The following is a 48,335-nucleotide window of genomic DNA, read 5'->3' as shown; positions in this document are numbered from 1 at the left end:
GGCCCGGCGTCTCCCCCGCTGGCGGGCCACAACCGATACCGAACCCCGCCGGGGGGGTGGGGGTGGTGCGCCCGCTCACCCGCCGCCCCCACCACGCGCGAAGGAAGGGGGTGTGCGATGCGAGTCTGGGAAACCAGCGTCAAGAAGCCTTGAGCTCCCGCGCGATGACGATCCGCTGGATCTGGTTCGTGCCCTCGAAGATCTGGGGGACCTTGGCCTCCCGCATGTACCGCTCCACCGGGAAGTCCCGCGTGTACCCGGCGCCGCCGAGGACCTGGACGGCGTCCGTCGTCACCTTCATCGCGCCGTCGGTCGCCACCAGCTTGGCGATCGAGGCCTGCCGCTTGAAGGGCATCCCGCGGTCGCGGCGCCGGGCCGCGTCCAGGTACAGCGCGCGCGACGCCTCGACCGTCGCCGCCATGTCCGCCAGCAGGAACTCGATCCCCTGGAAGTCGATGATCGGGCGGCCGAACTGCGACCGCCCCTTCGCGTACGCCACGGCCTCGTCCAGCGCCGCCTGGGCGAGGCCGACCGCGCACGCGGCGATCCCGAGCCGGCCCGAGCTCAGCGACGACAACGCGATGCGGAGCCCGTCGCCCGGCGCGCCCAGGAGGCGGGACGCGGGGACCCGGGCGCCGTCGAAGATCAGCTGGGCCGTCGGGGAGCCGGTGAGGCCCATCTTCCGCTCCCGCGGTGCCGCCGACAGGCCCTCCGTGGCCCCGTCGACCAGCAGGCACGAGATCTCCTGCTCGCCCGTGCGGACCATCGTCGTGTAGAAGTCCGCCACTCCCGCGTGCGTGATCCACGCCTTCGTGCCGTTCACGACGTAGTCCGAGCCGTCGAGACGCGCGCGCGTCGACAGCGCCGCCGCGTCCGAGCCCGCCTGCGTCTCCGACAGCGCGTACGCGCCCAAGAGCGAGCCTTCGAGCATGTCCGGCAGCCACTGGTCGCGCTGCTCGTCGGTGCCGTACTCCGCCAGCGCGTAGCAGGACATCGTGTGCACCGACAGCCCGACGCCGACCGTCATCCACGCCGTCGCGATCTCCTCGAGGACCTGCAGGTAGACCTCGTACGGCACCTCGCCGCCGCCCCAGCGCTCGGCGTAGGGCAGGCCCAGCAGCCCGGACTTGCCGAGCAGGCGGAACTGCTCACGCGGGAACTGCTCGGCTTCCTCGGCCGCCGCCGCCCGCGGAGCGAGTTCGTCGCGCGCGATTTCCCTGGTCAGAGCGATCAGCTCTGCGGCTTCCGGGGAAGGCAGCAGTCGTTCGGCGGGCATCTTCGTCCTCCAAAACCGTACTGAAAACAGTACTGTGGGCCTGTCTATAGTACAGTACGACAGGCCTGGGGTCTCCGGAAGACGTAGGAGATAGTGAGCCGATGCGCCCCGAACCCCGCCGACGGCCGACCGCCCGTCAGCGCGCCCTGCTCGCCGACCTCGAGGCGCTCTTCCTCGACGAGGGCTTCGCCGCCTTCACCCTCGACGACCTCGCCGGCCGCCTGCGCTGTTCGAAGTCGACGCTCTACGCGCTCGCGCCCAGCAAGGAGCAGCTCGCCGTCAAGGTCGTCACCCGGTTCTTCCGGGGCGCCGCGGAGCGGATCGAGGAGCGCATCGCCGGGATCGACGACGCCCGCAAGCTCATCGGCGAATACCTCGCGGGCGTCGCCGAGCACCTCAACCGGGCGTCGCCGTCGTTCATGCGCGACCTCGCCGAGTTCGGCCCGGCCCGCGAGGCCTACCAGCTCAACAGCCGGTTCGCCGCGAAACGGCTCCGGCAGTTCATCGACCAGGGTGTCGCCGACGGCGTCTTCCGGGACGTCCACGCCCGGCTGGTGGCCGAGATGACCGGGCTGATCATCGAAGGCATCCAGACGGGGGTGCTCCGCCGGCGGACGGACGTCTCCGACGCCGAGGCGTTCACCGCTTTGGGCGAACTGCTCCTCGGCGGCTTGAACAAATAGCGGACAGGAATTGTCAGCCGATACTCGATTAAACTCCCCGGCGTGATCGTCGTAGGCGGAGAAGCTCTGGTCGACCTGGTTCCCGGCGACCCCCTGGATTCCACTGTGGACGGTGGGCTGCGCGCGCTGCTGCCGCGGCTCGGCGGCGGGCCGTACAACGTCGCGCTGGCCGCCGGCCGCCTCGGCGTGCCGGCGGCGTTCCTCTCGCGCGTGTCCACCGATCGCTTCGGCGACGCGATGATCGAGCGCCTGCACGCCTCCGCCGTCGACACCTCGCTGCTGCAGCGTGGTGACGAGCCGACGACGCTCGCCGTCGTGGCGCTCGACGCGAAGGGTGCCGCGCGCTACTCGTTCTACGTCGAGGGCACCGCCGACCGGCTCGTCGCGGACCCGGGCCCGCTGCCCGAGAATGTGACCGCGCTCTCACTCGGCACCCTCGGCATGGTCCTCGAGCCCGGCGCCTCGGCGTACGAGGCGATGCTGCGCCGCGAAGCCGCTCGTGGCGTGCTGACCGTCCTCGACCCCAACATCCGCGAGGCGCTCATCACCGACCCGGCCGCCTACCGGGCCCGGTTCGCGTCCTGGCTGCCGGACGTCCGGCTGCTGAAGATCTCCGACGACGACGCCGCGTGGCTCACCGAGGGCGCCGACCCGGTCGCCGCCGCGAAGACGTGGATCGAGTCCGGTGTGGACGCCGTGGTGCTCACCCGGGGTGCCGACGGGCTCGCCGTGATCACCGCCGCAGGTGAGCTGGCCCACGTGCCGTCGCGGAAAGTCGCCGTCGCGGACACCATCGGCGCGGGCGACACCGTCCAGGGCGCCCTGCTGGCCTGGCTGCACACCCACGACGGCGCCGACCTGGCGTCTCTCGACGCCGGCGCGTGGCGGGAGGCCCTCGCCTTCGCGGCGAAAGCGGCGTCGATCACGGTGTCCCGCAGCGGCGCCGAGCCGCCCACGTCCGCCGACATGGCGTCGGCCGTGTGAACCTGGTCCCAAAGCGGCCCTCAGGAGCAACGTCACCGCTGCGCGAAGGCACGTTTCTCGACTAACGTTGAGGGGCATTCTTCATACCCCAGCGGGGCGGTGTGCAGCGAGGCGCCAGTGTTTCCTCGCGTGAACACGTGGCTACCTGTGAAACGTACAGGCGCCGCCGGCCCGTGCCCAAACGTGAGAGGGACTTGCATGTCCGACGCGACGACTGCGGGGCAGGCGTACGGCGAAACCGCGAAGCTGACCCTGCCGAGTGGCGAACACGAGTTCAAGATCGTCCACCCGGTCGAGGGCGCGCCCGGGATCGAACTGGGGAAGCTGCTGGCGCAGACGGGGTACATCACCTACGACCCCGGTTTCGTCAACACCGGCGCCGCGTCGTCGGCCATCGCCTACATCGACGGTGACGCCGGCATCCTCCGCTACCGCGGTTACCCGATCGAGCAGCTGGCCGAGAAGTCGACCTTCATCGAGGTCTCCTACCTGCTCATCTACGGCGAGCTGCCGACGCAGGCCCAGCTGGCCGACTTCACCGAGAAGATCCAGCGGCACACGCTGCTCCACGAGGACCTGAAGGCGTTCTTCAGCGGCTTCCCCCGTGACGCCCACCCGATGCCGGTCCTGTCGAGCGCGGTTTCGGCGCTGTCGACCTTCTACCAGGACTCGCTCAACCCGTTCGACGAGCCCAACGTCGAGCTGTCCACGGTCCGGCTGCTGGCCAAGCTGCCGACCCTGGCCGCGTACGCGTACAAGAAGTCCGTCGGCCAGCCGCTGCTGTACCCCGACAACTCGCTGGGCCTGGTCGAGAACTTCCTCCGGATGACGTTCGGCTTCCCGGCCGAGCCGTACGAGGTCGACCCCGAGGCCGCCAAGGCGCTCGACCTGCTGTTCATCCTGCACGCCGACCACGAGCAGAACTGCTCGACCTCGACCGTGCGCCTGGTCGGCTCGTCCGAGGCGAACCTGTTCGCCTCGATCTCCGCCGGCATCAACGCCCTGTTCGGCCCGCTGCACGGCGGCGCGAACTCCGCGGTGCTCGACATGCTCGAGGGCATCCGCGACTCCGGCGGCGACGTCGCCCAGTTCGTGAACCGGGTGAAGAACAAGGAAAAGGGTGTCAAGCTCATGGGCTTCGGGCACCGGGTCTACAAGAACTACGACCCGCGCGCGAAGATCATCAAGAGCACGGCGGACGAGATCCTCGGCAAGCTGAAGGGCGGCGACCAGCTGCTCGACATCGCCAAGAAGCTCGAGGAGACGGCGCTTTCCGACGACTACTTCGTCGAGCGGAAGCTGTACCCGAACGTGGACTTCTACACCGGCCTGATCTACCGGGCGCTGGGCTTCCCGACGAAGTTCTTCACGGTGCTGTTCGCGCTCGGCCGGCTCCCGGGCTGGATCGCGCACTGGCGCGAGATGATCAACGACCCGGCCACCAAGATCGGCCGCCCGCGCCAGATCTACACCGGCCACGCTTCGCGGGACTACACCGCGATCAGCGAGCGCTGATTCTTTGGTACAAGCGCCCCGTCGTGCATCCGCACGGCGGGGCGCTTATCGTTCCGGCGTGACCAGAGAAGCGCCGGTTGTCCTGTGGTTCCGCCGCGACCTGCGGCTCGGTGACCACGCCGCGCTGCTGGAGGCGTCCCGCCACAGTAAGCACGTCCTCGCGCTGTACGTCCTCGACGACGCGCTGCTGAAGCCGGGCGGTGCTCCTCGGGAGGCGTTCCTGTACGGCTGCCTCCGGGCCTTGGACGAGCAGCTCGGCGGCCGGCTGATGGTGGTGCGCGGGGACCCCGCGATCGAGGTCGTCCTGGCGGCGCGTTCGGTGGGGGCGGCCGCGGTGCACGTGAGCACGGACTGCGGGCCGTATGGCCGCCGTCGCGACGCCGCCGTGGCGAAGGCGTTGGCGGAGAACAACATCGACTGGGTCGAGACGGGCTCGCCGTACGCCGTGACGCCGGGGCGCGTCACCAAGCCGGACGGCGACCCGTACCGCGTCTTCACGCCGTTCTTCCGCGCCTGGACCGCGCACGGCTGGCGCGCTCCCGCCGAAACTGCGTCGTCCCTTGTGGACTGGATCGAGCCGCCGTCGTCCTGGGGGATTCCGCGGCCGCCCGAGGTTTCCGCGGTGCTGCCCGAGCCGGGCGAGCGGGCCGCGCTGCACGTGTGGCACGCGTTCCTCGACGGCGGCGTCGAAACCTACGAGACCGACCGCGACCGGCCGGACCTCGCCGGCACCACCCGGCTTTCGCCGTACCTGCGTTGGGGGTGCGTGCACCCGCGGACGCTGCTGGCGGACCTCGACGACAGCCCGGGCGCGAAGTCGTTGCGGAGCGAGCTGTGCTGGCGCGAGTTCCACGCCGACGTCCTGTGGCACCGGCCCGAGACCGCGCGCGAGAACTACGACCGCCGGTTCGACGGGATGAAGTACGACGACGACCGCGAAGCGTTCGAGCGGTGGTGCGCGGGCCGGACCGGCTACCCGATCGTCGACGCCGGCATGCGGCAGCTGCTCGCCGAAGGCTGGATGCACAACCGGGTGCGGATGGTCGTGGCGAGCTTCCTGGTGAAGGACCTGCACCTGCCGTGGTGGCTGGGCGCCCGCCACTTCATGAAGCACCTGGTGGACGGCGACCTGGCCTCGAACCAGCTGAACTGGCAGTGGGTGGCGGGCTGCGGCACGGACGCGGCGCCGTACTTCCGCGTCTTCAACCCGACGACCCAGGGCGAGAAGTTCGACCCGGACGGCGACTACGTGCGCAAGTACGTGCCGGAGCTGCGCTCGGTCGCGGGCAAGGCGGTGCACAAGCCGAAGGACCGCCCCGAGGAGTACCCGGCGCCGATGGTCGACCACGCCCACGAGCGCCAGGTGTCCTTGGAGCGGTACGGAAAGATCACGTCGTGAGCGGGCGGACGCGCCACACGACGGCGAGCGCGGGATCGCCGGTGGCACTCGGCTCGATCCGGTCCACGGTGAAACCCTCGCGCTCGTAGAACGCGCCGGCTCGCTCGTTGGCCGCGAAGTGCTCGATGTACAGCCGTCCGGCGTCGGCGGGCAGCCGCGCGACGAGGGCGTCGAGCAACCGCGGGCCGAGCCCCCGGCCGCGCTGCCCAGGGTGGACGTAGAGCTTGTAGACCACGTGGTCGGGGCCGTTGCGCCCGCGTTGCCCGACGCCGGCGAGTTCCCCGCCGTCCTCGGCGACGACCACCAGCCCGCCCGCCACGGCCGCCGACAGGTGCGTCTCGTTCCACCAGTCGCGGACCTGCGCGGCCGCGGCGGCCGCGCCGATCAGCGGCGCGTAGTGCGCCCGGACGTGCACCTCGCCGAACCTGCTGATGGCGGGCACATCGCCGGGCCGCGCCACCCGCACCTCAGCCACGCAGGGCCTCCGACAGCTTGATGCGGCTGCCGATCCGCAGGACGCTGTTGCCGTAGATCTTGCCGCCCACCCAGGTCAGCAGCGCGACGCAGGCGACGGTCAGCGTCAGCGACACCGCGATCTCCCAGCCCGCCGCCGCGCCCGTCGAGATGCGGGCCGGCATCAGGATCGGCGACAGCAGGGGGATCAGCGAGACGATCTTCGTCGCCGAGCCGGCCGGGTTCTGGACCAGCAGGTTGAACCCCGCGATGAACCCGACGACCAGGATGATGTTGAGCGGCCCGACGACCGACTGGGTGTCCTCCTGCCGGGAGACCAGCGAGCCCAGCGCGCCGTAGACCGTGGCGTACAACAGGAATCCCAGCAGGTACCAGAGCAGCCCCCACAACACCGCGCCGGTCGCGAAGCCGGACAGGGTGAACACCCCGGTCGCCGTCGCGGCGCCCAGCCCGACCGCGCCCAGGATGACCAGCTGGGTCAGGCCGACCAGGCCGAGCCCGATCACCTTGCCCAGCAACAGCTGCCACGGCCGCACGCTGGCGAGGAGGATCTCCACGACTCGGCTCGACTTCTCCTCGACGACGCCCTGGGCGACCATCATCCCGTAGGTGATGATGCTCATGTACAGCAGGAACGCCACGACCAGGCCGACGACCAGCCGCTGCGTGTGGTCCGCGGGCTCGGGCGAGATCGCGTCGTCCTGCACGTGGGTGCTGTTGACCCGGGTCATCACCTCGGCGGGCTCGAGCTGGGCGGACGACAGCACGCCGTCGAGCACCTGCTGCTGCGCGACCTGGTCGAGCACGCGGCGCAGCTGATCGTCCAAAGAGGACTTGTAGGTGGCGGTCAGCTTCGCCGCGCTGCCCGAGACGAGCGCGTCGAAGTCGCCGTCCTCCACCTTCTTCCGGCCCTCGGCCGGGTCGGTGACGACAACCGTGGTGATCTCCCGGCCCGAGAGCGCGGCTTCGGTCTGCAGCTGCCGGGCGATCCCGATCGCCTGCCCGGTCAGCCCGACCGTGCTCTTGTCCGACGAACCGGCCAGCGCCGTCTGGAACACGACGTAACCGAGCAGCAGCACCAGCAGTACGGCGGTGCCGACCACGAACGACCGCGTCCGCAGCCGCGTGTTCAGCTCGCGCTTCAGCACGAGCCAGACGGCCCGGCGGGCACTCAGCGTCCTCATCGCGGTTCCCCCTTCTCGGCTGCGACATCCAGGGACACCGCATCGCGGAACAGCTCGGTCAGCGAACGGCGACGGCGGCTGAACTCGGTGACGGGCCCGGTCGCCAGGGCCGCGGCGAGCACGGTCTGGTCGTCCGCGCCCGGTTCGAGGTCGAGCACGGTGGTGGCGCCATTCTCCTCCAGCACGCGGACGCCGGGCAGGCCCGCGGCCCAGCCGGAGTGCGCCGCCGGGGCGGTCACGACGAGCTTGCTGCTGGCGCCCGCGGTCAGTTCGGCGACCGTGCCGACGGCCACCATCCGGCCGCCGCGGATGATCCCGACGCGGTCGCACAGCCGCTCGACGAGGTCGAGCTGGTGGCTGGAGAACACCACCGGCACCCCCGCCGCGGCCTTCTCCCGCAGGACGCCGCTCATGACGTCGACCGCGAGCGGGTCGAGGCCGGAGAACGGCTCGTCGAGCACCAGCACGGCCGGGTCGTGCACCAGCGCGGCGGCCAGCTGGACGCGCTGCTGGTTGCCGAGGCTGAGCTTCTGCACCTCGTCCTTGCGGCGGTCGGCCAGCCCGAGCCTGCCGATCCAGCTCTCGGCGTTGCGGTGTGCCTCGTCGGTGCTCAGCCCGTGCAGCTCGGCCAGGTAGACCAGCTGTTCCAGGACCTTCATCTTCGGGTACAGCCCGCGTTCCTCCGGCATGTAGCCGATGTGCGTGCGGGTCTCGTGCGTGATCTTCGCGCCGTCGAAGCGGACCTCGCCGCCGTCGGCGGCCAAGACCCCCAGCGCGATCCGCATCGTGGTCGTCTTGCCGGCACCGTTGCTGCCGACGAAGCCGAACAGCTCCCCGGCGCGGACGTCGAACGAGACGCCGTCCAGCGCGACTTTCGCGCCGTAGCGCTTGGAGATCCCGTCGATCTCCAGTGTCCCCTCAGTCATTCCCCATCCCCTCTTCGAAGTCTTCGGGGTCGTCGTCCGGCAGCGACCAGCCCAGCACGATGGACGGGATGGTGGCGCCGGTGACCAGCAGCGCGGACAGCATCATCGCGCCGCGCCAGCCTCCTTCGGGCAGGTCCGCGACCGCCATCGCGTAGAACATCGCGACGATCATCAGGTACACGAGGACCTCGTAGCCGATGAACGTGATGCGGTGGCGCCACTCGCGTTCCCGCTCGTCGAGCAGCCGCGAGAAGCCACCGCTGATCCGCCCGGTGAGGATCCGCAGCAGGACGAACCCGGCGCCACCGACGACGAACGCGCCCAGCCAGAGCACGAAGAACACCCAGGGCGGCGTGGTCTTGAAGACGGCCGCGGCCACGATGAGCCCGGCATCCCCGGCGGCGACGACGAGGGTCAGCGTCCGGCGGCGCTTCCGCGTGCGCCAGCCCGGCAGCTTCCGCGCGCGCCGTTGTTCGCGCTCGTCCAGCTTGTCGAGCTGGCGTTCCCAGTAGGCCGCGAGCCGGCCCTGCTGCTCGGTCATGCTCCCCCCTCGCGGTAGACCTGGGTGGACAGTGGCGTGAACGGTTCGCGGCCGAACACGGCTTCGACCGGCAGGTCGAACACGGCGCAGATCCGGAACGCCAGATCCAGGCTCGGATAGTGGTCACCCCGCTCAAGCGCCCCGATGGTCTGCGGATTGACCTCGACGGCGGTCGCGAGCGCGGCCCTGCTCATCCCGCGCTCGGCGCGGAGCACGGCAAGCCGGTTGTAGATCGGCAGCTCCTTGCCGCGTCTGACCGGACTCATGAACATACTGTTGCAAAAACCCAACAGGACGTCAACTTAAGAGAACATCAAGTCCGGCTTGTCCACAGAGTGGCTGCGATGTGGACAACCGGCCGGAGTGGCGGCTTTCCGCCGGGTTTCGTCGGGGGGTGCCGATAGAATGGACCTGGGGACGCCCCCCTGGGAGTGGCGGGGGCCGCTTTCGGTCAGACCAGCCCGGCGAGGGACTTGTCGACAAGCTCCGCCACCCGCGGAGCCGCCGCGGCGGCGTCGGCGGGGATCAGCGACAGCCGGGTGCGGCGCTCCAGCACGTCCTCGACGTCCAGTGCTCCCTCGTTCCGGACCGCCCAGACGATCTCCGCCGCCGTGATCTCCGTTCCCGGGGCCACCGGGGCCGCGAACTCCGCGTCCAGCTCGCCCAGTGCTGCCACGCGAGGGGCTTCCGTGCCGTACCGGGCCACCAGGCGCGGTGAAGCGTCCACAAGAGACAGACGCGGAGAAGCGCCCAATAGCGGCAACCGCGTTGTGCGGCAAGGGGAAGCCGAGAGCCCCGCCAGTCGCACGGCTGCGTCGACCGCGTCCTCGGCCATCCGGCGGTACGTCGTCAGCTTGCCGCCGACCACCGTCAGCAGGCCGTCCGTGCCGGCCAGGACCGCGTGCTTGCGGGACAGGTCCGCTGACCGGCCGCCTCCGGCCACCAGTGGCCGCAAGCCGGCGAACGATCCGGCGACGTCCGCGCGGGTCAAGGGGCGGGCCAGTACCGACGACGCCAGCGAGAGAAGGAAGTCCACATCGGACTCCGGAACGACTGGTACGTCCGGGATCGGGCCCGAGATCGGCTCGTCCGTGAGTCCCAAGTAGACCCGGCCGTCCGGCTGGGGGAGCAGGAAGACGAACCGGTTGGTCTCGCCCGGCACGCCGATGTTCACCGACGTCGTCCCCAACGGCACCGTTCCCGGCGCGAGCACCAGGTGCGAGCCGAGCGACGGCCGCAACCGCACCGCGCCCGTCAGCGTTCCCGCCCACACGCCCGTCGCGTTGATCACCTGGCGGGCGTGGATGTCCAGGGTGTCGCCCGAGAGGCCGTCGCGGACCGTGACCCGGTCCGCGGAAAGCGACGACGCCGAAAGCCTCGTGAGAATGCGAGCGCCGAACGTCGCCGCCGTGCGGGCGAGCGAGATCACCAGCCGGGCGTCGTCGACCAAGGCGCCGTCGTAGGCCAGCAACGCGCCGCGCAAACCGTGCGCGGAAAGGCCGGGGGCCAGCGCCAAGGCTTCGGCCGCCGGGATCTTGCGGGGCCGCGGCAGTACCGACGACGGCGTGCGCGCTGCGCGGCGGAGGCCGTCCCCGGCTCGCAGCCCGGCCGCGACAAGCGCTTCCTGAAACCGCGAAGTGCCGGCGTACAACGGAAACAACTGCGGCATCGCGCGCGTGAGGTGCGGTGCCGTGCGTGTCATCAGGATGCCGCGCTCCACGGCGCTTTCGTGCGCCAGGCCGAGCTCGCCGTGCGCCAGGTACCGCAGGCCGCCGTGCACGAGCTTCGAAGACCAGCGTGACGTCCCGAAGGCGAGATCGTGCGCTTCGACAAGCGCCACCGACAACCCGCGCGAGGCCGCGTCCAAAGCGATTCCGGTGCCGGTGACGCCGCCGCCGACCACGACCACGTCGACGCGCTCGCCCGACGCCAGCGCCGCGAGCTCGCGTTCGCGGCGCCGCGCGTTGAGCGAGCCGGACGTCATGGCTTCAGCGCCGCGTCGAGCACGTGGGCGAACTCCGCCATCAACGCCTGCTCGCCGACGTCCGCGGTCGCCGGCCGCAGCGAGAACGCGAACGACTGGACCACCAGCAGCACCGACCGCGACTGCGCGGCGACCGGTGCCCGCCGGATCGAACCGTCCTCGTGGCCGGCCTCCAGCAGCTGGTGCAGCACCTGCTCGGCGAACTGCTGGGTCGCGCCGAGCCGCTCCACGATGTACGGCAGGACCAGCTCGGGGTCGACGTCGAGCAGGGTGCGGAACAGCGGATCGCCCGACAGCGCGCGGATCCCGGCCGCGGCGATCAGGACCAGGCGTTCGCGGCTGTTCGCGGCTTCGGCGCCGCGTTCGCTGGCCGCGCGCAGCAGCCCGCTGAACTCGCGCGTCATCAGGGCGGCGAGCACGCTGCGGACGTCGGGGAAGCGGCGGTAGACCGTCATCCGGCTGACCCGCGCGGTGCGGGCGATTTCGGCGAGTGTGGTGCGGCGCACACCGACGTTGAGCACGCACGCGCGCGCGGCGTCGAGCAGCACGTCGTCGGCCACGCGGGTCGCCGTCTGCCGGTTCCGGGTGTCCGCGAGCGCGGACGAACCCGCGGTCTGGGGAGTGTGACGTTTCACATCCATGTGTCACACTGTAGACGTGAACGTCCTCATTGACCACCGCATCCGCCGGTCATGGACGGCGGAAGCCGCTGACGCCGCCCAGCTGCCCGCGCGTGCGGCCAGGTGGCTTGAACAGCGTATAGGTCCGGTGGCCCCCGGCGCCGCAGCGGCGCCCGGAATGCCGGTGGAAATACCGTCACCGAAACTGGACGAATCTGCTGTCGCGGCGTTGTCAAAAGTGGTCGGTGCGGAAAACGTGCTGGTGGACGACGTGGCCCGGCTGGCGCGGGCGACCGGACTGTCCTACCTCGACCTTCTGCGGCGCCGTTCGCCGTCCGCGGATTTCCCCGTCCCCGACGCGGTCGTGCTGCCCGCCGGCCCCGACGAGGTCCAGGCGGTGCTCGACGTCTGCGTCCGGCACGACGTCGGAGTCGTGCCCTTCGGCGGCGGCACTTCGGTCGTCGGCGGCGTCGCGGCGCTGCGCGGGGAGAAGGCGTCGGTGATCGCGCTCGACCTCGTCCGGCTCGACGCGCTCGTGTCGGTCGACGCCGAGTCGCGCATCGCCGTCCTGCAGGCCGGCGTCCGCGGTCCCGAAGCGGAGCGCCTCCTCGGCGAGCACGGCCTGACGCTCGGGCACGTACCGCAGTCGTTCGAACGGGCCACGATCGGCGGGTTCGCGGCGACGCGCTCGGCCGGCCAGGCGTCGTCGGGCTACGGGCGGTTCGAGGACATGGTGACCGGCGTGCGGCTGGCGACCCCTCGTGGCGCGTGGAAGCTCGGCGTCGCGCCGGCGTCCGCGGCCGGGCCGGACCTGCGCCAGCTCGCGATCGGCAGCGAGGGAACACTCGGTGTGATCACCGAAGTCGCGCTGCGGGTACGGCCGGTCCCGCCGGTCCGGCGCTACGAGGGTTACGCGCTGCCCGGCTGGACGGCCGGTGCGGAGGCGGTGCGGGACCTCGCGCAGCACCACGCGCTCGCCGACGTCACGCGGCTGTCCGACGGCGACGAGACCGAGGTGTCGCTGGCGCTGAACGCCGGGCTCAAGACGACGGTGCTGCGCCGCTACCTCGCCGCGCGCGGGGTGCGGCGGCCGTGTTTCCTCATCGTCGGCTGGGAAGGCACCGCGCACGACGTCGCGCTGCGGCGCCGTGAGACGGCACGGCGGCTCAAGACGGCGGGCGCGGTGCGCGTCGGCAAAGCGCTCGGCGAGTCGTGGCGGCACGGCCGGTTCGCCGGACCCCGCCAGCGCGACGCGTTGCTGGACCGGGGTGTCTGCGTCGAGACGCTGGAGACGGCGACCTACTGGTCCAATGTGGACGAACTGCGTGACGACGTCCGCGCTGCTCTGACGGCGTCGCTGGGCCGGGCGATCGTCATGTGCCACATTTCGCACGCGTACGAGACGGGCGCGTCGCTGTACTTCACGGTGCTGACGGCCCGCGACGACGCCGATCCGGTCGGTCAGTGGCAGCGGGCCAAGGCGGCGGCCTGCGAGGCGATCACCGGGCTCGGCACGATTTCGCACCACCACGCCGTCGGCGTCGACCACGCGCCCTACCTGAGCGCGGAGATCGGCGCGCTGGGCGTCGAGGTGTTGCGGGCGGCCAAGTCCGCGGTGGATCCGACCGGCATCCTCAACCCGGGCAAGCTGGTCTAGGGGAAGGTGCGCCCGTCCGGCGGCGTGACGACGGTGCACGCGACGCCGGGGCCGTCGGCCGGTTCGCCGGTCAGCTCGACGGCCTGCGCCTGCGGGACGTCGGCGGTGCGCACCGGCTTGCCGTCGACCAGCAGCGGGTACCGGATCGGCACCGCGCCGATGTAGGCCAGCACGTCGGTGACCGCGCTGCCGTCTTCGAGCGTGATGTCCGGGTCGGTGAGCCGGACGAGGTGGTAGCGGTTGCCGCGGCCTTCGCAGATGTCGAGCACCCTGAGCTGGTCCGGGGTCACGAACCAGACGGCGTGTTCCTCCACGCCGGGCAGCGCGGTCAGTGTCGCCGGGCGCTGGCCGTCGCGGAAGCGGAGGCCGGACGCCCACACCGCGGCGAGTCCGTCGCAGCGTGCGTGCGCGACCACGACCGGGCCCTCGAGTCCCAGTTCGGCGCGCATCCAGCTGATCTTCGACGGGTTCGCGTTGGAGCCGTAGGCGAGCACGGCCTGCCGGTCACGCCAGCCTTCCGGGGCCGTCTCCAGCGGGTGGCCGGCGCCGTTTTCGTGCACGAAGGAGAAGCCCGGCCGGGTCCCCGGGTAGGGGTCGGCCGGGTAGTCCGCGTCGGCGAAGAGAATCAGAACGTCACCACGCTGCGCAGGACGTCACCGTGGTGCATGCGCTCGAAGGCCTGCTCGACGCCGTCGACGCCGATCCGCTCGGTGACGAACTTGTCGAGCGGCAGCCGGCCCTGCAGGTAGAGGTCGACGAGCATCGGGAAGTCGCGGCTCGGCAGGCAGTCGCCGTACCACGACGACTTCAGCGAACCACCGCGCGAGAAGAAGTCGATCAGCGGCAGGTCGTTCAGCCGCATCTCGGGCGTCGGGACGCCGACGAGGACGACCGTGCCGGCGAGGTCACGCCCGTAGAAGGCCTGCCGCCAGGTCTCCGGCCGGCCGACGGCGTCGATCACGACGTCGGGGCCGAATCCGCTGGTGGCGTCCTGCATGGCCTCGACGACCTGGTTTTCGGCCAGGCCCCGGCTGTTGACGGTGTGGGTGGCGCCGAAGTCCTTGGCCCACTCCAGCTTCCGGTCGTCCATGTCGATCGCGACGATCGTGGTGGCGCCGGCCAGCTTCGCGCCCGCGATGGCGGCGTCACCGACGCCACCGCAGCCGATGACGGCGACCGAGTCGCCGCGGGTGACGGCGCCGGTGTTGATCGCCGCGCCCAGCCCGGCCATGACCCCGCAGCCGAGCAGCCCGGCGACGGCGGGCTCGGCCGTCTTGTCGACTTTCGTGCACTGTCCGCTGTGGACGAGCGTCTTCTCGAGGAAGGCGCCGATGCCGAGGGCGGGCGACAGCTTGGTGCCGTCGGTGAGCGTCATCGGCTGGGCGGCGTTGAACGTCGAGAAGCAGTACCACGGCTTGCCGCGCTTGCAGGCCCGGCAGGTGCCACAGACCGCGCGCCAGTTGAGGATGACGTAGTCGCCCGGCTCGAGATCGGTGACGCCCTCGCCGACCGCCTCGACGACGCCGGCGGCCTCGTGGCCGAGCAGGAACGGGAACTCGTCGTTGATCCCGCCCTCGCGGTAGTGCAGGTCGGTGTGGCAGACCCCGCAGGCCTGGACGTTCACGACGGCCTCACCGGGCCCGGGATCGGGAACCAGGACGGTCTCCAGCGAGACGGGCTCGCCCTTCGCCCGCGAAACGACCCCCTGGACCTCGTACGGCATGCGAATCCACCTTCCGGCTGCTGGCTCTGCCCGCAGCTTGCCACGGATGGCGCGGGTATGGCGAGATCCGCATGGGTGGTTAATGCGCAACATGGTGCGCCCTGCGCAACTCGGCGGGCGGACTTGGGTGAGTGGGCCTCCGGCCCCCGGTTTCCAGCTTATCGGGAGGGACCGGCAGTTTCGGGCGGCTCCGGCAGGGTCATCGACGCGAGCTTCGCCGGGTCGGCCACCGACGCGATGCTCACGATCCGGCCGTCGACCACCGTGAACGCCACCACCGACATCGGGGTGCCGTCCGCGTGCCAGGCCACGACGCCCGGCAAGCCGCCGACGAGGACCGCGCGGCCGCCCGCGGCCGCGCCGATGCGGGCGCCGGCCGCGACGTTCGTCGCGCCGAGGACCACCACCACGCCGTCCGGGGTGTCCACCGTCAGGCGCACGTCGGGGTCGAGGATGCGCAGCAGCTCCTCGAAGTCGCCGTCGCGGGCTGCCGTCAGGAAGGCCTGGACGACCTCTCGCTGCTCCCGACCGGCCGGTGCCGGAGGCGCCGGGGTGCGGACCTTCCGGCGGGCGCGGCTGGCGAGCATCTTGGTCGCGCCGGCGGACTTGCCGAGGATGCGGCCGATCTCCTCGAACGGCACCGCGAACAGGTCGTGCAGCACGAACGCCAGCCGCTCGTTCGGGCCCAGCGTCTCCAGGACCACGAGCAGCGCCAGCCCCACCGAGTCGGCGAGGGCCACGTCCTCCTCCGGCGCGGTGCCGTCGTCGACCTCCACGACGACCTCGTCGTACGGCGCCTCGGGACGCGCCCGGCGCGAGCGCAGCACGTCGAGACTGATCCGGCCGACCACCGTCGTCAGCCAGCCTTCGAGGTTGTGGATCTCCGCCGCGTCCTGGCGCGAGAGGCGCAGCCACGCCTCCTGGACCACGTCTTCGGCGTCGGCGGCCGAGCCCAGCACGCGGTGGGCCACCGCGCGCAGGCGGTCGCGCTGCGCTTCGAACGTCTCGGCCAGCGTGTCGGGCATGTCGTTACCTTCCTCGGTTCCGCTCCGTCGTGGACATGACGGGCCCGGAGGGCCACAGGTAACCGATGGAGGAACGATGGAACCACGGCTGAAGACCCGGAGCGATCCGGACGTGACCGGCGCGGTCCAGCAGCTGTTCAAGGTGGTGCACGGCGCCGGCGTCGATCCGCTGCTGCTCGAGCTGGTCCACCTGCGGGCCAGCCAGATCAACGGCTGCGCCCCGTGCACCTACGCGGGCGTCCAGGCGGCGAAGAAGCAGGGCGAAACCGACGATCGGCTGCACAGCGTCGTCACCTGGCGCGAGACGCCGTTCTTCACCGAGCCGGAGCGGGCCGCGCTGGAGCTGACCGAAGCCGCCACGCGGATCCAGGACGGCCAGCCCGGCGTGACCGACGAGATCTGGGCGGCCGCGGCCGCGCACTTCGACGAGAAGCAGCTGTCCGCGATCGTCACGCACATCGCGCTCACCGGCTTCTTCAACCGGATCAACCGCGCGATCCGCGAGCAGGCCGGCAAGACCTGGTGATGGTCCGTGAAGGCCTCCTTACCGGCTCTTATGGCCGGTAAGGAGGCCTTCACGGCCTTCAGGCCGGGGTGATGATGTACGCGACGCCGCCGGGGCCGCTCGCCACGGTGCCGTCCGCGCGGTAGCGCTTGGTGCGCTGCCAGATCTTCTCGAACTGGTCGCGCTTGTAGACGTTGCGCACCGTGGCGTCGCTGCTCGTCGCCGGGTCGTTCGCGATCACGTCGCCGTCCTTGGTGAACCCGACGACGACCATGATGTGCCCCGAGGTCCCGTACCCGGCGCCGTCGAGCTCCGAAGCCAGGAACGACTGCGACGTGATCACCGGGATGCCGTGGGCGATGTAGTTCTCCAGCTCGTTCAGCGAGTGCAGCCGCGTGATGTGGCCCCGCAGGCCGCGCGAGGCCGCGTAAGCGGTGTTGAACGGCCAGTTCCCGGTGCCGTCGTAGGCGTGGTCGTAGGTGGACCGCGCCGCGAACGCCACCTGCGGGTCGACGTAGCCCGCCGGGATCCACGACATCTCTTCGGCCGACGGCTTCTTGCCCCAGTACTCGGCCACCATCTCGGTCGACGTCGGGCTGCACCACGCCTCGCCGCCCCCGCCGTACTGCGGGAACTGTCCCTTGTGGAGGTTCTGCGCGTACGCCGGCACCTTCAGCTCGATCCCGGTGGCGCGCCCCGGCTTCGTCGGCTGCACCTCGAACCGGTCCGGCACGGCCGAGGTCATCGCGCCCAGCAGCGTCACCGACGGCGTCGCGCCCGATCCGGCTTCGCGGTAGAGGCTGATCCGCAGCTTGTACGACTTCAGCGTGACACCGGTCTTCATCTCCAGCGTGTCGACGTCCACCGTGGCGTTCGCGTCGTCCTGGCCGTCGACGCTGGTGCGCAGGATGTCCGTGTCGCCGCTGGCCCAGCGGCCCATCACGTACCACGCGGTTTCGGCGCCCGCCGACGTCTGGCCCTGCGCCTCGACCTGCAGCCAGGTCTTCGACGGCGTGCGCGCGTTCCACGACGCCACGAGCTGCGTCGCGCCGAAACCGTGGCGGTACGACGGCGACGTCCACTGGCCGTACTCGTACGTCTTCGTCGTGCCGAGCTCCGGCTCGGTGTGCTCCACCGTGCCGATCGGGTGCGTGATGCGCAGGCCGTCCCGGGTCAGGCCGACGCCGGCGAAGCCGCCTTCGTGGAAGCGGCCGCCGGTCCATTCGTGGTAGTCGATCGCCTCGTCGTCGCCGGGCCGGGCGGGTCCCGTCTGTGCGGCGTCGGCGGCTTGCGTGGTTACCGCGGTCAACACGACCACTGACAATAAGGTGAACAACTCGCGTACCCGCATCCCGGCTCCCTGATAGACCCACCCAGTAGGCAGGGATTTTCGCCGGTTCGGCCGGGTATGTAAACAGGTACCTACAGGACGGCCTGTGTCTGTGTCACTTTCGCGACCAACTTGCCGTCGTCGTCGTGGATTTCGGTCTCCACCACGACGAACTTGCGCCCGGCGTGCAGTGGTCTGGACGACGCAACGGCGTAGCCCGAACGTACCGCGCGCAGGAAGTTCGTCTTCGATTCGACGGTCGTGGTGCCCTGTCCGCCCTCCGGGAGGTTGAGGAACGCGCACACGGCGCCGGTCGAGTCGGCCAGCGCCATGAGCGCGCCCCCGTGCAGCGCGCCGCCGAGCGTGCAGAGGCTCTCGTCCCACTTCAGCCGGCTGCGGACGAGCGCGGGCCCGTGCTCCAGGACCTCGACGCCGAGGCGTTCGGAGAACGGCATCGAGCGGTGGAACAGCTGGGTGCCCTCGAGATCGGTCATGCGCCCACTGTGCCGCAAACTCAGCTCAGCGGGTTCACCAGCAGCAGTTCCGTGTTGTGGTCCTCGGCCGCGCCGACCCGGCCGAGGTTGACGTGGATGTCGTTGTAGGAAAGTTCGCGGTACAGCGACGCAAGCGCTTGCGGCGTCCGCGTGCCGTAGTCCACGGCGTACGGTGCTTCCGCCTCGATCAGCGTCGTGAACAGCGACAACGTGCCGTCGGCGTTGTCGGCGACCTCCACGATCCGGGCGTGCTGCGGGAAGTCGACGTGCGACGCGGTGTTGATCTCCCAGAACCCCTGCTGCGGGGTGTTCCCGGCGTGCGGGGTGATCTTGTTGAGGTGCGTGTGGCCGTTGACCCAGGCCAGCACGTTCGGGAACCGCTTGAGCAGCGCGACGAACGCGTTGCCGTCCAGCCGCGGGTCGAGCAGGTGGCGCGAGTCGGGCAGCAGGTTGCCCATCGAGCCGCTGGTGTGGTGGCTGAAGAGGATGAACAGCTCGTCGCTGACGGCGTGGGTGACCTTGCGGCCGAAGAAGTCGTAGTAGGTGGAGCTGCCCCGCTTGAGCGTCGACTCGACCCAGCTGTACTGCGCGAGGCCGATCGAGCCGTCGGCGAACCCGGCGTCGGTGGTGGTGTCGAGGCTGATCCCGGTGACGCCCGGTGCGATCCGGAAGGTGTAGTAGACGTTCTGGCCGTCGGCGTTGGCGCTGGTGAAGCCGTGCCCGACGGGACCGGGGCCGGTGTTGGCGGCGTCGAGGTGCGCGCGCACGAACTCGCCGGTGCTGAACGGGCGGCGCCGCGCGTCCGGGGTGACCTCGCGGATGGTGCCTCCGCCGCCGAACAGCTCGGACACCGGGACGCTCGAGCCGCTGGTGATGGCGTCGGCGAGCTTCTTCGCGGTGGCCTCGTCCTTGCCGATGACCTTGTACTTCCCGGTGTACCAGGCGTCGATGCCGGGGATCTGCGCCGGCAGCGAGCCGACGACGCTGTCGTCGTGGTTGCCGAAGGTGCAGAACCACGGCACGTCGAGGCCCGGCGCGGTGAAGGTCTTCGTCGCCGCTTCGAGCAGGCCCGGGATCTGCGGGAAGCCCTTGGCGGTGTAGGCGTCCTGGCCGGGGGTGGCCGGGTTCCAGAACTCGTGGTTGCCGGAGCTCTGGACGCCCTCGTAGGCGTTCGGGTCGCCGGAGTTCGGCGTGACGCTGCCGCCGTTGAGGACCTTGAGGAACCAGTCGAGCTCGATCAGCTCGTGGTTGTCGGTGTTGTCGCCGGTGGTGACCATGAGGTCGAACGGCCGCCCTGTGAACGGGCCCTGCCGCACGCTGTTGACGCGTTCCACGAGCGCGCTGGTGGCGACGGTGCCGAGCACCTCCTGCGGCCGGTGCGCGGAGCCGATGAAGGGGTGCAGGTACTCGAAGCGCGCGGGGCTTTCGGCGTCGGTGATGTGCAGGTCGGTGAACTGCACGAAGGAGCTGAGGGCCCGGCGCCGGTCGTCGCGGCCGGCCTTCGGGGAGGCGAGATCGCTCCGGACGACCAGCGGCCAGCCGGGCCCGCTCTGGAGGCGGGTGTACTGGCTGCCGGCGCTGACGGGGGTGGCGACCTGGTCGAGCGTGGTGCCCAGGGTGGTCACCGATCGCGCGGCGGTGAGTCGCAGGGCGCGGTCGAGGGCGTTGGCGGTGGGCGTGCACAGCAGGAGCCCGATCCCGGCGGCGCCCGCGGTGGCGAAGGTGCGACGGGTGAGTTCGGCCATGGTTGTTCGCTCCCCAGTCTTCTCGGTTGACCGGCACCATGCCGGACTTGGGTGGACACGGGGTGAACGTGAAAAACATTCACCGTGACAGTTCAATCCACCTTGTCACAGCGTTCGGGGTGGGGTGTACCGCCGAAGGTCGTGGTCAATTCCGCCGCGAGGACCGTTCAGCAGAAGGCACCGCACGTGGTGACGGCCGTGGCCGCGGTGAAGAACAGCGCCATCACCACGATGGCCGGGATGATCGCCAGGATGCCGCAGATCAAGCCGGCGATGCCCATGCCGCGGCCGGTGAACCCCGGCTTGGCGGCCTGGGTCATCCCGGCCCACGAGAGGCCGATCGCGAGCAGCCCCATGAGCACGTCGCCGAACGGGATCCAGAAACCCAGCAAGGCCAAGATTCCGACCACCATGCCCGCGACGCAGAGCCCACTGGTGCGCAGCATCGGGTACGGCACCGGAACCGCCGCATACGGCTGCGCGGGCAGGGGGCCGGACACCGGATACTGCTGAGGCTGCCATCCCGGCTGGACCGGGGCGGGCGTGTGCGCCCCGGGCTCTTCCGGGTGCACGGGCGGGTAGGGACCGGGCGTGGTCATGGGGCACCTGCTTCCTTCGAGACCTCCCGAAGTCGGCGCTCGTCCGCCGCGTGTTACGACCCGCCCAAACCGGACTCCGTCACTCCGCGGACGAGGTACCGCTGCAGGAACGCGAACAGCAGCACGATCGGCAGGATGGACACCGCCGCCGCCAGGAACAGCAGGTTCAGCTGGGGGTTCTGGGCCGTCAGCAAGCCCGACAGCGCCACCTGGACCGTCCACGAGTCCGGTGACTGGGCGATGATCAGCGGCCACAAGAACGCGTTCCAGCTGCCGATCACCGTGATCACCGCGATCGCCGCGAAGAAACCCTTCGAGTTCGGCACCACGATCCGCCAGAACACACCCCAGCGGCTGAGCCCGTCCACCCGGCCCGCCTCCTCCAGCTCGCGCGGGAAGTCCGAGAAGTACTGGCGGAACAGGAACACGCTGAACGCGCTGAACAGCCCGGGGATCACCAGGCCGCGGAAGTCCGACAGCCAGCCCAGTGACGAGACCACCACGAAGCTCGGCACGAACGTCACCGACGTCGGGATCATCAGCGTCGCCAGCACCGCGTAGAACACGATCTTGGCATGCCGGTACGGGATCCGGGCCAGGCCGTAGCCCGCCAGGGAACAGACCACCAGCAGGCCGGTCGTCTGCAGGGTCGCGACCAGTGCGGAGTTCAGCAAGCTGCGGGCGAACGGCACGTCCGGCAGCGAGAACAGGCGGGAGAAGTTCTCCCAGTGCACAGTGACCGGGAAGAACGTCCACTGTGGAGAAACGATTTCCGCGCGGGACGCCAGGCCGTTGCGCAACAGCAGGTAGAAGGGCAGCAGGAAGAGCACTGCCGCGACCACCAGCGAAGCCCAGCGGAGGAATGCCTTCATGACGGCCGTCCGAAGCGGAACACCCGGCCCTGCAACAGGGTCACCAAGGCGATGAGCAGCGCCAGGATCACCGCGCCGGCACTGCCGCGGCCGAGGTCCTGGCCGCCCGAGCCGAGCGACGTGTAGTACAGGTAGACCAGCGGCGGCCGCGCGAACGGCGGGTAGCCGCGGGCGTCGCCCATGATGTTGTAGAACTCGTCGAACGCCTGGTACGCGTTGATCAGGTTCAGCAGCAGCACAGCGACCGCCGTCGCCCGCAGCTGCGGCAGCGTGATGTACCGGAACACCTGCCACCCCGGCTTGGCGCCGTCGAGCCACGCCGCTTCGTACAGCTGGGCCGGGATCCGCTGCAGTGCCGCGACGAAGAGGATCATGTAGAACCCCAGCTGCAACCACAGCCGCGCCGTCACCAGCACCACCCAGTACAGCGGCGGGTGCACCGTTCCCGTCCACGCCACCGGGTCCACACCGAACACCGACAGCACGGTGTTCGCCAGTCCATATCGGACACCCGAGAACAACGACGTCTTCCAGATCAGTGACGCCACCACGTACGAGCAGGCGAACGGCAGGAAGAACACCGACCGGAAGAACGCCCGCGCGAACCGCAGCTGGTGGACGCCGAGTGCCAGCGCTAATGACAAGACGAACGTCAGCGGCACGATGAACAGCGCGAACACGCTGAACGTGCCCAGGCTCGACAGGAACGGCTCGTCGGTGAGCATGTGCGCGTAGTTGTCCAGCCCGACGAACCGCGTCGGCGTGACCGTGTTGCGCGCGTCGAAGAAGGACAGATACGCGCTCCACCCGATCGGCAGGTACGCGAAGATCGCCAGGCCCAGCAGAAAAGGCCCGACGAACAGCCAGAACGCGCGCGCGTCGCGCCGCTTCATCCGAACAGGCGCTTCAACTCGGCTTTCGCGACCTCGACCGCCGTTTTGACCTGCTCGACGGGGTCGGCCCCGTCCTTCGCGATCTTCGCGACCGCGTCGGACAACGCCGCGTTCGACTGCTGTGTCCACACCGGACCGCCGACCAGGTGGCTGTTCTCCTTGACGAACCGGGCGACGTCGGCGGCCGGCCCCGACTTGAGGGTGTCCGCGCGGTCGATCAGGCTCTGGCGCGCCGGGACGTGGAAACCGAACTTCGTCGCGAACTCCAGCTGGTCGGCCGTGTTGTCGATCCACAGCCACTTCACGAACGCCTTGGCCTCGGCGACGTGCGCGCTCTTGGCGTTGACCATCGCGCCGTACGCGCCGACCGGCACCGACGGCGCCCCGCTGCCGTCGAGACGCGGGAACGGCAGCACGCCGAAGTCGTCGTCGAACGCGTCGCGGATCTTCGGCACGTTCCACAGCCCGGTCCACTGCATCGCGGTGAGCCCGTCGATGAACGCGCCCGGGTCGGACCAGTCCGAAGGCGCGCCCAGCAGCAAGGAACCGTTGGCGTTCAGCGTGTGCAGCTTCGCCAGGGCGGTCGCCGCGCGAGGGTCGTCGAAACCGACCTCGCGGTTGCCGTTCTTCAGGTAGTCGAGGCCGGCCGACCACAGCAGCGGCCCGGTGAGCACGCCGACGCCGCCGTCGTTGCCCGCGAAGAAGCCTTTGATGCCGTCTTTCGTGAGCTTCCCGGCCGCGTCGACCAGCTCGTCGACCGTCTGCGGCGGCTGCACGCCCGCGGCCTGCAGCAGGCTCTTGCGGTAGAAGAGCACCTGCGTGTCGGTGGCCTGCGGGATGCCGTAGACCTTGCCCTCGACGGTCTGCGCGGCCAGCACGGCCGGGCTGAAGTCGCCCTTCACCGGTGCGATGACGTCGTCGAGCGGGACGACCTGGTTCTGGCGCACCCAGTCGATCTTGACCTGCGCCTCGAAGACGTCCGGCACCTTGCTGTTCTGCAGTGCGGTGACGATCTTCGAGTCGTAGTCGCCCGGGTTCCACTGGACGTTCACGGTCGCGCCGGGGTAGGTCGCGGCGTACCGCTTGACGGCGTCCTGGACGCCTTCCTCGCCGTACGCGTGGTACCACTGCTGGAGCGCGACCTTCGGCGTGTCCGACGGCGGCGGGCCCGCCGAGTACGCCGTCGAGGGCGGCGGGTCACCCTGCCGCCCGGTGTTCGACCCGCATGCCGTCGCCAGCGCGCCCATCCCTGCGAGCGCGAGAAAACTCCGCCTGTTTCGCTGCATCCCCAGAACCCCTCCGACGTGCTCTGAAGGTCACCATAAGGGCGCAAGGGTCCCTTATGGTGACCGCCAGAGGCATGAGACTCGCCGGAGATTTACCCCGTTAGAGCTGCGCGATGTCGAGCTTTCCCTCGGAGTAGGACGCGCGGATCCGCTTCTTGTCGAACTTGCCGACGCTGGTCTTGGGCACCTCGTCGACGAACGTCCAGTTCTCCGGCAGCTGCCACTTCGCGACCTTGTCGGCCAGGTAGTCCCGCAGCTCCTCGGGCGTGACGCTCTGGCCCTCTTTGAGCACGACGGCGACCAGCGGCCGCTCGTCCCACTTCTCGTCCGGGATGCCGACGACCGCGGCCTCGGCCACCGCCGGGTGGCCCATGACCTGGTTTTCCAGGTCGACCGAGGAGATCCACTCGCCGCCGGACTTGATGACGTCCTTGGCGCGGTCGGTCAGCGTGAGGAAGCCGTCCGGGCTGATCTTGCCGACGTCGCCGGTGCGCAGCCAGCCGTCGTGGAACTTCTCCGGGTCGACATCTGCGCCGCCGTAGTAGGACGCCGCGATCCACGGACCTTGGACCTCGAGCTCGCCGACGGCCTCGTTGTCCCACGGCAGCACCGCGCCGTCGTCGTCGATCAGCCGCGCCCGCACCGACGCCGGGAAGCGGCCCTGCGTGTAGCGGTACTTCCAGATGTCCTCGCCGGTCGCGGACGCCGGCGGCCGGGCGACGCTGCCCAGCGGCGACGTCTCGGTCATGCCCCAGGCGTGCAGGATGGGGACGTTGTGCCGCTCCTGGAACGCGTGCATCAGCGACGGCGGCACCGCCGACCCGCCGACGACGACCTCGCGCAGGTGCGAGATGTCCTGCGGGTGCGCTTCGAGGTGGGCGAGCAGGCCCTGCCAGACGGTCGGCACCGCGCCGGCGAACGTCGGCTTCTCGGCGGCCAGCATCGCCGAGATCGGCGCCGGCTGGAGGAACCGGTCCGGCATCAGCAGTGACGCGCCGACCATCAGCGACGCGTACGGCAGGCCCCACGCCATCGCGTGGAACATCGGCACGATGGCCAGGGCCTTGTCCTGCTGGGCGAGCTTCATGCTGTCGGTCATGCAGACCTGCATCGAGTGCAGCCAGATCGACCGGTGCGAGTAGGCGACGCCCTTGGGGTCACCCGTCGTGCCCGAGGTGTAACACATCGCGGCGGCCGAGCGCTCGTCGACGTCCGGCCAGTCGAAGGTGTCGGGCTGGGCGGCCAGCAGCTCGGCGTAGGAGTGCACCTCGACGCCGTCGGGTGCTTCCAGGGACGCGGCGTCGCCGTTCGCCACGATGACGTGCCGGACCGTCTTGAACTGCGGCAGCTGCTTCGCCAGCAGGGGGACGAGCGTGCCGTCGACGATGACGACGTGGTCTTCGGCGTGGTTGGCGACGAACACGAGCTGCTCCGGGAACAGCCGGATGTTCAGGGTGTGCAGGACGGCGCCCATCGCCGGGACGGCCAGGTAGGCGGCCATGTGCTCGGCGTTGTTCCACATGAACGTGCCGACACGCTGGTCGCCTGTCACGCCGAGGCTCCGGAGCGCGTTCGCGAGCCGGGCGGCGTGCCGGCCGAGGTCGCCGTAGCTCTCGCGACGGGCTTCTGAACCGGTCCAGGTGATGACTTCGCTCGCCGAGTGCACCGATGTGCCGTGACGGAGCAGGTTCGCCAGCGACAGCTGGCCGTCCTGCATGGTGCTCAACATGGTCGCTCCCGGGGGGTCGTTCGCCGGTGAACTGGGGTTGCGCCGACTCTAGTGCGGATCGGGTGAAGCGGACATGGTCAACAACGGCTCCGTTCGGTCACGGTCATCGCGCGATCGGGCGACGACCGGACGATGATCAAGATCATCAGTTTTTCTGATTTTCCTTATGTGCAAGGAAATGTGCACGAGAACAGCGCGTAACGGAGGCTCCACTTCCGGGTGAGTGAGGCCACGCGGGGCACTTCTTGGGAGCGTTTCCGCAGGCCGGAGCGGGTTGCCCGGTATCACCTCCGGGGGTAATAAGTGCGTGTCGGTTGCACGGCCGTGAAGCGGGTGGCGTTTACTGGGCCCGTGGCAAGAGACGGCTGGCCAGCGCTTGCGGGAGCAAGCACACAGAAAAGCCGTCGGCCGCGAAAGCGGAGACCTGAGAGGAAAGGACTACTACGTTGGCTCTGCCTACGTTGACTCCGGAGCAGCGCGCCGAGGCCCTGGCCAAGGCCGCCGAGGCTCGCAAGGCGCGTTCGGAGCTGCTCGCGTCGATCAAGTCCGGCAAGGAGAGCATCGAAAAGGTGCTCAAGCAGGCCAAGGAGAACAAGACCATCGGGAAGACGAAGGTCACCCAGCTGCTGAAGGCCGTCCCCGGCCTCGGCGCGGTGAAGGTCGCCGCCCTGCTCGAGCAGGCCGGCATCGACCCGGACCGGCGTGCGGCCGGCCTGGGCGAGCGCCAGCGCGAGGCGCTCATCGACGCGCTCAAGTAGCCCGTCACCAGGAGCTGACCGCGAGGGGAGTGTCGCTGGCGACACTTCCCTCGCGGATCTCCCATCGCCTGGGAGGCTGGTGTGGTGAGTTCTCCTGACCCGGCCACCCCGGTCGACCTCGCCGCCCGCTACCAGCGAGGCGACTTCCTCTTCACGACGGCTTCGCGCGCACTGCTCGCGCAGGGCACGCTCCGGACCGTCACGGAGACGGACCCCCGGCGGCTCGCCTCGGTGATCCCGGGCGTCCTGGCCGAGACCGGCGCCCCGCTGGCCGCCGGTGTCCTGCCGTTCGACACCGGGCCCGACACGAAGGTGCCGGGTCACCTCGTCGTGCCCCGGACCGTCCACCGGTCCTCGGGGGTGCCCTCCTTGCCGCGCGAGGTCCTCCCGGCGCCCGTGCGGGTGCGAGCGGTGCCCTCGCCTTCGCAGCACATGGTGGCCGTCTCGGCGGCCGTCGCCGCTCTTCGCCAGCGTGACCTGCGGAAAGTCGTCCTGGCCCGCGCGCTGGACCTCGAGTTTTCGTCGCCGGTCCCCGCCGAGAGCATCGTGCGCAACCTGGCCGTGGGCAATCCCCGGCACTTCACGTACGCGGCCGAGCTGCCCGGCGGCCGGACGCTGGTCGGCGCCACACCCGAGCTGCTGCTGCGCCGCACCGGCCGGACGGTGTTTTCGTCACCGCACGCCGGTTCGATGCCGCGCTCGGCCGACCCGGTCGTCGACCGCGCGAACGGCGAGGCCCTCCGGACGTCCCGCAAGGACCAGCTGGAGCACGCCGTGGTGATCGACTACGTCGTCGAGGCGCTGCGTCCGTTCTGCCGGAGCCTGGACGTCCCGGCGGGGCCGGAGCTGGTGACGACGCCGGCGATCTGGCACCTGCGCACGCCGATCACGGGCGAGCTGGCCGACCCGGACGTCACGGCCCTCGACCTCGCGGCGGCGCTCCACCCGACCCCGGCGATCTGCGGCACCCCGACCGACGAGGCCCGCGAGCTGGTCCAGGAGCTGGAGCCGTTCGACCGCGACTACTACGCGGGAGCAGCCGGCTGGGTCGACGCGTCAGGCGACGGCGAGTGGGCGGTGGCGATCCGCTGCGCGGAAATCGCGTCGACCTCGATGCGGCTGTACGCGGGCGGCGGCATCGTGCCGGCGTCGGACCCGCAGGCGGAACTGGACGAGACGACGGCGAAGTTCCGCACGTTGCTGAGCGCGATGGGCCTGGAGGACTCGCTCACATAGCTGCGCTCAAGTGCCCCAATGTGGCGTTGGTTGCGTCCAGCGCACCCAATGTGGCGTTCGGTGCGTCAGACGAACCGAACGCCACATTGGGGCACTTTGGGCCGGGGTTATGGGGTCCAGTGCTCCTCGGTGACCGACAGCTCGTCGGTGGTCAGCACCGCGATGGCCGCGCGGTAGCCGTCCGCCGCCTTCAGGTCCACCAGGCGCGTGGTCGCCGGCTTCAGGGCCGCGTCGGCCGAGAAGACCAGGCGGGCCGGTTCGTCGTGGCGCGAGAACGTGATGCTCTTCAGCGGGATGCGCAGGCCCTTGCCGGTGGCCTTCATCACCGCCTCCTTGCGGGTCCAGTAGACGAAGAACGCCGCCGCGCGCTGCTCCTCCGGCAAGCCGGCCAGCGACGCCGTCTCGGCCGGGCTCAGCGCGTACTCGATCAGGCTCTCGTCGGCTCGGCGGGTGGTCGTTTCGACGTCGAGGCCCACCGGGACCGACGGCGTCGCCGCAAGGCCGATCAGCTCGCCCGAGTGCGAGATCGACAACGCCAGGTCCGCGCCCGGGATCCGCGGCCGCCCGTGCGGCTTGCCGCAGTCTTCGCAGGTCGCGTCGAACTTCACCGACTCGACCGGGACGCCCAGCCGCTCCGCCGCGACCGTCTTCGCCAGGACGCGGCCGGTGAGGAACCGCCGCTTGTCCGCGTCCTGCCGGTACGCGGCGAACCGCCCTTGCTCGACGTCGTCCAGCAGGCGCAGGAAACGCTCTTCGGCGGGCAACGGCGAGGACCAGCGGACCACGATCTCCATCACGCCTCCGATCTTTCCGGGCCCGGGAGCCGTTGTCACGAATTCCCGCCGAGGTCTGGGGCTACCCCGCACTCAGGAGGTACCCTGGACTAAGCAAGCGCTTAGCCAGTGTCGGAGGAGCAGCGACGTCATGGACTTTTCACTCAGCACCGAAGAACGGGAAGTGCGCGACTGGGTCCGCACGTTCGTCCAGCGGGAGCTGGTCCCGCTCGAGCAGGAAGTCCTGCGGCGCGAGCGCGCCCACCAGCCCGGCCTGACCGGCGAGGAGCTGAAGGACCTCCAGCTCAAGGCGAAGGAGTCCGGCTTCTGGGGCGTGCTGACCCCGGAGGAGTACGGCGGCATGGGCCTGTCCGCCGTGATGGCCGCGCTGCTGGAGGCCGAGCTGGGCCGCACCTTCGTGCCGTTCCGCTTCGGCGGCGCCGCCGACAACATCCTGTTCCACGCCAACGAGGAGCAGAAGCAGACCTACCTGCTGCCGACCATCTCGGGTGAGCGCAAGTCGTGCTTCGCGATCACCGAGCCGGGCGCCGGGTCGGACGCCAAGGCCATCCGGACCACCGCCCGTAAGGACGGCTCCGACTGGGTCATCAACGGCGAGAAGACCTTCATCACCGGCGGCAACGAGGCCGACTTCACCATGGTCTTCGCGATCACCGACCCGGAGAAGGGCGCGAACGGCGGTGTCACCTGCTTCCTCGTCGACCGTGAGGCCGGCTGGAAGTCCGAATACATCGACACCATGGGCGAGTGGGGCCCGGCGTCGCTGATCTTCCAGGACGTCCGCGTCCCGGAGACGCAGATCCTCGGCGAGGAGGGCCGCGGCTTCGAGCTGGCCATGCAGTGGATCGGCCAGGGCCGCTACCTGCTGCCCGCCCGCGCGATCGGCTCGTGCGAGCGGCTCATCTCGATGGCCATCGAGCACGCCAACACCCGCGAGACGTTCGGCCAGAAGATCGCGGAGCGGCAGGCCATCCAGTGGATGATCGCCGACTCCGGCGTGGAGCTGGAGGCGCTGCGCTGGCTGGTGCTCAACGCCGCATGGCAGGTCGACCAGGGCATGGACTCGCGGCACGCGCAGTCGATGGCGAAGCTGTACGGCGGCCAGAAGGCCAACGAAATCGTCGACCGCGTCCTGCAGATCCACGGCGGCATGGGGTACACGCGCGAGCTGCCGGTCGAGCGGTGGTACCGCGAGCTGCGGCTGCTGCGCATCTACGAAGGCACCGACGAGATCCAGCGCCGGACGATCGCCCGCAACCTGCTCAAGGGGCACGTCAAGGTCGGCGGGGCACTGGGCTGAGAACGCGAGAAGCCGTCAGAGCCGCCCTTCCGGCGGCCCTGACGGCGCTTCGGCTTGCTTACTTCTTGTTGCGAATGGCGATCGGGACGCCCGCGAGGTCCTCTTCGTTGCACAGGAGCTTCACGTCGTAGTACGGCGAGCCCTGACGGTCGTCGTAGTCGAGGTGAATGGCCAGGACGTCGAGCGGCTCGCCGAGCCACTCCTGGGCCTGACGTAGCCACTTGGCGCAGCGCTCCAGAGCCGCGGGGAGATCGTCGTCACGGAACTCGACGGGGCGATAGGGGACATCCTGCACCTGATCGCGGGGGTGTGCCGGCGCCGGGAGGCCCGGCGCGAGACCCGAGTCGTCCAGTTCCAGTTGGATCGTTTCCTCAGTCACCCTTCGAGCGTCCCCCACCCGCGCCGTCTGGGCAAGGCGTACACAGGTAAAAGCGCCGCTAAACGGACATGCCCCACTCTTTCGCGACGATTTCCCGGCAGCGTGCCAAGTCGTGGACGCCGGGTGGTGCCGTGCAGCCCAGCGCCCTCGACGCCAGTTCCGCGTAGTGCTCGGCGACCTGGTCCAGCGCCATCGGGCCGCGTGGGGAATACCACCTCGCGACGCTGCTGCACATCTCCAGCAGGGCCAGCCGGGTCACCGCCGGGTGCTCCACACGGAACACGCCCGCCGCGATGCCTTCGTCGATGGCCGCCGCCCACAGCCGTTCGTAGGTGTCCCGCAGGGCCACGACCGGTTCGCGCGCGGCCGGGGACAGCGCACCGACTTCGTTGTCCACCACCCGGGTTTCCGCCGGGCCGGCGGCGTGCGCGAGGACGTGCAGCGCGACCAGTGTCCGCAGCCGCTGCACGGGGTCGGCGCTGACGGCGGTGGCCTCGCGGGCGGCGTCGAGGAGGCGGTTCAGCGCGGTGTGCATGATCTCCGCGAGCAGATCCTCCTTGGTGCCCATGTAGTGGTACAGGCTCGCCGAGGAGAGTTCGGCCTCCTGCGCGAGATCCCGGATGCCGGTGCCGTGGAAGCCCTTGGCGGCGAACAGCTTCACCGCCGCCGCGCGGACCCGCTCCCGGCTGCTCACAGCCACGCTTCGGCCTTCGCGTCCCAGGACCCGGCGCGCGGGTCGGCCACCTTCCGCAGCTCGCCCTTGGCGACCCGCTCCGACGGCGTCATCGGCAGCTCGTCGGCGAACGCCCAGAACCGGGGAACCTTGAAGTAGGCCAGTTTTCCGGCGCAGAACGCGGCGAGCTCGGCGGGCTCCGGGCGGTCGCCGTCGCAGACGACGTACGCCTTGATCTCCTCGCCGCGCAGCTCGTCGGGCACCGCGACGACCGCCGCCAGCCGCACCGCCGGGTGCAGCAGCAGGGCGCGCTCGACCTCGTCGGCGGAGACGTTCTCGCCACTGCGGCGGATCATGTCCTTCGTGCGGCCGACGTAGTAGACGCGGCCGGCGGCGTCCATCCGGGCGAGGTCGCCGGTGTGGAACCAGCCGTTTTCGAACGCTTTCGCCGTGGCTTCCGGATCGTCGTGGTAGCCGTGCATCAGCCCGATCCCGCGGATCAGCAGCTGCCCGGTTTCCCCACGCGGTACCGGCTTCCCGTCGTCGCCGGCGATGAGCACCTCGCGGTCGCGGCTGGGCCGCCCGATGCAGCCGGTGCCGACGGTCTCGTCGTGGTCGGCGGCGGTCATCCGGATGTCGCCGCCGGTTTCGGTCATCCCGAACGCCTCGTACCACGGCACGCCCCAGCGCGCCTCCAGTTCGGCGTGCAGGTCGTGCGGGATCGCGGACGCGCCGATCGCGCGGACGCGGTGGTCGCGGTCGGCTTCGGACGGTTCCTGCCGCAGCAGCAGCGTCGGCATCAGGCCGAGGCAGTAGAACCAGGTGACGCCGTGCTCGCGCACCTTCGCCCAGAACGTGCTCGGGTGGAAGCGGTCCAGCACGACGAGGGTGGCGCCGCCCGCGAGTCCCAACGCGACATTCCACTGTGGATCGATGTAGTGGAACGGCTGCGCGGTCAGGATGATGTCCTCCTCCCCGACGGCCGGGAAGTCGGTGGCCAGGCTCACCGCGAGGGTGGTCCAGTAGCGGTTCGGCAGGACGCACCCCTTGGGCGCGCCGGTGGTGCCGGAGGTGTACTGGATGTTGACCGGCAGTTCGGGCACCGGGGTGAATTCCGGCGGCTCGGCGTCGGTTTCCAGGACGTCCGGCGTGACGACTTCGGTCAGGCCGATCCGGCCGAGGAGCCCGGTGAATTCCGGCGCGGCGACGACCAGCTTCGCGCCGGAGTGCCGGAGGACGTGGGCGCCGTCGAACTCCTGGTAGTTCGTGTTGACCGGGACCAGCTGGGCGCCGATCTTCGCCAGCGCGAGCCAGGTCAGCGGGAACTCCGGCTGGTTGCGCAGCATGACGGCGACCCGGTCGCCGGGGCCGATGCCGCGCTCGGCCAGTGCCGCGGCGATCCGGGAGCTTTCGCGGTCGACCTCGGCGAACGTGAATTTCTCGTCCAGGTGATCGAACACCCAGGCCGTGCGCTCCGGCCACAGCGCGGCGGCCCGCGTGACGAGTTGCGCGAGGGTGCCGATCTCGGCCAGCGGCGTCACGCCCGGCTCCGGAAGGCTTCGGTGGATGCGGCGACCGCGGCCGAGTGCTCGGTGATCAGGGCGTGGCTGACCTCGAGTTCCAGGGCGGGCTCGAGGTCGGTGCTTGCGTCGAGGACCCGCTTCGCCATGGCGGCAGCGGCCGGCGGGTGCTCGGCGATCCGCTTCGCCCAGCTCAGCGCCTCGGCCTGGAGCTGCTCGGCCGGGACGGCGGCGTTGACCATGCCCAGTTCGGCGGCCTTCCGGCCGTCGAAGCGCTCGCCGAGCAGCAGCAGCTCCTTCGCCTTGAGCGGCCCGACCAGCAGGGGGAGCAGCCGCGACGCCGCGCCGGTGACGCTCAGGCCCAGGGAGACCTCGGGGAACGCGAAGACGGCGTCCTCGGCGGCCAGGATCAGGTCGCAGCCGAGCGCGAACTCCGCGCCGGCGCCGATCGCGTAGCCGTGCACCGCCGCGATGACCGGCTGGCGCAGCCCGCGCAGCCGCCGCGTGACGTCCTGGAGCCGGTCCAGCCGCGCCCGCGAATCACCCGGTGGGGTGGGTTCCTTGAGGTCGTGGCCGGCGCAGAAGGCTCGCCCGTTCCCGGACAGCACGACGACGCGGGCGTCGCTGCGCGCGGCCGCGTCGAGGGCGGCGAGGAAGTCGTCGACCAGGACGGCGGCGACCGCGTTCAGCCGCTCGGGCCGGTTCAGCCGGATCTGCGCGATGCCGTCCTCGACGGCGAACTCCACGGTGGGCATGAGGGCGATGCTAGACGTTCGATCGATCGATCGATAGCCTCGGGACTCATGTTGGTCGACACGGTCTACGAGAACGCCACGGTGTGGACGGGAACGGGCGTCACCAGCGCACTCGCCGTCCTGCACGGCCGGGTCGTCGCGCTGGGGGACGACGCTCTCGCGCTTTCCGCGCGTTCGCGGGTCGACCTCGCCGGCGGCTTCGTCGTGCCCGGCTTCCACGACGCCCACAACCACATGGCGTGGTTCGGCATGGGCCTCGACGACGTCCCGCTGAGCGACTGCCGGAGCGTCGAGGAGGTCTACGACGCCGTCGCCGCGCGGGCTGCGACGCTGCCGCCCGGGAGCTGGGTGGTCGGGAGCGGGTACGACCAGAACAAGCTCGTGGGCGGCCACCCCGACCGGCACGGCCTCGATCGCGCCGCGCCGGGGATGCTCGTGCGGCTCAAGCACACGTCCGGGCACATGACCGTGGTCAACTCGGCCGTGCTCGACCAGCTCGACCTGGCGCACGTCCCGGTCGGCGGCGACGTCGTGCACGACCCCGACGGCTCACCGACCGGCCTGCTGCGCGAGCAGGCCCAGCTACTGCTGCGGCCGCTGACGTACCCGACGCCGGTCGCGCAGGTCGTGCGCGGGCTCGAGCGGGCGTCCGAGCGGTACCTGGCCGAGGGCATCACCAGCGTCCAGGAGGCCGGCATCGGCGGCGGCCTGGTCGGCGAGACACCCGCCGAACTGGCCGCCTACCAGGAGGCGCGCGACCGCGGCGTGCTGCGCGTGCGCAGCACGGTGATGGTCGCCGCGAGCGTGCTGCACGACCTGCCCGACGACGCCGGCTTCGGCCTCGACCTCGGCCTGCGCACCGGCCTCGGCGACGAGTGGCTGCGCATCGGCCCGATGAAGTTGTTCGCCGACGGCTCCCTGGTCGGGCGCACCTGCGCGATGCACGACCCGTTCGACGGAGAGCCGGACAACCGCGGCTACTTCCAGGTGCCCGAGGACGAGCTGACCCGCACGATCCGCCGCGCCCACGAGGCAGGCTGGCAGATCGCGACGCACGCGATCGGTGACCGCGCGGTCACCGTCGTCCTCGACGCCTACGAAGCCGCGTTGGCCGCTTCGCCGCGTACGGACCACCGGCACCGCATCGAGCACTGCGCGGTGCTCCAGCCCGCGGAGCTGTCCCGGCTCGCCTCGCTCGGCATCATCCCGTCGCCGCAGGGACGGTTCGTCAACGAGCTCGGCGACGGCATGCGCGCCGCGCTCGGCGAGTCACGCGTCCCTTGGTGCTACCGCCTGCGAAGCGTCCTCGACGCGGGTTGCGTGCTTCCCGCGTCTTCGGACCGCCCGGTCGTGAACGGCGCGCCGCTGCTCGCGCTGGCCGACATGGTGCGTCGGCGCACGGCGTCCGGGGCACCCTTCGCACCCGAAGAGGCGCTGACGCCGGAGCAGGCGTTGCGCGCGTACACGTACGGTTCGGCGTACGCGACCTTCGCCGAGCGTGACCTGGGCACGCTCGAGCCCGGGAAGCTCGCCGACTTCGCCGTGCTGTCCGGTTCGCCCCTGGACGAGTCCGCTTTGGACGGCCTCGCTTCCGGAGAACTCAGCGTGCAAGGCACCGCCGTCGGCGGTGAACTGCGTTACCAAGCCTGATGACTCACTTCCTTCCTGCGAACTCGAGTGCTTCTTCGGTCAGCGCGGACCACGGTTGCGGCGACCCGGCGTCCAGGGCCAGCCACTCCTTCATCGGGGTGCCCTTGTTGGCGTCGAAACGCACCCCGTGCCCGCCTTCGACCAGTTCGTCGACCCTCGCCCGGGGCAGCTTCAGCACCAGCTGCCCGCGGACGAACATGGCGAAGATCCGGCCGTGCGCACGCAGCGCCGTGCGCCCGAACCCACCGGTCGCGCCGGGTGGCGTGATGCCCGGACGTCCGGTGAACTCGTCGACCAGGACCTCGAACTTCTCCTCTGGTGACATCGACCACCTCCGAGCCCGACAGTAACGACCACCACCGACAAAACCGGGAGGCGAGATGCCCGTCCGCGACGCCGTCTTCGAAGACATCGAAGAGATCTGCGCGCTCATCGAGGAGCACGCCGTCTACGAGGACAACCACGACCTGAAGCTCGACCGCGCGGAGATGAGCGGTCACCTGTTCGGGCCGGACCCGAAGGCGTGGGTGCTGATCGCGACCCCGCCCGGCGAGCCCGGCACGGTCGCCGGCTTCGCCTTCTGCAGCTGGAACTTCTCCACCTGGGAGGCGCGGCCGGGGATCTGGCTGGACGACCTGTTCGTCCGGCCCGCCTACCGCCGCCACGGGCTCGGCGGCGAGCTGCTGGACGAGCTGCGCAACCGCACGACCGGCCGCGTCGAGTGGGACATGCAGGAGGGCAACGAAAAGGGCGAGGCGTTCTACGCGCAGCTCGGCGCGGAACCGGTCCCCGGCTGGATCCGCTACCGCTGGCGGCCGTGAACTTTCACGAGAAAGTACCCGGCCCCGTATCGTATGCGGTATGGGAGATGGTTCGGTTCGGCGGTCTTCGTCGGTCGAGGACTACGTCCGGGTGATCTACGGCCTGGTCGAGCGGGGTGAGGCGGTCACCAACGCGTCACTCGCCGGCCGGCTCGAGGTCAGCCCGTCCTCGGCGTCGGGGATGGTCACGAAGCTGTCCCAGCTCGGCCTGGTCACCCACGTGCCGTACCGCGGCATCGAGCTGACGGCCGACGGCAGGCTCCTGGCGCGGTCGGTGCTGCGGCGGCACCGGCTGATCGAGACGTACCTGGTTTCGGAGCTCGGCTACACGTGGGACGAGGTCCACGCGGAGGCCGACGCGCTCGAGCACGCGGTGTCGGACAGGCTGGTCGCGCGCATCGCGGCGAAGCTGGGCAACCCGGTCCGCGACCCCCACGGCGACCCGATCCCGGCGCCGGACGGCAGCGTCGAGGAACTCCCGGTCCGCATCCTGGACGACCTCCAGCCGGGCGCGGTCGGCGAGATCGTCCGGGTCTGGGACACCGACCCGGAGCTGCTGCGATACCTGACGGAACACGCGATCAACCTGGGCGAACGCATCGAGGTCGTCGAACGCCAGCCGTTCGGGGGACCGATGGTGGTGAAGGTGGGGTCGCCGCCGGACGCCGCCACGCACGCCATCGGCAAGGAGATCGCGCAAGCGCTGTCGGTCACCCTGCGCTAGCTACCGAGCGACAGCTGGAATCCCAAGCGCTCGGCCTCCGCTGCGTCCTTCCACAACGTGCCTCGATTGCCGTTGCCGACGTGCACGCCATAGCGGTCTGCGCCCGGCACGTCAGTGAACGTGAAAGTGAACGTACGGACCCACATGCCGTCGACGATCTTCGTCTGCTCACCGGGTGTCCGGCGCAGCTCCGTGGTGGCTACGACTCGACCGCTCTCGTCCACGAGGGTGGCCTGCGAACCGTCGTGGAGGTCGGCATAGCCGTCGTATCCGTCGGCAGTGGATTTTGTGCACTGCATGTCGCACAGCAAGGTCAGGGTGCCGTTGATCGAGGTGCTGTTTGACACCGTGAACACTACGATCAGAACAGCGGCGACCGTGGCGGCGACGACGCCGGCAATGACGAAGAGCAGCGGTTTGCGGCTCCGCCGCCGGGGCTGCGGGACGGGCTCTGGTGGAGGTGCCTGCTCAGCGTTCGCCTCGGTGGTCATCGGTCTGCGCTCGCTCTCGTTGCCCGAATGTGTGTACAGACGGTTCGGCTGTTACCGCCGTTACAGGAGGTAATCGAGGCGTGATGACGTCGGGACGCGTACGCGCGGGTGACGTCGTGAAGCGGATGTGGTGACAAGGCCGCGGCCACGACCATGGGCGGCATGAAACCCTTCCGCTTCGGCATCGTCGCCGGCTACGCGCCGGACCTCACGTCATGGACCGCCCAGGCCGAGCGGGTCGAGAAGCTCGGCTTCGACACGCTGCTCGCCACCGATCCCGTCGGCACCGCCGACCCCTTCGTCCTCCTCGGCGCCGCCGCCGCGGTCACCCTGGACCTCACCCTCGGCACCTTCGTGGTCGCCGACCCGTTCCGCGACGCGAAAGCGCTCGACTGGCAGGTGCAGACGCTGCACCGGCTGACCGGCGGCCGGTTCGAGCTGGGGCTCGGCGTCGGGCGGCCCGGTGGCGAGGTGCACGCCGAGGCGCTCGGGCGGGAGTACCCCTCACCGGGTGAGCGCATCACACGGATGGCCGAGACGATCACTCACCTCAAGCGCACGGCCGACCGGCCGCGCCTGATGCTCGCCGGCGCCGGTCCGAAAATGCTGGCGCTCGCCGCGCAAGAAGCCGACACCGTCACGTTCGGCTGGCGACCGACGACCACCGAAACCGAAGCGGAGTCCATTGTGGATCGATTCCGTGCGCTCGCCGGCCCGCGGCTTCCGGAGATCGAGCTCAGCCTGAACCTCATGGCCGTCGGGGACGAGCCGGCGCCCGGGATCGCGCGCTTTGCCGGGGTCGACGTGCCCGAGCTCGCCGCGGCCGGCGCGGTCACCGTCCTGCCCGCCGATCCCGGGCAGGCCGCGGAAAGGCTTCTCCGGTGGCGGGAGCGGTGGGGGATTTCCTACGTCACGATCAACTCCGGCTACGCGGAACCGTTCGCCGCGATCGCCGACGAGGTGCGCAAGGCAGGTGGGTGAGGGCCCTTCCGATCTTGGGAAGCTGCGCCTACGCTCCAATGTTCGTAATCGGGAGTGCTTCGGAGCGTTGTGATGACCGGTCAGCGAACACGCACCATCGACCGGGGGGAACAGGCGGAGCTGAGCCGGCTGCTGGCCGCCGGGCCGTTCGACGTCGCCCTGCGGGCGGCGATCCGGGCCCGCGGCCTCGGCCTCGATCGGATCCGCTATCGCTTGCGCGGCAGGGGAACCACGGTCAGCCTGGCCACCCTCAGCCACTGGCAGTCCGGGCGGTGCCGGCCCGAGCGGCCGGAATCGTTGGAGGCCTTGCGGAATCTCGAGGACATCCTGAACGTGCCGGACGGCTCGCTCAGCAAGCTCCTCGGGCCGCCCCGGACCAGAGCGCGGTTCCACGCGCAGGCGCTCAACTGAGCGGTACCAAGGAATTTGCTCCCGCTACGCTCGCGCCATGCGAGCTGTGGTGATGGAGGAGTTCGGCGTCCCGCCCGTCGTGCGGGACGTGCCGGAGCCGGTGGCCGCCCCCGGTGGCGCGGTGATCGAGGTCGACGCCACCGGCGTGTGCCGCAGCGACTGGCACACGTGGCAGGGCCACGACACCGCGGTGAAGCTGCCGCACGTCGCCGGGCACGAGCTCGCCGGCCGGATCGTCGCGCTCGGCGAAGGCGTGCGCGGCTGGGAGCTCGGCGCGCGCGTCACCGTGCCGTTCGTCTGCGCCTGCGGGTCCTGCGCCCAGTGTGCCTGCGGTGACCAGCAGATCTGCGACCGCGAGTTCCAGCCCGGCGCGACGCACTGGGGGTCGTTCGCCGAGCGCGTCGCGATCGAGCACGCCGAGACCAACCTGGTGGCCCTGCCGGACTCGCTCGGCGCGGCCGAGGCCGCGGCACTGGGCTGCCGGTTCGGCACGGCGTTCCGGGCGGTGCTGCGGCAGGGCCGGGTGACCGCGGGGCAGTGGGTGTCGGTGTACGGCTGTGGCGGCGTCGGGATCTCCGCGGTGCTGCTGGCCGTCGCGGCCGGGGCGAAGGTCGTCGCCGTCGACGTCTCGCCGGCCGCGCTGCGGCTCGCCGCGAAGTCGGGAGCGGCGCTGACCGTCGACTCTTCGGCGTTCGACGGCCCGGAAGCCGTCGCCGCGCACGTGCGGGAGCTGACCGGCGGCGGCACGCACGTCTCGCTCGACTGCCTCGGCTCGCCGTCGACGTGCGCCGCGTCGGTCGGCAGCCTCCGCAAGCGCGGCCGGCACGTCCAGGCCGGCCTGATGCCGCCGGCGCAGGGCATCGCGCCGATCCCGATGCACCGGGTCGTCGGCGGCGAGCTGGAACTGGTGGGGATCCACGGGCTGCAGGCCCACGAGTACCCGGAGCTGCTACGCGTCGTCGAGACGGCCGGGATCGACCTCGCCGCGCTGATCGGCCGCCGGATCGGACTCGACGACGTCCCGGCGGCGCTGGCCGCGATGAACGACCCCGTTCCGGCCCGAGCCGGCGTCACCGTCGTCACGTTCGGTGACTGATCCGCGCCGCCCTGGTCAAGAGACCGGTTTGTAGCCGATCCTCGCTGGCATGTGACATTCAGGTGTGGGAATGTCGAATCATGGTGGCCCAAGGCGAGGGGATCCGGCCGCAGGAGCGTCCCGCTGGTCCGTTGGGGCGACTCCTGCGGCTGTTCGGGACCGCGGATGTCACGTTCCGCGGTCACCACGTCGTGCCCTCGACGATCACCCACCGTGTCCGGCGGGAGTCTCCGGCACAATCGAGGTGATGGACGCCCTTCTCCCGCGCCCGCGCGCCGAGATCGCCCCCGGCGCGGTGCACCTGCCCGGTTGGCTCGGCTTCGACGAACAGCGCGAGCTCGTCTCGGCCTGCCGTGGCTGGTCCGGCTACCGCCACACCCGGCTGCCGAACGGCGGCGTGATGTCGGTGAAATCCGTCTGCCTCGGCTGGCACTGGTACCCGTACGGCTACTCGCGCACGACCGGCGAAGGAACGCCGGTGCTGCCGTTCCCGGACTGGCTCGGCGACCTCGGCCGCCGCGCGCTGGCGGCTGCGTACGGCGAGCCGTCCGAGACCTACGCGCCGGACATCGCACTGGTCAACTTCTACGACGCCACCGCGAAGATGGGGCTGCACCAGGACAAGGACGAACGCAGCCTCGACCCGGTGGTGTCGTTCAGCCTCGGCGACGCCTGCGTGTTCCGCTTCGGCAACACCGAAACCCGCGGCCGCCCGTATACCGACGTCGAACTGCGCTCGGGTGACGTGTTCGTCTTCGGCGGCCCGTCCCGGCTCGCCTACCACGGCGTGCCGAAGACGCTGCCGGGCACGGCGGACCCGGCACTGGGCCTCGACGGACGGCTGAACATCACGCTGCGGGTGTCCGGGTTCCCGTCCTGAGTGGACTCGTCAGCCGGGCAGGTACTCGTAGTGTTGCCGGAAGGACAACCGTGCCTCCGCTGATTGCGGGTCGAGGCCGGACAGCCGCAGGCCGGAGTGGGCGCGTCGTCTCGGCAGGCCGATGTCGACAGCGAAATCGCTTTCGGTGAGGTCGCCCGCGGCGATGGTCCAGAACTCCTCCGCGTCCTTCCAGGCAGCGCGCATCCGTTCGTTCATCGCGAGTTTCTCCCGGTTCTCACCCACTGCGTTGTGGTGGACGTGGAGCAGCTCGTGCATCAGCTCGACCCGACTGGGAGAATAGTATGGGGCACCGTGCGTGTCGAAGGAGATCGATCCGCGGAGAATGGCGGTCAACGCGTCCCGCACTGAAAGGGTGCCGAACACCGTCCGTGGATCTTCCAGTCCCGGGGCGTGTACGGGCGCGTTCAGCACGCTTTCCCCGCCGGCGCCGGGGATGATTCTCGCCAGCCGGCTCCGCGTTTGCGGTTCGTCTTCCTCGTTGGTCATCCGGCCGGCGTCCGCCGCGGCCGTCGCGTGCGCGCCGTCCGCGTTCCGATCCGCGAGCAGGCTACTCGGATCGGTTTTGTACACGATCCCGATGCTCAGCCGCTTCCTGGCATTGGCCAGCCTCGCGACGAGCCGGCGTCCCGGATCGCTCAGCGAGGAAACCCAGAGCGAGAGCACGAGGAAGCCGCCGACCTGGTTGAGGAAATTCACTTCTCTCTCACGCAGCCGCGGGGTGGGGCCGGGCGTCTTGGCGACCGTGAGGGAGCCGATGACCGCGGCGAGTTCGCCGGTGGCCTCCGGCACGGCGCCGGAAACGGCCAGTACGGCTTCGTAGGTGCGGAACAATGTGTCGGCATAGTCGGTGATTGTCCCGCTGTGATCTTTCTGGTCGAATATGGGACGCTCGAGCTCGTATCCGGACAGCTCGCCGGTGATGCGACTCGCGAAAGCGATCTCCGTCTCGCGCAATGCGCGAAGCAGTCCGGCGAAATCGGTCACCGCTTCGAACTGTGAATACAGGTTGCCCGGCGCCCCGACTTTCGAGATGATTTCCTGCGAGATCTTCTTGCCGATTTCTTCATACATTCGGATTCTCCCCACGTGTCCGGCTGGACGAACCACGTTATCCGGCCCGTGGCGGAAAACTCGTGGGTAACACCCGGGTGGCCGCCCGGCGGGCACGGGCCGTGCTCCGGTCAGCCGATGCGCACGCGACCGTCAGGATGACGGCTCGTCTTCGTCCGGCACCACGATCAGCCGGATGGCCAGCGAGCGTGAGCCTTCGGGGTGCTGTCCCGGTTCTGTGACGTATTTCCACACCAGGTTCTGGTATTCCTCGACGAACGACGTGACCTGTTCCCGCGTCAGGTACAGGCCGGCGCGGTAGATCTGGTTCCAGCCCCCGGAATTCTCGTAGCCCGCGTACGCGCGGGTGACGATGCCCAGGTCGTGACTCATCTTGAGCGCGCCGAGCTTGAGCATCGCCTCGCGCTCGTCCGGGGCCAGTTCGAGGCCGGGCGGGGTGTAGATGTCCTTCGCCCGCGACTTCCACCAGCGCTCTCGGCCGTCCCCGCGGTCCTCGAGCTCTTCGATCAGCTCCAGGTCGGCGAGCTTCCGGAGGTGGTAGCTGGTCGTCCCGGTGCTCTCGCCGAGCGCCTTCGCGACGCTCGTCGAGTTCGCTTCGCCGTGTTTGCCCAGGTAGGACAGGATGTCGCGGCGTACCGGGTTGGCCAGTGCCTTGTAGAAGGCCTTGAGGTCCGCGCCGGTCAGGACGCGCTTTTCGGGACGTTCGACCATGTCGGCAGGGTACTACAGAGATTGTTTGCAAAGAATCTCTGCAATCGCTACCGTGGGCCGGGAGAGAACTCGGGGGTTCGCATGAAGAAGCTCTTCTGGGCGGCGGGACTGTGCTTGCTGCCTTGGATCGCGGTACTGGGGATGACGCTGCCGGACGTCGTCCAGGCAGAGCACTGGCGGCTGGCTTGGACGGGCTTCGACGCGGCGGAAGCGCTCGGCCTGCTGACCACGGCCTGGCTGCTCGGGCGCGACGACCCGCGGACGCCGTTCGCGGCGACGGCCACCGCGACGCTACTGCTGGCCGACGCCTGGTTCGACGTCGTTACGGCCGGCGATGACGTGGTGTTTTCCCTGCTCATGGCGGGTCTGGAGGTGCCGCTGGCGCTGGCGTGCCTGTCCGTGGCCCTCCCGCGGCCGGCGGTGCCCGCCCATGTCTGAGCTGGACGCGCGGTTGCGCGACGAGATCGACGACCAGGTCGCGGAGGCCCTCGACGCCTATCTCGCCGAGCGGCGGCCACGTCGGGCGCGGCGCGCGTGGCCGGTGGTGGTGACGGTGGCACTGGGGGTCGTCACCACCTGGCTCGCGCCCGGCGTGGCCTGGGCGGCGTGGCTCGCGATCGCGGCCACGAACGTCGCCTGGCTGGCGCTCGTGAGCGGCAGGCAGGGCGGAGCTTTCACGTGAAAGCTGTGACTCACGACGCGGGACGGAAGCGGACTGCCTGGCCGGGGCGCAGCTGGGCCGCCAGGTCGAGGTCGTCCTCCTCGACGACCGCGATCACCGGGTAACCGCCGGTCGTCGGGTGGTCGGCGTGGAACAGGATCGGCCGGCCCGACGGCGGCACCTGCAGCGATCCCGGCACGCACGCCTCCGACGGCAGCTCGTCGTGACGAGCCCGGTCCAGCGGCGGTCCGGTGAACCGGATGCCGACGCGGTCCGAGTCCGGTGACACGGTGTACACAGTGGACAGCAGCCGGTCCGGGGCGGTGAACCAGTCGCGACGCGGTCCCGGCGTCACGCGCAGCACCGGCGTGTCCGGCAAGGCCGCCCGGGGCGCGAGGTCCACCGCCGGAAAGGCTTGCGGTGCCGGGCCGATCGGCAGCAGCATCCCGGCTGTCACCGGGGGAGGGCCCAGCTTCCCGAGCGTGTCCGTCGCGCGCGAGCCGAGCACCGGCGGCACGTCGATCCCGCCGCGCACCGCGACGTAACACCGCAGCCCGGAAACGGCCGTGCCGAGCGCCAGTTCCTCCCCGGGCCACAACGTGATCGGTCCGTTGGGGCCGCCCTTCGAGAGCGGGCAGGCGGCGCCGGTGACCGCCACCGTGGTCAGGGCCGACGCGCGCAGCACCAGGCCGCCGAGCGTGACCTCCAGGGCCGCGGCCCCGGGCGCGTTCCCGACGAGCCGGTTGGCCAGCCGGAACGACCCGCGGTCGGCCGCCCCGGACCGGCCGACGCCGAGCGCCGCGTGGCCCGGGCGGCCAAGGTCCTGCACCGTCGTCGAGAACCCCGGCCGGACCACCTCGAGCTTCACGGCGTCACCGCCTCGAAACGCACCTTCGTCCCCGGTGGCAGCAGGTTCGGCGGGTCGCGTTCGACGTCCCACACGGGCACGTCCGTCCGGCCCAGCAGCCGCCAGCCGCCGGGGGACGCACTCGGGTAGACCGCGCTGTACTCGCCCGCGATCGCCACCGAGCCGGGCGGGATGCGCGTGCGCGGCGACGACCGGCGGGACACGTGCAGCAGCGGATCCGATCCTGACAGGTACGCGAACCCCGGTGCGAAGCCGCAGAACGCCGAAACATACGTCCCCGCGGTGTGCCGCGAGATCAGCGCGCCCACGCTCAACCCCGTCTCCTCGGCGACGTCGGCCAGGTCTTCGCCGTCGTAGACCACCGGGATCACCACCTCGCCCGCTTCCGCCGTCGCACTGTCCACAGGAGACACCTGACGCAACAGCGCGCCCAAGCGGTCCGCGTCGGTCACCGAAGGGTCGAAGCGGACCAGCAGCGTCCGGGCCGCGGGAACGAGCTCCTCGACGCCGTCCGGCAGCGACCGCGTCAAGGCCGCCTGGAAACCCAGCACGTCGTCGGATTCCACCAGCACCGCGCGCCGCCCGCACGGCAGCAGCCGGACGGTCATCCGGTGAACGCGCCGAGCTGGATGCCCGCCTCGAGCAGCGCCGCCTCGATCCGCCGGGCCAGCTCGACCGCGCCCGGGGTGTCCCCGTGCACGCACAGGGAATCCGGGCGGATGTCGAGCTTGGTGCCGTTCTCCGTCACGACGCCGCCGGTCGCCATGCCGACCGCGCGTTCGGCGACCACGTCGGCGTCATGGAGCACCGCGCCCGGCTGCTTGCGCGACACGAGCTTGCCGTCCGCGGTGTAGGCCCGGTCCGCGAACGCCTCCGCGTACGCCACCACGCCCGCCTGCTCCGCCTGCCGCTGCATCTCCGAGTTCGGCAGGCAGAGCAGGGCGAGCGCGGGGTCGTACCGGCGCAGGCCCTCGACGATCGCCGCGGCCTGCTCGGCGTCCACCGCCGCGGTGTTGTACAGCGCGCCGTGCGGCTTCACGTACGTCACGCGGCTGCCCGCCGCCCGGGCGAACGCGTCGAGCGCGCCGATCTGGTAGAGCACTTCGTCCGCCAGAACGTCCGGCGCGATGTCGAGCGCGCGCCTGCCGAACCCCGCCAGGTCGTGGTAGCCGACGTGCGCGCCGATCGCGACGTCGCGCTCGGCTGCCAGCTCGCACACCCGCCGCATCACCGACGGGTCGCCGGCGTGGAAGCCGCACGCGATGTTCGCACTGGTCACGATGTCGAGCATGGCTTCGTCGTCACCCATCTTCCAGGCGCCGAAGCCCTCGCCGAGATCGCTGTTCAGATCCATTTCAGCCCACCCGGTATTCGCTGTCGTGCCGATCGGTGATGAACATGTACCCCGGTGCGTGGGTGATCGCAAAGGGAGGCCGCGACGCCATCAGTGCCGCCTGCGGCGTGACCCCGCAGGCCCAGAACACCGGGACGTCACCGGGTTCCGCGTCCACCGGATCGCCGAAGTCCGGCCGGGACAGGTCCTCGATGCCCAGCGCGCGCGGGTCGCCGATGTGCACCGGGGCGCCGTGCACCGCGGGCATGGCCCGGGTGATCCGGATGGCGTCGTCGACGCGGTCCTCCGGGATCTGGCGCATCGACACGACCATCGGCCCGAACAGCCGCCCGGCGGGCTCGCACTGCCGGTTCGTCACGTACATCGCGACGTTGCGGCCCTGGTCGACGTGCCGCAGGGGAACGCCCTCGGCGGCCAGCGCGGTCTCGAACGTGAAGCTGCAGCCGATGGAGAAGGCGACCATGTCGCTGCGCCACAGTCCGGTCGCGTCGGACACCTCGCCGGCGAGCACGCCGTTCTGCCAGATCCGGTAGCGCGGCAGGTCGGTGCGCAGGTCCGCGCCCTCGGCGAGGCGGGTGCCCGGGTCGCCGGGGTCGGTGACGTCGAGCAGCGGGCACGGCTGCGGGTTGCGGGTGCAGAAGAGCAGGACGTCGTAGGCCCAGTCCTCGGGCACGGCGATCAGGTTGGTCTGGGTGAAGCCGCCGGCCCAGCCCGTCGTGGGGTGGGCGTTGCCGCGGCGGAACACCGCGCGCGCCTGAGCCGGGGTGAAGGTGGCCGGCTGGTCGAAAGTCGTCATCATTTCCCCCTTGGGAAATTTCCGGGTCCGGGGGCGGGCCCCGGGCGGGGCGTGGGGGTCGCACCCCCACAAGATTCAGTCAACGAGTTCGATGCCCCGGGTCTCGGGCAGGCCGAGCAGCGCGAGCACCGCGATGCCGTAACCGAGCGCGCCGAACACGATCGCGCCGCCGGCGCCAAGGAAGCCCACGATGGTCGGGAAGATCGCCCCGACCGCGCGGCCGAAGTTGTACGTGAAGCCCTGGCCGGTGCCGCGCAACGCGGTCGGGTACAGCTCGGCGAGGAACGCGCCGAACCCGCTGAAGATCGCCGACATCGAGAACCCGAGCGGGAAGCCGAGGACGAGCACGAGTCCGTTGGCGCCCTTCGGGATCTGCGTGTACGCGACGATCAGGGCGGCCGAGAGCAGCGCGAACGTCAGGAAGGTCTTCTTGCGCCCCAGCAGGTCGGTGAGGTAGCCGCCGCAGACGTAGCCGACGAAGGCGCCGGTGATGAGGAACGCGAGGTAGCCACCGGTGCCGATCACGGTCAGCTCGCGCGTCTTCTTCAGGTAGGACGGCAGCCACGTCGAGATCGTGTAGTACCCGCCCTGGACGCCGGTGGCCAGCAGCGCGGCGAAGAACGTCGTGCGCAGCAGGTCGGTCTGGAAGATCTTGACCAGCGTGCCCTTCGGGCGTTCGGTCTTGAGCCGTTCTTCGGCGCGCGGCGCGTCCTGGACGCTCTTGCGGACCCACAGGACGAGCAGCGCAGGGATGACGCCGGTCCAGAACATGATGCGCCAGGCGACGTCGTCGCTCGCGACGCTGAACACGACGGTGTAGACGATCACCGACAGGCCCCAGCCGACCGCCCACGCGCTCTGCACGAACGCCACGGTCCGGCCGCGGTACTTGGCCTGCGAGTACTCGGCGACCAGCGCGGCGCCGGCCGCCCACTCGCCGCCGAAGCCCAGGCCCTGCAGGGCGCGGAAGATCAGCAGCGTCTCGAAGTTCGGCGCGAACCCGCAGAGCACGGTGAAGATCGTGTACATCGCGATGGTGATCTGCAGCGTGCGGACGCGGCCGATCCGGTCGGCGAGCATGCCGGCGCCGACCCCGCCGAGGGCGGACACGACCAGCGTCGTCGTGCCGAGCAGGCCGGCTTCGCCGCTCGATATGCCGAAGTACGCGGTGATCGCGGCCAGGCCGAGCGGCAGGGTCTGGTAGTCGAACGAGTCCAGGCCGTATCCGCCGAACGCGCCCACGAAGGCGCGGCGTCCGCGTTTCCCGAGCGTGCGGAACCAGTCGAACGGCCGCGCCTCGGTTGCTGTGGTGGCAGTCATGGGCACCTCCTGGCCAGTGTCTCTCATCGTGGCGTGCCTCACACGCTAGAGATTGTTGAACAATTCCACAAGACGGCAATTGGATCGTCCCCCGAGTGGCGGGTACCCTTGGTGACGTGGTCATCGAAGACAGCGGCGTCACGGGCCTCGAAGCCGATCGCGGCCTGGTGACGCGCAAGAGCACGGCCGAGCGGGTCGCGGGCGTGCTGCGCAAGCGCATCGCGGAGGGCTTCTTCCTGCCGGGCGGCCGGCTGTCGGAGCAGGACATCGGCAACGCGCTCGGCGTCTCACGCAACACGCTGCGCGAGGCGTTCCGCCTGCTCACCCACGAGCGGCTGCTGGCCCACGAGCTGAACCGGGGGGTCTTCGTCCGCATCCCGAGCGTCGAGGACGTCGTCGACATCTACCGGGTGCGCAAGATCATCGAGTGCGCGGCGGTCCGCGGGGTGACGGCGAAGCCGGCGTCGTTCGCGCGGATCCGCGAGAAGGTGGAGATCGGCGACGAGGCCGCCCGAACCGGCAACTGGAAGGACCTCGGCACGGCGAACGTCTGGTTCCACCAGGAGCTGGCGGCGCTTTCGGGCAGCGAGCGCGTCAACGAGCTGGTCGGAAGGCTGACCGCCGAGCTGCGACTGGTGTTCCACATCATGGCCGAGCCGCGGCGGTTCCATGAGCGGTATCTGCCCCGAAACCACGAGATCCTGGACCGCCTCGAGGTCGGCGACGGGCCGGGGGCGGAGCAGCTGCTGATGAAGTACCTCGAGGATGCTGAGGAGCAGCTGGTCGCCGCCTACGCGGACCGTGCTGCCGCCGCTCGGGCGGCTATCGCGGGGGAGTAGGTCGGGCGCCGTTCCTGGAGTCCTCTCCCTCCCTCCCTCCCTCCCTCCCGCCCGGCGGGGGTTCTTCGCTGCTGCGGTGTTTCGTGGTGGCGTTCAGGGGCCCACCACCCCGAAGCCGCAATTGTGACTACGGCCGGTAGCACCGCGTCAAGGCGGGAAAGCGTGCCTTGACCCGGCACTACCGGCCGTGTTTTGGCTTCGTATCGGGGTTGCGGGGAGGTCTGGGTGGGTGCGGGTTGTGCTTCAGCGTTGCCGTTCACGACGGTTCGGCATCTCGAAAGCGCCAGCACCTCCGCCCTCCCCTTGGCAGGGTTCCGGCGAAGACGTCCTGAACGACTCTTTCCTGTCGTTGGACGCCATGAACGAGTCGTTCAGGACATCGGACCACCGCGGCAGCGACCGACCTGCCGCATCCCACCCGCCCTGGCAGGGTTCCGGCAAAGTCGCGCCCGGACTCCGGACACGCAGGTCTGCCCGCCGCCCGAGTCCCCGGCCCGCCCTCCTTGACCGTTGCGACGCTGGTCGCCGGGGCCTGCCGCGCTGCCGAAGGTCGCGAATGAGTCATTGGGGACCTCGCATGTCCCGAATGAGTCATTCGCGACCTTCGGCCGGCAGCGCACAGCGCCACTTCCGCCACGGACCACCGCGGCAGCGACCGACCTGCCGCACCCCCACCCGCCCTGGCAGGGCTCCGGCAAAGTCGCGCCCGGACTCCGGACACGCAGGTCCGCCCGCCGCCCGAGTCCCCGGCCCGCCCTCCTTGACCGCTGCGACGCTGGTC

The 48,335-nt window shown here is 70.4% G+C and carries 52 protein-coding genes; 19 read left to right on the top strand and 33 right to left on the bottom strand.

Going from position 1 to position 48,335, the window contains the following annotated elements; translation table 11 throughout:
• Nucleotides 1-139: 139 nt before the first annotated feature.
• On the bottom strand, nucleotides 140-1,276 hold the full coding sequence (locus AB0G28_RS41215; protein ID WP_361102743.1) for an acyl-CoA dehydrogenase family protein: 1,137 nt from the start codon (nucleotides 1,274-1,276) through the stop codon (nucleotides 140-142).
• A gap of 101 nt (nucleotides 1,277-1,377) precedes the next feature.
• Between AB0G28_RS41215 and AB0G28_RS41210 the strand changes: the two genes are divergently transcribed.
• From AB0G28_RS41210 to AB0G28_RS41195, 4 genes are all read left to right on the top strand, one after another.
• A complete protein-coding gene (locus tag AB0G28_RS41210) occupies nucleotides 1,378-1,959 on the top strand; it encodes a TetR/AcrR family transcriptional regulator (RefSeq protein WP_361102741.1) in 582 nt (193 codons plus the stop codon).
• A 42-nt stretch (nucleotides 1,960-2,001) separates the two neighbouring features.
• Complete coding sequence (locus AB0G28_RS41205) at nucleotides 2,002-2,943, top strand: carbohydrate kinase (protein ID WP_361102739.1); 942 nt, start codon at nucleotides 2,002-2,004, stop codon at nucleotides 2,941-2,943.
• Nucleotides 2,944-3,141: 198 nt separating this feature from the next.
• Nucleotides 3,142-4,458 (top strand): citrate synthase, encoded by a 1,317-nt coding sequence (locus AB0G28_RS41200; RefSeq protein WP_361102737.1) that lies wholly within the window; start codon nucleotides 3,142-3,144, stop codon nucleotides 4,456-4,458.
• Nucleotides 4,459-4,516: 58 nt separating this feature from the next.
• Nucleotides 4,517-5,857, top strand: coding sequence for a deoxyribodipyrimidine photo-lyase (locus AB0G28_RS41195; RefSeq protein ID WP_361102735.1), 1,341 nt, complete (start codon nucleotides 4,517-4,519; stop codon nucleotides 5,855-5,857).
• Here AB0G28_RS41195 and AB0G28_RS41190 read toward each other — a convergent pair.
• The 7 genes from AB0G28_RS41190 to AB0G28_RS41160 all read right to left on the bottom strand — a co-directional run bounded on the left by AB0G28_RS41190 (nucleotide 5,847) and on the right by AB0G28_RS41160 (nucleotide 11,526).
• Nucleotides 5,847-6,332, bottom strand: a complete 486-nt coding sequence (locus tag AB0G28_RS41190; RefSeq protein WP_361102733.1) for a GNAT family N-acetyltransferase — start codon at nucleotides 6,330-6,332, stop codon at nucleotides 5,847-5,849. The genes AB0G28_RS41195 and AB0G28_RS41190 overlap by 11 nt on opposite strands.
• Nucleotides 6,325-7,515, bottom strand: coding sequence for an ABC transporter permease (locus tag AB0G28_RS41185; protein ID WP_361102731.1), 1,191 nt, complete (start codon nucleotides 7,513-7,515; stop codon nucleotides 6,325-6,327). The genes AB0G28_RS41190 and AB0G28_RS41185 overlap by 8 nt, the downstream gene beginning before the upstream one ends.
• Nucleotides 7,512-8,441 (bottom strand): ATP-binding cassette domain-containing protein, encoded by a 930-nt coding sequence (locus AB0G28_RS41180; RefSeq protein ID WP_361102729.1) that lies wholly within the window; start codon nucleotides 8,439-8,441, stop codon nucleotides 7,512-7,514. The genes AB0G28_RS41185 and AB0G28_RS41180 overlap by 4 nt, the downstream gene beginning before the upstream one ends.
• Nucleotides 8,434-8,982: a hypothetical protein gene (locus tag AB0G28_RS41175; protein ID WP_361102727.1), complete on the bottom strand. Its 549-nt coding sequence runs from the start codon at nucleotides 8,980-8,982 to the stop codon at nucleotides 8,434-8,436. Before AB0G28_RS41175 ends, AB0G28_RS41180 begins: the two co-directional genes overlap by 8 nt.
• On the bottom strand, nucleotides 8,979-9,248 hold the full coding sequence (locus AB0G28_RS41170; protein WP_361102724.1) for a helix-turn-helix transcriptional regulator: 270 nt from the start codon (nucleotides 9,246-9,248) through the stop codon (nucleotides 8,979-8,981). The genes AB0G28_RS41175 and AB0G28_RS41170 overlap by 4 nt, the downstream gene beginning before the upstream one ends.
• A gap of 185 nt (nucleotides 9,249-9,433) precedes the next feature.
• A complete protein-coding gene (locus AB0G28_RS41165) occupies nucleotides 9,434-10,966 on the bottom strand; it encodes a glycerol-3-phosphate dehydrogenase/oxidase (RefSeq protein ID WP_361102722.1) in 1,533 nt (510 codons plus the stop codon).
• Entirely contained in the window at nucleotides 10,963-11,526 is a 564-nt protein-coding gene (locus tag AB0G28_RS41160; protein WP_361102749.1) for a helix-turn-helix domain-containing protein, read from the bottom strand. Before AB0G28_RS41160 ends, AB0G28_RS41165 begins: the two co-directional genes overlap by 4 nt.
• A 298-nt stretch (nucleotides 11,527-11,824) precedes the next feature.
• Here AB0G28_RS41160 and AB0G28_RS41155 point away from each other — a divergent pair, with 298 nt between their 5' ends.
• Nucleotides 11,825-13,243: an FAD-binding oxidoreductase gene (locus AB0G28_RS41155; RefSeq protein ID WP_361102747.1), complete on the top strand. Its 1,419-nt coding sequence runs from the start codon at nucleotides 11,825-11,827 to the stop codon at nucleotides 13,241-13,243.
• Here AB0G28_RS41155 and AB0G28_RS41150 read toward each other — a convergent pair.
• The 3 genes from AB0G28_RS41150 to AB0G28_RS41140 all read right to left on the bottom strand — a co-directional run bounded on the left by AB0G28_RS41150 (nucleotide 13,240) and on the right by AB0G28_RS41140 (nucleotide 15,991).
• Nucleotides 13,240-13,803, bottom strand: coding sequence for a gamma-glutamylcyclotransferase family protein (locus AB0G28_RS41150; protein WP_361102720.1), 564 nt, complete (start codon nucleotides 13,801-13,803; stop codon nucleotides 13,240-13,242). The genes AB0G28_RS41155 and AB0G28_RS41150 overlap by 4 nt on opposite strands.
• Before the next feature lie 65 nt (nucleotides 13,804-13,868).
• Complete coding sequence (locus AB0G28_RS41145; protein ID WP_361102718.1) at nucleotides 13,869-14,966, bottom strand: S-(hydroxymethyl)mycothiol dehydrogenase; 1,098 nt, start codon at nucleotides 14,964-14,966, stop codon at nucleotides 13,869-13,871.
• A gap of 158 nt (nucleotides 14,967-15,124) precedes the next feature.
• On the bottom strand, nucleotides 15,125-15,991 hold the full coding sequence (locus tag AB0G28_RS41140) for a sigma-70 family RNA polymerase sigma factor (protein WP_361102716.1): 867 nt from the start codon (nucleotides 15,989-15,991) through the stop codon (nucleotides 15,125-15,127).
• Nucleotides 15,992-16,067: 76 nt separating this feature from the next.
• Between AB0G28_RS41140 and AB0G28_RS41135 the strand changes: the two genes are divergently transcribed.
• Complete coding sequence (locus tag AB0G28_RS41135) at nucleotides 16,068-16,517, top strand: carboxymuconolactone decarboxylase family protein (protein WP_361102714.1); 450 nt, start codon at nucleotides 16,068-16,070, stop codon at nucleotides 16,515-16,517.
• A gap of 58 nt (nucleotides 16,518-16,575) precedes the next feature.
• Here AB0G28_RS41135 and AB0G28_RS41130 read toward each other — a convergent pair whose 3' ends face one another.
• The 8 genes from AB0G28_RS41130 to AB0G28_RS41095 form a co-directional block, all read right to left on the bottom strand.
• Entirely contained in the window at nucleotides 16,576-17,847 is a 1,272-nt protein-coding gene (locus AB0G28_RS41130; protein ID WP_361102712.1) for a peptidase C39 family protein, read from the bottom strand.
• A 71-nt stretch (nucleotides 17,848-17,918) separates the two neighbouring features.
• Nucleotides 17,919-18,320 (bottom strand): PaaI family thioesterase, encoded by a 402-nt coding sequence (locus tag AB0G28_RS41125; protein WP_361102710.1) that lies wholly within the window; start codon nucleotides 18,318-18,320, stop codon nucleotides 17,919-17,921.
• A 20-nt stretch (nucleotides 18,321-18,340) separates the two neighbouring features.
• On the bottom strand, nucleotides 18,341-20,065 hold the full coding sequence (locus AB0G28_RS41120) for a TIGR03767 family metallophosphoesterase (protein ID WP_361102708.1): 1,725 nt from the start codon (nucleotides 20,063-20,065) through the stop codon (nucleotides 18,341-18,343).
• Nucleotides 20,066-20,232: 167 nt separating this feature from the next.
• The gene (locus tag AB0G28_RS41115; RefSeq protein WP_361102706.1) at nucleotides 20,233-20,664 is read right to left on the bottom strand and encodes a DUF4190 domain-containing protein; all 432 of its coding nucleotides are present in this window, start codon (nucleotides 20,662-20,664) and stop codon (nucleotides 20,233-20,235) included.
• Between the two features lie 53 nt (nucleotides 20,665-20,717).
• The gene (locus AB0G28_RS41110; RefSeq protein ID WP_361102704.1) at nucleotides 20,718-21,536 is read right to left on the bottom strand and encodes a carbohydrate ABC transporter permease; all 819 of its coding nucleotides are present in this window, start codon (nucleotides 21,534-21,536) and stop codon (nucleotides 20,718-20,720) included.
• Nucleotides 21,533-22,429, bottom strand: a complete 897-nt coding sequence (locus tag AB0G28_RS41105; RefSeq protein WP_361102702.1) for a sugar ABC transporter permease — start codon at nucleotides 22,427-22,429, stop codon at nucleotides 21,533-21,535. The genes AB0G28_RS41110 and AB0G28_RS41105 overlap by 4 nt, the downstream gene beginning before the upstream one ends.
• Nucleotides 22,426-23,715 (bottom strand): sugar ABC transporter substrate-binding protein, encoded by a 1,290-nt coding sequence (locus AB0G28_RS41100; protein ID WP_361102700.1) that lies wholly within the window; start codon nucleotides 23,713-23,715, stop codon nucleotides 22,426-22,428. Before AB0G28_RS41100 ends, AB0G28_RS41105 begins: the two co-directional genes overlap by 4 nt.
• A 100-nt stretch (nucleotides 23,716-23,815) precedes the next feature.
• Nucleotides 23,816-25,444 carry a long-chain fatty acid--CoA ligase gene (locus AB0G28_RS41095; RefSeq protein ID WP_361102698.1) on the bottom strand — a complete coding sequence of 543 codons (1,629 nt, stop codon included), beginning with the start codon at nucleotides 25,442-25,444 and terminating at the stop codon, nucleotides 23,816-23,818.
• A 446-nt stretch (nucleotides 25,445-25,890) separates the two neighbouring features.
• Between AB0G28_RS41095 and mihF the strand changes: the two genes are divergently transcribed.
• Together mihF and AB0G28_RS41085 are read left to right on the top strand one after the other, a co-directional pair.
• Nucleotides 25,891-26,202, top strand: a complete 312-nt coding sequence (gene mihF, locus AB0G28_RS41090; protein ID WP_051767699.1) for an integration host factor, actinobacterial type — start codon at nucleotides 25,891-25,893, stop codon at nucleotides 26,200-26,202.
• 81 nt (nucleotides 26,203-26,283) lie between these two features.
• Complete coding sequence (locus tag AB0G28_RS41085; RefSeq protein WP_361102696.1) at nucleotides 26,284-27,438, top strand: isochorismate synthase; 1,155 nt, start codon at nucleotides 26,284-26,286, stop codon at nucleotides 27,436-27,438.
• A gap of 107 nt (nucleotides 27,439-27,545) precedes the next feature.
• Here the strand turns inward: AB0G28_RS41085 and AB0G28_RS41080 are convergent, their stop codons facing one another.
• Entirely contained in the window at nucleotides 27,546-28,232 is a 687-nt protein-coding gene (locus AB0G28_RS41080) for a 4'-phosphopantetheinyl transferase superfamily protein (protein ID WP_361102694.1), read from the bottom strand.
• A 130-nt stretch (nucleotides 28,233-28,362) separates the two neighbouring features.
• On the opposite strand from AB0G28_RS41080, the gene AB0G28_RS41075 reads away from it, so the two are divergent.
• Nucleotides 28,363-29,532 carry an acyl-CoA dehydrogenase family protein gene (locus tag AB0G28_RS41075; protein ID WP_361102692.1) on the top strand — a complete coding sequence of 390 codons (1,170 nt, stop codon included), beginning with the start codon at nucleotides 28,363-28,365 and terminating at the stop codon, nucleotides 29,530-29,532.
• A gap of 58 nt (nucleotides 29,533-29,590) precedes the next feature.
• Here AB0G28_RS41075 and AB0G28_RS41070 read toward each other — a convergent pair whose 3' ends face one another.
• The 4 genes from AB0G28_RS41070 to AB0G28_RS41055 are packed head-to-tail and all read right to left on the bottom strand — an operon-like array spanning nucleotide 29,591 to nucleotide 32,859.
• Nucleotides 29,591-29,911, bottom strand: a complete 321-nt coding sequence (locus AB0G28_RS41070; RefSeq protein WP_004561305.1) for a hypothetical protein — start codon at nucleotides 29,909-29,911, stop codon at nucleotides 29,591-29,593.
• A 58-nt stretch (nucleotides 29,912-29,969) separates the two neighbouring features.
• Nucleotides 29,970-30,605, bottom strand: coding sequence for a TetR/AcrR family transcriptional regulator (locus AB0G28_RS41065; protein WP_361102745.1), 636 nt, complete (start codon nucleotides 30,603-30,605; stop codon nucleotides 29,970-29,972).
• The gene (locus AB0G28_RS41060; RefSeq protein WP_361102689.1) at nucleotides 30,602-32,125 is read right to left on the bottom strand and encodes an ATP-dependent acyl-CoA ligase; all 1,524 of its coding nucleotides are present in this window, start codon (nucleotides 32,123-32,125) and stop codon (nucleotides 30,602-30,604) included. Before AB0G28_RS41060 ends, AB0G28_RS41065 begins: the two co-directional genes overlap by 4 nt.
• Nucleotides 32,122-32,859, bottom strand: coding sequence for an enoyl-CoA hydratase/isomerase family protein (locus AB0G28_RS41055; protein WP_361102687.1), 738 nt, complete (start codon nucleotides 32,857-32,859; stop codon nucleotides 32,122-32,124). Before AB0G28_RS41055 ends, AB0G28_RS41060 begins: the two co-directional genes overlap by 4 nt.
• A 48-nt stretch (nucleotides 32,860-32,907) precedes the next feature.
• Between AB0G28_RS41055 and AB0G28_RS41050 the strand changes: the two genes are divergently transcribed.
• Nucleotides 32,908-34,509 carry an amidohydrolase gene (locus tag AB0G28_RS41050; RefSeq protein WP_361102685.1) on the top strand — a complete coding sequence of 534 codons (1,602 nt, stop codon included), beginning with the start codon at nucleotides 32,908-32,910 and terminating at the stop codon, nucleotides 34,507-34,509.
• Between the two features lie 4 nt (nucleotides 34,510-34,513).
• Here AB0G28_RS41050 and AB0G28_RS41045 read toward each other — a convergent pair whose 3' ends face one another.
• On the bottom strand, nucleotides 34,514-34,834 hold the full coding sequence (locus tag AB0G28_RS41045; protein WP_361102683.1) for a hypothetical protein: 321 nt from the start codon (nucleotides 34,832-34,834) through the stop codon (nucleotides 34,514-34,516).
• 55 nt (nucleotides 34,835-34,889) lie between these two features.
• Between AB0G28_RS41045 and AB0G28_RS41040 the strand changes: the two genes are divergently transcribed.
• Nucleotides 34,890-35,330, top strand: coding sequence for a GNAT family N-acetyltransferase (locus AB0G28_RS41040; protein WP_091318320.1), 441 nt, complete (start codon nucleotides 34,890-34,892; stop codon nucleotides 35,328-35,330).
• Nucleotides 35,331-35,370: 40 nt separating this feature from the next.
• A complete protein-coding gene (locus AB0G28_RS41035; protein ID WP_361102681.1) occupies nucleotides 35,371-36,054 on the top strand; it encodes a metal-dependent transcriptional regulator in 684 nt (227 codons plus the stop codon).
• Here AB0G28_RS41035 and AB0G28_RS41030 read toward each other — a convergent pair.
• The gene (locus tag AB0G28_RS41030) at nucleotides 36,051-36,545 is read right to left on the bottom strand and encodes a hypothetical protein (RefSeq protein ID WP_361102679.1); all 495 of its coding nucleotides are present in this window, start codon (nucleotides 36,543-36,545) and stop codon (nucleotides 36,051-36,053) included. The genes AB0G28_RS41035 and AB0G28_RS41030 overlap by 4 nt on opposite strands.
• 162 nt (nucleotides 36,546-36,707) lie before the next feature.
• Here AB0G28_RS41030 and AB0G28_RS41025 point away from each other — a divergent pair, with 162 nt between their 5' ends.
• From AB0G28_RS41025 to AB0G28_RS41010, 4 genes are all read left to right on the top strand, one after another.
• Nucleotides 36,708-37,526 (top strand): LLM class flavin-dependent oxidoreductase, encoded by an 819-nt coding sequence (locus AB0G28_RS41025; protein WP_361102677.1) that lies wholly within the window; start codon nucleotides 36,708-36,710, stop codon nucleotides 37,524-37,526.
• A gap of 72 nt (nucleotides 37,527-37,598) precedes the next feature.
• Nucleotides 37,599-37,937 (top strand): transcriptional regulator, encoded by a 339-nt coding sequence (locus AB0G28_RS41020; protein ID WP_361102675.1) that lies wholly within the window; start codon nucleotides 37,599-37,601, stop codon nucleotides 37,935-37,937.
• Nucleotides 37,938-37,974: 37 nt separating this feature from the next.
• Nucleotides 37,975-39,033: an alcohol dehydrogenase catalytic domain-containing protein gene (locus AB0G28_RS41015; protein WP_361102673.1), complete on the top strand. Its 1,059-nt coding sequence runs from the start codon at nucleotides 37,975-37,977 to the stop codon at nucleotides 39,031-39,033.
• A 247-nt stretch (nucleotides 39,034-39,280) separates the two neighbouring features.
• Nucleotides 39,281-39,913, top strand: a complete 633-nt coding sequence (locus AB0G28_RS41010; RefSeq protein WP_361102671.1) for an alpha-ketoglutarate-dependent dioxygenase AlkB — start codon at nucleotides 39,281-39,283, stop codon at nucleotides 39,911-39,913.
• Nucleotides 39,914-39,922: 9 nt separating this feature from the next.
• On the opposite strand, the gene AB0G28_RS41005 is transcribed toward AB0G28_RS41010, so the two are convergent.
• Nucleotides 39,923-41,005, bottom strand: a complete 1,083-nt coding sequence (locus AB0G28_RS41005; protein ID WP_361102669.1) for a hypothetical protein — start codon at nucleotides 41,003-41,005, stop codon at nucleotides 39,923-39,925.
• A gap of 132 nt (nucleotides 41,006-41,137) precedes the next feature.
• On the bottom strand, nucleotides 41,138-41,716 hold the full coding sequence (locus tag AB0G28_RS41000) for a winged helix-turn-helix domain-containing protein (RefSeq protein WP_361102667.1): 579 nt from the start codon (nucleotides 41,714-41,716) through the stop codon (nucleotides 41,138-41,140).
• An 81-nt stretch (nucleotides 41,717-41,797) separates the two neighbouring features.
• On the opposite strand from AB0G28_RS41000, the gene AB0G28_RS40995 reads away from it, so the two are divergent.
• Together AB0G28_RS40995 and AB0G28_RS40990 are read left to right on the top strand one after the other, a co-directional pair.
• The gene (locus AB0G28_RS40995) at nucleotides 41,798-42,154 is read left to right on the top strand and encodes a hypothetical protein (RefSeq protein WP_361102665.1); all 357 of its coding nucleotides are present in this window, start codon (nucleotides 41,798-41,800) and stop codon (nucleotides 42,152-42,154) included.
• Nucleotides 42,147-42,398 (top strand): hypothetical protein, encoded by a 252-nt coding sequence (locus AB0G28_RS40990; RefSeq protein WP_361102663.1) that lies wholly within the window; start codon nucleotides 42,147-42,149, stop codon nucleotides 42,396-42,398. Before AB0G28_RS40995 ends, AB0G28_RS40990 begins: the two co-directional genes overlap by 8 nt.
• A 10-nt stretch (nucleotides 42,399-42,408) precedes the next feature.
• Here the strand turns inward: AB0G28_RS40990 and AB0G28_RS40985 are convergent, their stop codons facing one another.
• From AB0G28_RS40985 to AB0G28_RS40965, 5 genes are all read right to left on the bottom strand, one after another.
• Nucleotides 42,409-43,245 carry a biotin-dependent carboxyltransferase family protein gene (locus AB0G28_RS40985; protein ID WP_361102661.1) on the bottom strand — a complete coding sequence of 279 codons (837 nt, stop codon included), beginning with the start codon at nucleotides 43,243-43,245 and terminating at the stop codon, nucleotides 42,409-42,411.
• Entirely contained in the window at nucleotides 43,242-43,853 is a 612-nt protein-coding gene (locus AB0G28_RS40980) for an allophanate hydrolase subunit 1 (RefSeq protein WP_361102659.1), read from the bottom strand. The genes AB0G28_RS40985 and AB0G28_RS40980 overlap by 4 nt, the downstream gene beginning before the upstream one ends.
• Nucleotides 43,850-44,599, bottom strand: coding sequence for a 5-oxoprolinase subunit PxpA (locus AB0G28_RS40975; RefSeq protein WP_361102657.1), 750 nt, complete (start codon nucleotides 44,597-44,599; stop codon nucleotides 43,850-43,852). Before AB0G28_RS40975 ends, AB0G28_RS40980 begins: the two co-directional genes overlap by 4 nt.
• A 1-nt stretch (nucleotide 44,600) precedes the next feature.
• A complete protein-coding gene (locus AB0G28_RS40970) occupies nucleotides 44,601-45,395 on the bottom strand; it encodes a putative hydro-lyase (RefSeq protein ID WP_361102655.1) in 795 nt (264 codons plus the stop codon).
• 75 nt (nucleotides 45,396-45,470) lie between these two features.
• The gene (locus AB0G28_RS40965) at nucleotides 45,471-46,715 is read right to left on the bottom strand and encodes an MFS transporter (RefSeq protein ID WP_361102653.1); all 1,245 of its coding nucleotides are present in this window, start codon (nucleotides 46,713-46,715) and stop codon (nucleotides 45,471-45,473) included.
• Nucleotides 46,716-46,831: 116 nt separating this feature from the next.
• Here AB0G28_RS40965 and AB0G28_RS40960 point away from each other — a divergent pair, with 116 nt between their 5' ends.
• A complete protein-coding gene (locus AB0G28_RS40960) occupies nucleotides 46,832-47,554 on the top strand; it encodes a GntR family transcriptional regulator (protein WP_361102651.1) in 723 nt (240 codons plus the stop codon).
• The last annotated feature ends 781 nt before the right edge of the window (nucleotides 47,555-48,335 follow it).

Origin of the sequence: Amycolatopsis sp. NPDC021455, assembly GCF_040640995.1 — a bacterium.
Lineage (GTDB): Bacteria > Actinomycetota > Actinomycetes > Mycobacteriales > Pseudonocardiaceae > Amycolatopsis.
This window is presented reverse-complemented; position numbering and strand designations above follow the sequence as displayed.

Bases quoted from the DNA above. Each gene is read 5' to 3' on its own strand.
- AB0G28_RS41125 (WP_361102710.1), bottom strand. From the start codon at position 18,320: ATGACCGATCTCGAGGGCACCCAGCTGTTCCACCGCTCGATGCCGTTC.
- AB0G28_RS41140 (WP_361102716.1), bottom strand. From the start codon at position 15,991: ATGCCCGACACGCTGGCCGAGACGTTCGAAGCGCAGCGCGACCGCCTG.
- AB0G28_RS41000 (WP_361102667.1), bottom strand. From the start codon at position 41,716: ATGGTCGAACGTCCCGAAAAGCGCGTCCTGACCGGCGCGGACCTCAAG.
- AB0G28_RS41055 (WP_361102687.1), bottom strand. From the start codon at position 32,859: ATGCCCACCGTGGAGTTCGCCGTCGAGGACGGCATCGCGCAGATCCGG.
- AB0G28_RS41100 (WP_361102700.1), bottom strand. From the start codon at position 23,715: ATGCAGCGAAACAGGCGGAGTTTTCTCGCGCTCGCAGGGATGGGCGCG.
- AB0G28_RS41025 (WP_361102677.1), top strand. From the start codon at position 36,708: ATGAAACCCTTCCGCTTCGGCATCGTCGCCGGCTACGCGCCGGACCTC.
- AB0G28_RS41170 (WP_361102724.1), bottom strand. From the start codon at position 9,248: ATGAGTCCGGTCAGACGCGGCAAGGAGCTGCCGATCTACAACCGGCTT.
- AB0G28_RS41120 (WP_361102708.1), bottom strand. From the start codon at position 20,065: ATGGCCGAACTCACCCGTCGCACCTTCGCCACCGCGGGCGCCGCCGGG.
- AB0G28_RS41010 (WP_361102671.1), top strand. From the start codon at position 39,281: ATGGACGCCCTTCTCCCGCGCCCGCGCGCCGAGATCGCCCCCGGCGCG.
- AB0G28_RS41135 (WP_361102714.1), top strand. From the start codon at position 16,068: ATGGAACCACGGCTGAAGACCCGGAGCGATCCGGACGTGACCGGCGCG.
- AB0G28_RS41045 (WP_361102683.1), bottom strand. From the start codon at position 34,834: ATGTCACCAGAGGAGAAGTTCGAGGTCCTGGTCGACGAGTTCACCGGA.
- AB0G28_RS41095 (WP_361102698.1), bottom strand. From the start codon at position 25,444: ATGTTGAGCACCATGCAGGACGGCCAGCTGTCGCTGGCGAACCTGCTC.
- AB0G28_RS41050 (WP_361102685.1), top strand. From the start codon at position 32,908: ATGTTGGTCGACACGGTCTACGAGAACGCCACGGTGTGGACGGGAACG.
- AB0G28_RS40970 (WP_361102655.1), bottom strand. From the start codon at position 45,395: ATGACGACTTTCGACCAGCCGGCCACCTTCACCCCGGCTCAGGCGCGC.
- AB0G28_RS41110 (WP_361102704.1), bottom strand. From the start codon at position 21,536: ATGAAGGCATTCCTCCGCTGGGCTTCGCTGGTGGTCGCGGCAGTGCTC.
- AB0G28_RS41200 (WP_361102737.1), top strand. From the start codon at position 3,142: ATGTCCGACGCGACGACTGCGGGGCAGGCGTACGGCGAAACCGCGAAG.
- AB0G28_RS40975 (WP_361102657.1), bottom strand. From the start codon at position 44,599: ATGGATCTGAACAGCGATCTCGGCGAGGGCTTCGGCGCCTGGAAGATG.
- AB0G28_RS40995 (WP_361102665.1), top strand. From the start codon at position 41,798: ATGAAGAAGCTCTTCTGGGCGGCGGGACTGTGCTTGCTGCCTTGGATC.
- AB0G28_RS41165 (WP_361102722.1), bottom strand. From the start codon at position 10,966: ATGACGTCCGGCTCGCTCAACGCGCGGCGCCGCGAACGCGAGCTCGCG.
- AB0G28_RS41130 (WP_361102712.1), bottom strand. From the start codon at position 17,847: ATGCGGGTACGCGAGTTGTTCACCTTATTGTCAGTGGTCGTGTTGACC.
- AB0G28_RS41075 (WP_361102692.1), top strand. From the start codon at position 28,363: ATGGACTTTTCACTCAGCACCGAAGAACGGGAAGTGCGCGACTGGGTC.
- AB0G28_RS40990 (WP_361102663.1), top strand. From the start codon at position 42,147: ATGTCTGAGCTGGACGCGCGGTTGCGCGACGAGATCGACGACCAGGTC.
- AB0G28_RS41020 (WP_361102675.1), top strand. From the start codon at position 37,599: ATGACCGGTCAGCGAACACGCACCATCGACCGGGGGGAACAGGCGGAG.
- AB0G28_RS41115 (WP_361102706.1), bottom strand. From the start codon at position 20,664: ATGACCACGCCCGGTCCCTACCCGCCCGTGCACCCGGAAGAGCCCGGG.
- AB0G28_RS41215 (WP_361102743.1), bottom strand. From the start codon at position 1,276: ATGCCCGCCGAACGACTGCTGCCTTCCCCGGAAGCCGCAGAGCTGATC.
- AB0G28_RS41210 (WP_361102741.1), top strand. From the start codon at position 1,378: ATGCGCCCCGAACCCCGCCGACGGCCGACCGCCCGTCAGCGCGCCCTG.
- AB0G28_RS41030 (WP_361102679.1), bottom strand. From the start codon at position 36,545: ATGACCACCGAGGCGAACGCTGAGCAGGCACCTCCACCAGAGCCCGTC.
- AB0G28_RS41105 (WP_361102702.1), bottom strand. From the start codon at position 22,429: ATGAAGCGGCGCGACGCGCGCGCGTTCTGGCTGTTCGTCGGGCCTTTT.
- AB0G28_RS40980 (WP_361102659.1), bottom strand. From the start codon at position 43,853: ATGACCGTCCGGCTGCTGCCGTGCGGGCGGCGCGCGGTGCTGGTGGAA.
- AB0G28_RS41080 (WP_361102694.1), bottom strand. From the start codon at position 28,232: ATGGAGATCGTGGTCCGCTGGTCCTCGCCGTTGCCCGCCGAAGAGCGT.
- AB0G28_RS41035 (WP_361102681.1), top strand. From the start codon at position 35,371: ATGGGAGATGGTTCGGTTCGGCGGTCTTCGTCGGTCGAGGACTACGTC.
- AB0G28_RS41040 (WP_091318320.1), top strand. From the start codon at position 34,890: ATGCCCGTCCGCGACGCCGTCTTCGAAGACATCGAAGAGATCTGCGCG.
- AB0G28_RS40965 (WP_361102653.1), bottom strand. From the start codon at position 46,715: ATGACTGCCACCACAGCAACCGAGGCGCGGCCGTTCGACTGGTTCCGC.
- AB0G28_RS41145 (WP_361102718.1), bottom strand. From the start codon at position 14,966: ATGCCGTACGAGGTCCAGGGGGTCGTTTCGCGGGCGAAGGGCGAGCCC.
- AB0G28_RS41175 (WP_361102727.1), bottom strand. From the start codon at position 8,982: ATGACCGAGCAGCAGGGCCGGCTCGCGGCCTACTGGGAACGCCAGCTC.
- AB0G28_RS41180 (WP_361102729.1), bottom strand. From the start codon at position 8,441: ATGACTGAGGGGACACTGGAGATCGACGGGATCTCCAAGCGCTACGGC.
- AB0G28_RS41005 (WP_361102669.1), bottom strand. From the start codon at position 41,005: ATGTATGAAGAAATCGGCAAGAAGATCTCGCAGGAAATCATCTCGAAA.
- AB0G28_RS41185 (WP_361102731.1), bottom strand. From the start codon at position 7,515: ATGAGGACGCTGAGTGCCCGCCGGGCCGTCTGGCTCGTGCTGAAGCGC.
- AB0G28_RS41015 (WP_361102673.1), top strand. From the start codon at position 37,975: ATGCGAGCTGTGGTGATGGAGGAGTTCGGCGTCCCGCCCGTCGTGCGG.